Raw genomic sequence first — 57671 nt, 5'->3', positions numbered from 1 at the left:
AGGTAACCTTATTAAAAAAACCTATAATTGCTGCAACAGCTCCACCCAGCAAGAGTACAAATTGATTGCTTCCGCTCAAAGCATCATCACCGTAAACGAATACATTAAAACCTAGCAGCATGATGAGCGCTAGAACAGGAACCAACGCTTGTCCTATTGATAATTCTTTATTTTTGTTGATTTTTATATCCATTCTATAGTGTTTGGATGTGCAATATAGATAAAAAAAAGCCTTATATCCTAAAGTGGCTGCTCTATCAGTTTTGGTTTTTTGTAGATTTTATTAATAGAATTTTCAAATTAAACCATTCGGGATTTAAAATATTTCGGAATTTATTTTTTGGCTATTTTTCACAATCCGTAGTCCTTTTTAGAGAAAATTAAATATTTTATGAGTCTATTTAATAGTTGATATTTGCACCGGTAGAGTTCCATTGCACTCCATATTTTCCAGTAATTGATAAGCTGCTGTTTCTTGAAATTCCGAAAAATCCTGATACACTTGAACGATTCCTGCAGTAGCACTTAAGTTAGGAATTATCTGTAATGCGTACGGGTTTCCAAAGACATATAAAAAACACTTTTTTGAAATAAATAATTTTTCTAAATACTGCAATACAAAATCATCTATATCAAAATTATTCATTGGTTTGGCTTTTGGAACAAACAAAGCAATAAGAATAGTATCAAAATCAAGTAGCAGTTCATCTAATTCATTCAGGGCTATGGTATCTCCTCTTTCATAGCAAAATTCAGGACAAGGCAATGCGGCCGATAAATTTTTAAAAAAAGAATTTTCAGTGTTTTTATACAGACTTATTTTGGCTAGATTCGCTCTGTTTTTTGCATCAAAAAGCGTAACGGTATTGCGGGTGTCTTTTATTTTAGTAATGCAATTTTGAGCAATTTTTGAGTTTAATTCAGAAGTGGTTTTAAAATCAAAAGCATTCCGGGAAAGATGCGGTAATTTAGAAGTTCCGTCTATAATACCTGCTTTTTGTTTGCATTTCCACAACCGGTTAAAGCTAGCTTCAATCCGTTCCGGAGTTGCGTTTTTTAGGATTTCCTGTATTCCTTCGGGTACGTTTTCGGCAAAGCACAAAATATCATTACCAGCATTAAAAGCTTCCCATTCCAGTTGCCCTTTTTGATCGTATAATTTAGAAACGCTGTGCATATTCAACGCATCCGAAATCACTAAACCATCATAGCCCAATTGCTTGCGCAAAAGGGTTTCAATCACGGATTTTGACAGCGTTGCCGAAGTGTTTTTTCCTTCGTTCAAAGCAGGAACTGCCAAATGACCAATCATAATCGAATCGACTTTGTTCTCAATTCCTTTTATAAACGGAACCAGTTCATTGGCTACTAATTCTTCGAGAGTTTCTTTTAAAATAGGTAATCCCAAATGCGAATCAACATTAGTATTTCCGTGTCCGGGAAAATGTTTGAGACAGCCTAAAACACCAGCATCATTAAGTCCTCTGAGATATTCCAGCGCAAAATCAGTTACTTTTTTTTTGTCTTGACCAAAAGAACGGTAGCCAATTACAGGATTATTCGGATTGTTATTGATATCCGCCAATGGCGATAAATTATAATGAATCCCAACTGATTTTAAGTCTAAACCTATTTGTTTGCCTACTTCATAAACCAGATTTTTTTTATTGTCAGGCAAAGCGCCAAGGGTAATCGCATACGGATATTGTGGTGTTTTTTCTACGCGCATAGCCAATCCCCATTCGGCATCAATACTCATTAATAACGGAGTCGTAGCACAATTTTGATATCTGATTATGAGTTCTTTTAAACGCTGAAAACTACCATCATTCAGGACTACTTTTTTTGTAGTTTCATAATTGGTTGCTGCACTGGCACGGCTGTGAAAAAAAGTCAATCCACCTATATTGTGCTCTTTTATTAATCGTTCGGTAGCCTGAATGTTTTCCTCAGTATCATTGATGAAAACGGCTGGAAAAAAAAATTGTCCTATTTTTTGTTCTATTGTCATTATAAAATGAATATGATGTTAATTTTAAACAAATAAGTCACGTAAGTCAAATTACACAGAATAAATAATTATTTAAAAGGGTTGTGAAAAAACAGTTATTTTTAAGAGAGTCTTACTTTCTTAAATAAACTTATATGACTTATATGTTTAAAAAAAAGCTAGTTTGTTTATTCTTGTTCTGTTTTCTTACCGAAATTTGCAGGAAAAATCAAAAAGCGGGATAAAATTAATCCAGGGATGGTTGCCAAAAACACCCAAATAAAGAAATTTCCATAGCCCAAATAGTCTTGAATAAATCCGCTCAACATTCCCGGAAGCATCATTCCTAACGCCATAAATCCGGTTGCAATAGAGTAGTGAGAGGTTTTTGATTCGCCATCAGCCACATAAATCAAGTACATCATGAAAGCCGCAAAACCAAAACCATAACCAAATTGTTCCGCAATCACCGTCGCATAAATATAGAAAACGGAACCGGGATGAAAATGGGATAATAGTATGAATCCTATTATAGGTAAGTGCATGGCTAAAATCATGGGTAACATCCATTTTCCTAATCCATCTCTGGAAATGGCAATACCGCCTAAGATGCCGCCCAAAGTAAGCGAAATCACGCCAAAAGTCCCATAGATAACGCCAACATCCTGTGTGGTTAAGCCCATGCCTCCTGCAGTTATAGGATCTATTAAAAAAGGAGTTAACATTTTTAATAACTGAGATTCTCCTAATCTGAATAATAAAATGAAAGCCAAAACTAAACCAATTTGTTTCTTTTGAAAAAAAGTAGCAAAAACAACTCCGAAGCTTTTATTTGGGACTGATTCCGTTTTTGCCTCTGCAATTTTTGTTTCAATTTTTGGAGTCGAAAAATAATTGTAAATGGTAATTACCGTCATAATTAATCCTACAATTACCATGGTGTAGGACCATGCTTTTTGTTTGTCTCCATATTCCTGTTCCAGATAACCAGCAATAACTACAATTAATCCGTTTCCGGTAAGCATAGAAAGTCTGTAAAATGTACTCCGGATTCCAAGGAAAAAGGATTGTTGGTCTTTCTCTAAAGCCAACATGTAAAAGCCATCACTGGCCACATCATTAGAGGCTGATGCAAATGCCGCCATCCAAAAAACAGCTAGACTTAGCATGAAAAAATTATTCATAGGAATGGTCAAACCCACAATCAAAAATGCAACTGCAATCAGTAATTGCATGCTCAAAAACCATTTTCTTTTAGTCGAATAGAGGTCAATAAAAGGGCTCCACAGCGGTTTGATTACCCATGGTAAATATAGTAAACTGGTATATATACCAATATCCTCATTGTTGATTCCTAGGTTTTTATACATTATTACCGAAACCGAAATAATAATAGCATACGGCAAGCCTGAAGCAAAGTTTAAAACGGGAATCCAATACCAGGGTCTATTGTCTGTTTTCATTTAAGGCAAATTATATTCAATTAAAATTATAGTGTAAAATTGACAAAAGCAGCTTCACTTTCATTGCCATAAAAATCGATGAATGTAATGGCGCAGGAATTATTTTTATCTAATTTATAAGTAGGAATTACTATTTCAACTGGGTTTTTCTCATTGAAAGCAATTTTGTTGATGATTTGGCTCGGATCATTCACATCAATTTGTGTTTCAGATGTAGATCCATAAACCATCACATAACGCACTTGACTATTTTCAGGATAAGGAACATAAAAACTAGAAGAAATCGAATTTTTAACCAGTGCGTTTGCCCTTGGAACAGCGATTACTTTTTTGACAAAATTTGGAACAACGTGAGGAAGTGCAGGATATTTGTATTGGTTGTTTTCCAGTAATCGAGTCACACTTTGATTTTTGTTTAAAAATGATTTGGCACTAAAAAAAGCATTACCCTGAATATTTTTATATGATCTGGTAATGTCTATTTGGTTGGGGATTTCGTATGGATTATTCCATCTTTTGTCAGAGTCGGTATTGATTTTGTATGATCCGTTACCAATATAGATTGCCGTATTTGTTGAATTTTCAGACCACCAACGCAACAATTTCGAATAGGAAGCTTTAGGGTGATCCATACTCCAGTATAGCTGCGGAACAAGGTAATCAATCCACTTGTTTTCCATCCACGCTAACGGATCAGCAAATAAATCATCGTAATTAGTTTGCCCAGATTCCGTTTCGGAACCTCTTGGATCTACTGATTTATTTCTCCAGACACCAAATGGGCTGATGCCAAATTGCACCCACGGTTTGATTTTTTTGATCGATATTGAAACACTTTTTACAAAATCATTCACATTTTTACGTCTCCAATCCGCTAAATCCAATCCATCTCCATATTTTTTGAAAGAATCAGTGTCGTCAAATAATTCGCCTTTTATTTTATACGGATAAAAATAATCATCAAAATGAATGGCATCAATGTCATAATTTGTAACGACTTCTTCAACGACAGCTGTCAAATGATTTTGAACTTCAGGCAAAGCAGGATTGTAATAGTATTTACCACCATATTTTATCATCCATTCGGGATATTTAAAAAAATCGTGTTGTGGACTTAAAAGTGCAGTATTGTAATCCATTGTGGCACGATATGGATTCATCCAAGCATGAAATTCAAAACCTCTGGCATGCGTTTCAGTGATCATCCACGCTAAGGTGTCAAAATAAGGTTTTGGTGCCTGTCCTTCTTTACCGGTCAAAAATCGGGACCAAGGTGCTAATTGGGTTGGATAAAAAGCATCACCAACACTTCGAATCTGAACAATGACTGCATTATAATTTAATTTTTTATAAGCCTCTAAAATCTCAATATAATCTGCTTTTTGTTTGGCAACATTATCAGTACTCATTTTAGGCCAATCAATATTCACCACTGTAGCAATCCAAACGGCTCTAAATTCATTTTTGGGATTTGTAGCGGATGTTTGTGCGTTACCAATCGAAAAAGATAGTAAAAAGAATAAAATAAGCAAAAGAGTGTGCTTGCGATTTTTCATTAGAGTATTGTTTATAAAGTATTCAAAAATAGTTTTTTTAGTGAAATTTATTCTATAAATCTGAGATAAAATTTGACTTTATTTTTTGATCTAATTTCTTGACCAGATCTTTAAAATACGATACCGTGGCGTTAAGTTGTTTTGATTATTTTAAATTACACTTTAAAAAAAAGTTTCTTTTTATTAAAATACCATAAAACAATAGACCAAAAAAGGATATTAAGCAAAGCCCATATTAAAGAGGCTATTTTTGGCTCCTCAAAGTAAGGCGCAATACAAAATCGGTTTAAATAATCCTGTAGACCTATTTTTTCTGAAATATCATTAAGATTCCCAATAATATATGCTGGATTAGGAACTTTTATAGATGATAAGACCCGCGGCAAGATTCCCGAAAGAAAGAAAACAATCATTGGGTTTACACCCCAAACTAATACAGGTGTTGTCCAGTTTTTGTAGCCTTTGATATCGATTATATAATAAAGAATAGCTAAAAATAATGTAGCAAAACCAGCTGTATAAAGTACAAAAGAACTTGTCCACAATGATTTATTTACCGGAAAAAATTCATTCCAAATTAAACCTACAATAACCAAAGCTAGGCCTGAACCAAACATTTTTATGGATTTCTCTTTTTTAGTCAAACTGCTATTAAATAGTTGTCCAACTAACAAACCTATAATGCCGTTTGCAATAGCAGGAATTGTACTAAGAATACCTTCTGGGTCCCAGGTTTTAGAAAACGACCAGAGATGATTTTTTAACAATAAATTGTCTGTCCAAGCCGCTAAATTCGTGCCTTTATCTAAATTTGCAGGTCCAAAATCAGGTACGGGTATTAATGTCATGCTGGCCCAATATCCGATTAATAACAGTAGAACAATAATTATTTGCTCTTTGATTTCCGTTTTTAGATAAACCAGTGAAGTAAAGAAATAGACGATACCAATTCGTTGTAAAACTCCAGGCAAACGGACATCGCTATATGCGGTTATACCACTAAAAGCAAGAAAAATAAAAATAAAAAATAAGGTCAAAACTAAGGACAGTTTTATTTTTGGTTTGAAATTTCCAAGCAATGCATAGGCTACAATTCCCGTAATAATCAATTTTGAGATTAGCAGGGGATAGCCATCTAAATCAAGTATTTCTATTTTACCATAAAATCCTAAAAAAAGTCCAAGTGAAATAATTCGCAAGGATCGTGTTAGTATTTTTAAAAAGTTTTGTTGATTCAACACTTTGGACAGAATCGAAAGAGGGATTGCTGCTCCTAAAATGAAAATAAAGAAAGGGAAAACTAAATCAGTTGGAGTGCAACCATGCCAGTTGGCATGTTCCAGATGAGCAAAAATATTTCCCCAATTACCAGGATTATTTACCAAAACCATCATCATAATGGTAAAGCCTCGCAATAGATCAAGTGAAATTATACGTTCTTTTATCATTTTTTTATTTTTTTCAAAAAGGAGAAGTGATTTTTTATCAGGTTCTTATTTTTAAGTAGGAAAGGAAATTTTTCCCATCGAAACCGCAGGAATACCTTCACGTGATCCAAAATTAGAGTTTCCTCCCGAAACTGTTTCATTTGCTAAAACAGCAAACAATATTGCCTCTTTTGCATCACCTGGAATACCTAAGATGTCTGTTTTTAAAAATTTACAGGCTAGTAATTCTTTTAACCAAGACACTAATAAAGGATTGTGTGTTCCTCCTCCAGACATGTAAATTGTAAAACTGTCTGTGTTATATTTTGTGTTTTTTATAGCGTAATGAATGGATTCGGCTATTGTTTCTGCACTGAATCGTGTTAATGTTGCTAATAAATCTGGAATTGAAATGTTTTCAGTATTGGATTCTTTCTGTGCTTTTCTAACATATTCTATGCTGAAAAGTTCTGCCCCTGTAGTTTTTGGAAACGGTTTTTCGAAGAATGAATTGGATTTAAGAATCTGTAAAAGTGAGGAATTCACAATACCTTGCAAAGCAATTTTAGCATCTTTGTCGTAGGCTTTATCTGGAAAATAGAATCTGGTAAAGGCATCAATTAAAGTGTTGCCGGTTCCTGTGTCAGTTACAAAAACTTCTTCCGGATTTAGATCCATTGGTAAATAGGTAAAATTTGCGATACCTCCGATGTTGAGCATTATACGATTTTCTCCTTTTTCACCAAAAATTAAATAATCACCGTAAACTGCTAAAGGGGCACCTTCGCCACCGGCGGCAAGGTGTTTTTGTCTGAAATCAGAAAGCGTTATAATACCTGTTTTTACAGCAATGTGATCTCCATCACCAATTTGTAAAGTAGCGTTTGAAAATTTTTCTTGTTGATGTAAAATTTTTGGTAGGTGTAATACTGTTTGTCCATGCGAGGCAATTAGATCAACTTCATTACTTTTAATTCCCCATTTTTCCAAGCATTTTAATACCATGTTAGCATGCAACATACCTATCCATTCGTTTAATAAAACCAGACTGTGGAAATCAATATTTTGTTTTGCAAAAACTTTTAGAATTTCTGTTTTTATTTCTTGTGTATACTCAACGGTATCAAACTCTACTAGTTTGACTTGTGTGTTTTGGCCTGAATCTAAAATTTCGCATAAAGCTACGTCTAGGCCGTCCAAGGATGTACCTGACATTAGTCCGATTATCTTGCGAGCAGGTTTTTGAGCGATTTTATAAAGTAATTCTATATTTACATTCATATTCACAAATAATTAAATTTTAAAGGACTATTTTTATTTTGCAGATGATTTTAAAAATGTAATTCTTCATTAGAAGTTTTACTTACTAGGTATAGTCCTATAAACGTAAGTAGTCCATTTAGTACGATTAACTCATTATCAAATACGTACCCAAACAGTAGTGTTTTAGAATTTTCGCTAATAAAATAAGTCAGTGCTGGTGATAATAGACAGATTATAGGTACTAGTTTGTCATTTACTTTTTTTGATTTTTTAAATATACCAAAAGAATATAACCCCAACAAAGGCCCATAAGTATAGGAAGCAACCTTGAATATCATTCCGACCACAGAACTGTCATTAATAGAGTTGAAAATTAGAATTACAATAAACACTAATGCAGAAAAGCTAATGTGTACAAAATATCTAGTTTTCACCATGTTTTTTTTATTAAGATTTTCCGTTTTATCCATATTAAGGAAATCTACACAAAAAGAGGTCGTAAGTGCTGTCAATGCTGAATCAGTTGTTGCGAAAGTAGCGGCAATAATCCCTAATAAAAATACAATAGCAGGCATTATTGATAGATGATTTAATGCAATTTCAGGAAATAATAAATCGGTTCTGGGTTTATTTGTAATAAGATCAAGAGGAGCGGTGATTCCATTCTTATTTGCATAAATATAGAGAAGTGCACCAACACTAAGAAAGAAAATATTGATAACAACAAAGATTCCGGTAAATGTGAACATATTTTTTTGAGCTTCGCCAATATTTTTACAACTTAAATTTTTTTGCATCAAATCTTGGTCAAGACCAACCATTGCAATCGTAACAAACATGCCTCCTATAATTTGTTTCACAAAGTGAAATTTACTAGTCATAAAATCGTCAAAGAAAAACACTTTCGAGTAGTTACTGTTTTTTACTTCATTGAATGCACCAATCGCATTTAAATCGAGACTGTCGCAAATGAAATAAATAGTCAGAATAACAGAAGTTACCAGGAAAAAAGTTTGTAAAGTATCAGTAATTATTATTGTTTTAAGACCACCTCTGTAGGTGTAAGAAAATATTAAAAGCAATGATATTAGTACTGTCAAGAAGAAAGGGATTTTATAGAAATCGAAAACATAACGCTGCAGTACTATAACTACTAGATAAAGTCTAAATGCGGAGCTAATAGTTCTACTAACTAAAAAAATAGTAGCTGCAGTCTTGTAGCTATAGAAACCCATTCTCTTTTCTATATAGCCATATATAGATGTTAAATTCATCCTATAATATATGGGTAATAGCAGTTTAGTAATAATAATAAATCCTATAGCATTCCCCAGTATAAATTGAAAGTATTTAAATTGTTCTCCGCTTGGAGCACCAACTTCTCCTGGAACTGAAATAAATGTGACTCCTGATAGAGCAGTACCTACCATCCCAAAAGCTACTAAATACCATTTTGAATTTTTATTAGCTTTAAAAAATGCTTCATTACTATCATCTTTCTTGCTGACTATATGTGATATATAGAACAATATACCAAAATAAACAATTATAAGGATCAGGATTGCATTTGGTGTCATTTTATAATCTTTAGGAGTTTGTATTATTGAATAACGGAGCGTTAAATATCAAGATTTTTATTTTGATTGAGTAATACTGCTCTTACGCTTTTATGTTTTTCTAACAATTTAGAAGCTGAATTTTCATCTATTTGGAGTTCTTCAACAATCATTTCTATTCCTCTTTGTACCAATTTATTATTGGATAATTGCATATCGATCATTTTATTCCCATAAATTCGTCCTAGTTTAATCATAACTGAGGTAGAGATCATGTTTAGCACTAATTTTTGCGAGGTACCTGCTTTCATCCTTGTACTTCCAGTGAGGAATTCTGGTCCTACAATTAATTCAATAGGATAATCAGCTTCTTTTGAAATCAGACTTTCACTATTGCAAGAAATGCTTCCAGTGATAATATTATTTTCACGGGCTTTGTTTAAACCACCGATGACATAGGGTGTATTTCCTGAAGCAGCAATTCCTATAACCACATCTAAACCTGAAATGGCATATGCCGATAAATCTCTCCAAGCTTGATGAACATCATCTTCAGCATTTTCTACGGCTTTCCTAATGGCGGAATCACCTCCGGCTATGATACCAATAATCCAATTATCGGGAACTCCAAAAGTAGGGGGACATTCTGAAGCATCAAGAATTCCAATTCTTCCAGAAGTGCCGGCTCCAATATAAAATAAACGGCCTCCCAGTTTCATTTTAGATACGATACTGTCTACCAGTTTTTCAATATTTGGAATTTGTTTTTCAATTATAGCAGCTACTTTCATATCTTCTTTATTGATATTTAGAAGTAGTTCCTGAGTACTCATTTTGTCTAAATTTGAATAAAGGGATTCTTGTTCTGTATCAGTATTATTCTTTTTCATTTTTTGTGTAAATTAATTTGGATAAAAAAGTGCGCAAAGAAACCCATAAACTATTTTTATGCAGTCATTGCAAACCTTTTGTATATAACAATAGAACTATAAAAGTGGATTTTACTAGTTTGAAAAAACGAGGCGAAATAAAAAATAGATTAATCGCCTCGATTCTGTTTAAGTTTTAATTAGCTGGATCAGCAGGAGTATTTGTATTGTTAAATCTTTCTGAATCTGGGTAAGGATACCAATTACGGTTTCTTTCTGCTCCTACAGTTCCACTAGCTGGACGATTAAATCGACGTGTATCTTCAAGTTTCAAACCAGACATAAACAACTCAATACAACGGTTTCTATATATTTCTGTTAGCACACTTGCTTGGTCAGCTGCTCCAGAATAGGCGGGCAAATTTGCGCCAACACCCCACGCATCAGACGCTGCCGTTTTTTGTAATATTCGATTAATTTCTATAATAGCTTGCGGCAACTGATTTTTTCGTGCCAATACTTCTGCTCTGATCAAAATCATTTCACCTGGTAAATAAACAGGGACTGAAGAACCTACACCACTCCAAAATCCAGCTCCTTTAACTGCTGAAGGTGTAGAAATTGGATTGATGTAAAAATTAATACGCCCATCAGCTGTGACTGGTTGTAATGCTGCAGGTAAACCTAAAGTACGTCCTATTGGCTGATAATTATTCGCAACTAAAAATGCAGTTGCTGCAATTGAATTTTGATTTACAGCATCGAAAGGAAAGTTAGAACGGACAGATAAATTAACTAATGTTGCATGTTCTAGTGCTTTATCTAAATCATTTGCACTTCCGGACATCAGATAAAACCTAGCCAAAAGAGCATTAACCGTGTTGGTATAATTTAAATTACCCACCAAACCAGAAAAACCAGTTGCACTAGGCAACGAAGTCTTGGTATCTTCCAGGGTTTTAATTACTACTGCAAGTACTTCGGCACGTGAATTAAAAACGGCATTTTTTTCAGTTGAGATTGGCACTCTTTCAAAAAATTGAATTAAATTTCCCAAAGCTAAAGCTTTGAAAATTGACGCATGTACTAGTACGCTGGCTTTTTCAACTGGTAAGCTAATGCGATCAATATTATTGATCACCTTTTGAGCTTCCGAGTTCAGAATTAAGCTTTGCGCCCAGATAGTGCTTACCACTCCGTTAACTGGTAAAACCTCTCCAGAACCAGCAAATAATGCAACTTCATCTGCATTTCCGCCTTGTGGAGCACCAAGCTCATTTGTCGTAAATCCATTTGCAGTTATGATAGCATACCCAAACGGACTCTGGCGTCCAACACTAAATCGTGATTGTAGCCCATTGGCAACGCCAACTAAACCATCGCGTGAAGAAAACACATCTTCTTCTGAAGCGCGCGTTGGATCTAAAAATTCTTCATCGCAAGAGGTTAGAAACAAGCTCATAAGAGCTGATAAAATAATAAATTTTTTCATTTTTCTTTGTATTAAAATTTAAATTTAAGCGCTAGTGCAACAGTACGAGGAATTGGAATTGTTCCAAAATTATATCTTGCCACAGCTGATTGTCCACCAGAATTTACCTCAGGATCATAGCTTGTAAACTTATCCCATGAATAAAGGTTACGACCACTAAGATTTATTGTAAAGTCCTCAAAGAAGTTGTTCAATTTACCAAAAGAGTAATTTATTGAAACTTCTCTTAGTTTAAGATAGCTACCATCAACAATTCGAAATTCTTGAATGTTATAAATAGAATAAACATAACCACGTGGTAACTCTCCTCTTAACTCTTGAGCAACTAATTGTCCAGCACCAGTACCTTGACGTGTTCTATAATCAGCATCCCATATATCTCCGCCGCTCACACCGTCCAATAAAACAGAAAGACCCCATTTTTTATAGTTAACATTGGTGCCAAAAGCATAGATGAAATCTGGATTTGGATCGCCAATCTCTTTATTTAAAACATCACCAAACGGTTGTCCATTTGCATTTCTTTGAATTACTCCAGTTGCTGTGTTTCCGCGTTCTGTTTGCGGCAATCCATCGGGCATAAGTAACAAGCTGCCATCAGGATTACGTGCATAGTAACTTCCAAAATAAGTACCAACAGGGCGATTCAGCTGAACCGCAATCGGAGCACCCGCAGGATTTGAATCTAATAAAAAGAACGGTTGGTTTAATTTAGTAACTTCATTTCTGTTTCGGCTCATGTTACCATAAATCTCAACGTTAAAATCTTCACTTTTAACAACTATACCTTTCACTGTAAATTCTAACCCTTTATTAGTCATTTCACCTAAATTTTCAATAGAAGAAGTTGCGCCAGTTGACGGTGCTGCTTGTACACGCAATAGTAAATCTTTAATGTCAGCTTTATAATAAGTTCCAGAAAGTGTTAATCTATCATTAAAGAATCCAAAATCAGCTCCTACTTCATAAGATACATTGCGTTCTGGTATTAATCCTAAATTTCCGCGGCTGTTCCCCGCAAGTGTAAAAGAGGTTTGTCCAAAGAGGTTACCTGTAGAATAGTTAGTAAATCTTGAATAAGCCCCGATCGCCGTTAAGTTTCCTGATTCTCCCCATGAAGCTCGCAGTCTTGCAGTGCTCACTTTACTGTCTTTCATAAACTCCTCGCTGGAAAGCACATAACTTCCGCTCACTTTTGGATAAATTTGTCTTCTTACATCGGCTGAGAAAATTGTGGATGCGTCCTGTCGAATTGCAGCGGTTACAAATAATTTATTTTTATAGCCAAAAGTTTCTTGAAGATAAACGCCCCACAGGTTATAATTTGTTTCTGCAGAAGAAGCGGAACCACCTATTATAGTATTGGCAGCATTTATATTTTCAATAAATGGTTTTAAATCTCGTCCTTGAACAGAAAAAAGTTTGTCTCTATAATATTGCACATTGTATCCTGCATAAGTTGTTGCCGTAAAATATTTTGATATATTCCAAACGTACCTAAGATTTAAATCATTGTTTAATTGATAAACTTTATTATCGGTTTCTGACACAAATCCATCGTTATAAGTGCCTACATTAACTGGTGCATAAGGAAATCTAGGAATAAAGCCAAATCCTTTTTGGTTAAAATTGTCTAAACCAACAATAAAGTCAGCATTGAAATTTTTAAAAGGCTTGTAATTCAATAGTACATTTGCGATCACACGATCGGTTTGCTGTCCAAATTTGAAAGTTTCAATAACAGAGAGTGGATTAACACGACCTGGATCAACTGCTAATAAATTACCATTACCATCGCGTGTAGATATATCATAAATATTATTGTTGATCGTCGAAGAATTCATCGGACTGTAAAAAACATTCCCATCAGGCTTGTCTTCAGAGCGCGAGGTAACATAATTTACTCCAAAAGAAGCAGAAAGCTTTTCGTTGATTTTATTTTGAACTTTAAGATTTAGACCTAGTCTTTTGAAATCGGTGTTTTTTACAATACCACCATTTTCTAGATAACCAACCGATGCAAAATACTTAGTGTTAGTATTACCGCCTGCGACTGAGAAGTACGTGTCAGTACCAATACCAGTGGTGAAAATATCATCCTGAAAATCATAACGAGTTACATTCTTTAAACGAGTGTCCATATTTGTAAGCCCTTGAGGAACGCCAGCTTGATTTAAACCTCGACTTACAGGGACAGTAGTGGCTGAACTAGCAGGAAATCCAGTAATTGGAAATAATGCTCCACTAGCTGCAGGTATTTCAAATTGTTTATTTACAAGATTGACATCTAATTTTTTGCGTAAAGAATTGACAACCAAACTTGTTGAAAAAGTGTACGAATCTTTACCAGCTTTTCCTTTTTTAGTAGAAATAATTACAACACCATTTGCTGCACGAGATCCATAAATAGCTGCTGCGGCGCCACCGTTTAGGACTTCTACACTTTCAATATCGTTTGGATTGATATCGGAAGTTCGGTTTTGTCCTATTACTAAGTTTGTATTACCACCAATCTCAGGATTTGAAATATTAGCACTACTGTTACTGATAACCACACCATCGATAACATAAAGCGGATCAGACCCTCCCAAAATAGAAGAAGTACCCCTTAATTTAATTGAAAACCCTCCTGAGGGATCACCTGAATTTTGCGTGATCTGTGCTCCTGCAATTTTGCCTTGCAAGGCAGATGCAAGTCCGTTAGGTTGTGTTTTAACCAAATCTGACGATTTAATACTTGTTACAGCATTACCCATTTCTTTCCTTGTAGTTCGAATGGTTGATCCCATTACAACCACTTCATTTAATGTATTTAGCTCTTCAGACATCCCAACATTAATTGTACTGCTGTTTGCAGTAACTTTTACTTTAGAAGTAGCGAATCCTAAATAGCTAAATGTAAGGACATCTCCTGTGGAAGCAGAAATACTGTATTTTCCATCAAGATCCGAAACGCTACCTTTAAAAGTTCCATCTAAGGTGATAGTAATCCCAGGAATAGGTATGCCATCCGCTTTGTTTTTGACAGTTCCAGTAATTGTTTTTGTTTGTGCAAAAGCACCTAGGGTTAACAAAAACAATAATAAAATTAGGAATAATTTTTTCATAATTGTAGGGGTTATTTTAGGGTTAGAAAACAAATATATCCATTAATTGCATATAAATGCGACATTATTAATATATTTTTCAATTTATTTGTTAATAACGCATAATAATGCAATTTAAATTTGATTTCGAATAATTTTTATCATTTATATTACTTAAATAATGCATCTCATAAATAATATAAAGCAACATGTATTTATTCTAGTTCAAATATTTATATCTTTGGCATTATTTTTAATTAATTGAAATGCTAAAAGTAGAAAGACATAAATACATAATGGGTAAACTTCATGAAAATCAAAAAGTTAGTACTATTAATTTAGCCTTGGAATTGAATATTTCGGAAGATACAATACGAAGAGATTTAATAGAATTGAATAAAAAAGGTCTTCTTGAAAAAGTATATGGGGGAGCATTTCCTGTTATTGATAAGCCTGCTAATATTTTTGATATCACGATTGTGAATCGAGATAAGAAAGATATTATAGGAAATAAAGCCCTTTCTCTAATTACTGATGGACAGGTCATTATTATGAGTGGGGGAACTACAAACCTTGCTTTTGCTAAATTAATTCCATCTGATCTGAAAGCAACTATTTATACTTATAGTTTGCCAATAGCCATGCAGCTCTCACAACATTCTAATGTTGAGTTGATTTTTATTGGAGGAAAAATGCAAAAAAATGCAATGGTTACGATTGGATTGGATGTGGTGCATGTATTGTCTAAATTAAAAGCAGATATTTGTTTTATGGGGGCCAGTAGTATAAATGTTCGTTTGGGTCTTACAGAAATGGGTTACGAAGTGTCTATTGTGAAAAAAGCAATGATGAAAGCTTCAGATAAGGTAGTTACTATGGTTTCTTCTGAAAAACTAAATACTAAAATGCCTTACGTTGTTAGCGAACTTAACCAACTAAATACTTTAATAACTGATCTAAATCCCAAAAATCCTATATTAGAAGAGTATATTAAAGCCGGTGTTCAGGTATTGTAAATTGCATTATTATGCGTTATTTAATAATTTATCCTAAATTAACGCATAAAGTTGCATTTATTTAGGATGTTTTTTTATATTTGTCTTATTAATATTCTTAAATTCCGAAATAATTATGAGTGCAATTCAACTTTTATCTTACGTTAAGCCAGGCAAATATGAAACTACTCGATTTGAAAAAATTCACAATAAGGTTTTTAAAAATGCTTTGGAAGCTTCAATAATTGTTGCCCGTGAAATAGCAGAATTGATTAAACTAAAACAATCTCAAAACTTACCGTGTGTTCTGGGTTTAGCAACAGGTTCCAGCCCGACAAAAGTCTATGATGAGCTCGTGCGTCTCCACAAAGAAGAAGGCTTGAGTTTCAGTAATGTTATTAGCTTTAATTTGGATGAGTATTATCCAATGGCCAAAGGGAACAGTCAAAGTTATCATTATTTCATGCAGCAGCATCTATTTGATCATATAGATATTAATCCTGAAAACATTAACATTCCTAACGGAAATATAGCTATTGCCGATTTAAATCAACATTGTGTTGATTACGAGCTGAAAATTAAAGAAGCGGGTGGAATCGATTTTCAACTTTTAGGAATTGGGAGAACCGGACACGTTGGATTCAATGAACCTGGGTCTCACATTAATTCCGGTACCCGAATTATCACTTTAGATCATATTACAAGAGTCGATGCTTCCTCTGATTTTAATGGGATTGAAAATGTTCCTAAGCGAGCAATAACTATGGGAGTTTCAACGATTCTAAGATCAAAAAGGATTGTGTTAATGGCTTGGGGCCAAAATAAAGCCGATATTATTAAAAGAACTATTCAAGGTGATATTAGCTCTGAAGTTCCTGCTACCTTTTTGCAAAATCACACCAATACCACATTTGTTTTAGACCAATCTGCCGCTTCGGAATTAACCCGATTTAAAACGCCCTGGTTAGTTGACGCCTGTGTTTGGACCCCTGAATTAAAAAGTAAAGCCATAGTTTGGCTGTGCCAACATACCAGTCAATCTATCTTAAAACTGACTGATAGGGATTACAATAATAACGGTATGTCGGATCTATTAGCGCAAGAGGAATGTTCAGCTTACGATTTGAATATAAATATGTTTAATGTTTTGCAACATACTATTACAGGATGGCCCGGAGGGAAACCTGATACAGATGATTCGTATCGACCTGAAAGAACTAATCCTGCCAAGAAAAGGATTATTATTTTTAGTCCTCATCCGGATGATGATGTGATTTCTATGGGAGGAACTTTTTCTAAACTAATTAAACAAGGACATGATGTTCATGTTGTTTACCAAACCTCAGGAAATATTGCAGTTACAGATGATGAAGCCTTAAAATTTGCCGAAGTTTCTAATGATTTTGTAGGAGATGACGCCACTAAGATTAATTTTACTGCCATTATTGACTTTTTAAATAATAAAACCGAAAATCAAATTGACTCTTTAGAAGTTCGAAAACTGAAAGGACTTATTAGACGCCGAGAATCGTATGCCGCCATTAGATATATTGGTTTAAAAGATGAAAATGCACACTTTTTAGATCTTCCTTTTTATGAAACCGGACAAATTAAGAAAAACCCATTAGGAACTGCAGATGTTGAAATCGTAAAGGACATCATTGCAAAAATAAAACCACATCAGGTTTTTGCAGCGGGAGATTTGGCAGATCCGCATGGTACGCACGAAGTATGTTTGAATGCGATATTTGAAGCCATGAAACAACTGAAATCAAAACCTTTTATGAATGATTGTTGGTTATGGTTGTACAGAGGCGCTTGGCATGAATGGGATATTCATGAAATTGACATGGCTGTACCCTTGAGCCCGGATGAAGTTTTACTAAAAAGACATGCCATTTTATACCACCAATCTCAAAAGGATAGGGTGATGTTCCAAGGAAATGATTCCAGAGAATTCTGGGTAAGAGCCGAAGATCGTAATAAGAATACAGCTAAATTATATGACGATCTAGGTCTCGCAGAATATGAAGCTATTGAAGCTTTCAAACGTTTTAATTACTGAAAGAAAGAAAGAAATCACAAACTTTAGCTTTTATTCTTAAAATTATAAATCACTATATATTTATATTTGTGAAAATAACAGCAATTCACTTCACAATATGTCAATTACGCCTCCGTTACAAGAACTATCTCAATCATTAGAAGGCATTCTTTTATATGATGACCTTCATAAAACATTGTATGCCACTGACGCTTCGGCCTACAGGATCCTGCCGCTTGCTGTAGCGATTCCAAAAACAGAGGAAGATATTGTAAAAATTATTCGCTTTGCAGCAAAAAATAAAATTTCAATTACGCCTAGAACTGCCGGAACTTCATTGGCAGGTCAAACTGTAGGTAGTGGAATAATCGTGGATGTTTCGAAACATTTTACAAAGATTGTTGCTTTTGATTCTATTAAAAAAACCGTTACCGTGCAACCAGGAGTAATTCGGGATGAACTGAATTTATATTTAAAACCGCACGGATTGTTTTTTGGTCCCAATACTTCGACTTCCAATCGTTGTATGATAGGCGGAATGGTAGGCAATAATTCATCTGGAACTACATCAATTCGGTACGGAGTTACCCGAGATAAAATTGTGGAAATTAAAGCAGTTTTGAGTGATGGAAGTTCGGCAGTATTTAAAGAAATGACTTCTGCTGAATTCATTGAAAAAACAAAAGGGAAAACGCTTGAAAGTTCTATTTACAAGACTATTTATGAGGAACTTTCGAACACAGAAAACCAAAAAGAGATTACAAAAGAATTTCCGAAACCTGAAATTCACAGAAGAAACACCGGATATGCAGTTGATTTAGTATTGAAATCGGAACTTTTTGGAGGAACCGAAAGTACTATAAATCTAGGAAAACTCCTTTGTGGAAGCGAAGGAACTTTAGCATTTACCACTGAAATTACGCTAAAAGTAGATCCGCTACCGCCAACAAATAATGTGATGGTAGTGGCCCATTTTCATTCTATTCAGGAAAGTTTAGAAGCTGTGGTTACCGCAATGAAACACCATTTGTACACTTGTGAAATGATGGATGACACAATATTAGATTGTACCAAAACCAACCGGGAACAGGCTAAAAATAGATTTTTCATTCAAGGAGAACCAAAAGCGGTTATCATGCTTGAAGTAGCCTCGTATCACAGTATTGAAGATGCTGAATTACAGGCCAATGCTTTGATTTCCGATTTAGAACGAAATAATTTTGGGTATGCTTTGCCAAAAATTTACGGAGCAGATATAGATAAAGTAAATGAGCTGAGAAAAGCAGGTCTTGGACTTTTAGGCAGTATTGTTGGCGACAATAAAGCGGCAGATTCTATTGAAGATACCGCTGTTGAATTGAGTGACTTACCTAATTATATTGCTGAATTCTCAGCAATGATGGAGCGTCATGGTCAAAGTGCTATTTATTATGCGCATGCCGGTGCAGGAGAATTGCATTTGCGTCCGGTTTTGAATTTGAAAACAAAAGAAGGGATTCACCAATTTAGAAACATCGCAACCGAAGTGGCTGTTTTAGTCAAAAAATATAGAGGTTCCTTGAGCGGGGAACATGGGGATGGTATTGTTCGTGGAGAGTTTTTACCTTTTATGATTGGAGAACAGAATTATGAATTATTGAAAAGAATCAAACATGCTTTTGACCCCAACACCATTTTGAATGTGGGAAAAATTGTAAACGCTTTCAAAATGGACGAAAATCTTCGGATGGAAGCGGGGAGAGTAGAACCGGAAATACAAACTATTCAGGATTTCTCTGATAGTATGGGGATTTTGCGTGCTGCGGAAAAATGTAATGGTTCTGGTGATTGCAGAAAATTACCTTCGGCTGGAGGAACCTTGTGTCCTAGCTATCGCGCCACGCGGAATGAAAAAGATACGACGCGCGCCAGAGCCAATGCGCTGCGGGAATATTTGACGCATTCAGAAAAAGACAATAAGTTCGATCATGAAGAATTATATAAGGTATTTGAGTTGTGTGTGAGCTGCAAGGCTTGTGCCAGTGAATGTCCCAGTAATGTGGATGTGGCAGCAATGAAATCAGAGTTTCTGTACCACTATCAAAAAGCGAATGGATTTTCATGGCGCAATAAAGTATTTGCTTTTAATGCGAAATTGAATGGACTGGGGAGTATCACTCCAAAGTTTACGAATTTCATGCTGAACTTGCCTTTGGTAAAAAAAACCATGGGAATTGCCTCAAAAAGAGAAGTACCTCCTCTGGCTCAGCAAACCTTTAGAAAATGGTATGAGAAAAATTGGAATCAAGCACCAAGTGATTCTTTTGTAAACGGAAAAGTATGTTTGTTTTGTGATGAATTTACTAATTTTTATGATGTTTCAGTAGGCATTGATGCGTACGAGTTATTGACAGCATTAGGATATGAAGTAATTATGGTGGATCATGAGGAAAGCGGAAGGGCTTTTATCTCTAAAGGTTTTCTGGAAGAAGCCAAAGCAATCGCAAACATAAACGTAGCTGTTTTTTCGGATTATGTTACTACTGATTTTCCGTTGATAGGAATAGAACCTTCAGCAATATTAACCTTTAGAGATGAATACATTCGATTGGCTGACGATAAGGAAGGTGCTGAAAAATTAGCACAACATGTATTTACGATTGAAGAGTTTTTTAAAAATGAGATTACAAAAGGCAAAATTAATCCCGATCAATTTTCTGATGTTGCAAAAACAATAAAAATTCACGGACATTGTCACCAGAAGTCATTGAGTACTATGGAAGCAACTTTTGTAATGTTGAATGTCCCTAAAAATAGTTCAGTTACGATTTATAATTCGGGATGTTGTGGTATGGCTGGCTCTTTTGGTTATGAAAAAGAACATTATGAAATCAGCATGCAAATGGGAGAAGACACCTTGTTCCCAAAAATAAGAGCTACTGATGCAACAGTGGCCATCGCAGCAGCAGGAACTAGTTGCCGCCATCAGATTTTTGATGGTACCAGTAGAAAAGCCTTGCATCCGGTCACGATTCTAAAAAGCTGGTTGAAATAATAATTGCAGCTGTTTTTTAAAATTATTTTTTAATTAGATGAATAGCAAAATTTGACTTATTTACTATAAAAAAAAATTGATTTAACTTTTATAAAAAATAAATAAAAAAATAGTTAGAGAAACTCCATTAATTAAAATTGTTTTATACTTTTGAATTTTGAAGATAATTTGAACTATTTTCATAATTATAGCATACAATTTACAGTTTATTAATTTTTAATGATAAAGTTTAGTTTATGGCATCTTCAAGTTTATTTAGAAAAAAAACAGTACAAGATATTTTAAAACAGGTTGAAAAAAGAGATGCCGATGGCCATAATGCATTAGGAAAACATTTAACGGCGCGTGATTTAACAGCTTTTGGTATCGCCGCAATTGTAGGAGCCGGAATTTTCAGTACGATTGGTAAAGCTAGTTCTGATGGAGGGCCTGCAGTTATCTTTTTGTTCTTGTTTACTGCTATAGCCTGTAGTTTTGCTGCTTTTGCGTATGCTGAATTTGCATCGATGGTTCCCGTTTCCGGAAGTGCTTATACGTATTCGTATGTGGCTTTTGGAGAAATAATAGCCTGGATTATTGGTTGGGCGCTGATAATGGAATATTCTGTGGGGAATATAACGGTCGCCATATCGTGGAGTGACTATTTTACGGGTTTACTTGAAAGTGGCGGGCTTCACTTACCACAATGGGTTCAAATGGATTTTTTGTCCGCTTCCAGAGGTTTTGACGATGCCATTGCGCTAATGCAAGGTGGCAAAGAATTTGCAAACTTAAGTCCTGCTTTACAGGATGCTTATACAGCCTGGACGACTTCGCCGGTTATTGGATCGTTTCATTTTGTGGCAGATCTTCCTGCACTACTGATTATTGTTTTGATTACGGCATTGATTTACCGCGGAATGAAAGAATCTCGAAATGCGAGTAATATCATGGTGGTTGTCAAATTATGTATTGTTCTTTTAGTCATAGCGGTTGGTGTTTTCTATGTGGATACTGCAAATTGGGACCCTTTTGCGCCTAATGGTGTTACAGGAGTTTTAAAAGGAGTTTCAGCAGTGTTTTTTGCTTACATTGGGTTTGATGCCATCTCGACAACGGCTGAGGAATGCAAAGATCCACAACGTGATTTGCCTAAAGGAATGATGTGGGCCATAATAATATGTACCGTTTTATATATTGCCATTGCTCTGGTACTTACCGGAATGGTGCGTTATGACCAGTTGAATGTAGGTGATCCCTTGGCTTTTGTATTTGAAAAATTAGACCTAAAATGGATGTCCGGAATCATTGCCGTCAGTGCGGTTGTGGCTATGGCAAGTGTTTTATTGGTTTTTCAAATGGGACAACCGCGTATCTGGATGAGTATGAGTCGTGATGGTTTGTTGCCAAAACGTTTCTCAAAAGTACATCCAAAATACAAAACACCATCGTATGCGACAATTGTTACCGGGTTTGTAGTAGCAGTTCCCGCTTTATTTTTGAATTTAACATTGGTTACGGATTTGTGCAGTATTGGAACGTTATTCGCTTTTGTATTGGTTTGTGCCGGAGTTTTAGTGTTACAAAACAGAACCGATATACCTCGTGGAAAATTTAAAACTCCTTATGTAAATTCAAAATTCATATTGCCAGTTTTGATTATTATGGGATTGGTGTTTGCTTTTGGTTACAATAAAAAAGGAACAATGGATTTTATTACCAATAAAACTCAAATCAACAGTTCATCCGCTATCATCACCTCGTTAAACAAAGAAGAAACCCAAAAAGTATACAATTATTTAGTCACTATTGATGCTGAAAACAGCACTGATGAAACGCCGGATTTAGAGCATTTATTGCGCCAATACCAACAAGATGATGCAAAATATGCTGCTGTTATAGCGGGTTTGCCAATTGCTGATGCAGTGAAATATGAAAGCGGTTTTAGTTTATTTAAACACAAAATTCCAATGTGGATTTTCTTGATTGTTTTAGCTGGATTATCCGTTTGGTCTTTTAAATCAAATTTGTCTTTGATACCGCTATTGGGATTGATTTGTTGTTTGTACATGATGGCTGAATTGAGTGTTTGGAACTGGATTTATTTTGGAATATGGCTATTGATTGGATTGGTTATTTATTTTGGCTTTAGCCGAAAAAACAGCAAATTAAATTAAGAATAGGAAAAAATTCTAAAACAGTCAGGGTTTTACTATGCATTTAAATCAATATTAGGAAAGACATACTAAGTCCTCTAAAATCAATTTAGAGGACTTATTTGTTTTTATAGCTCATCATATTTTCTTCCTTTATATAATGAAATTGCAGGAAATCCAATTGTTTTATCAAAATTGAAACGACTACTGAACGGATTAATTCATAGGTAATAATTGATACCGCCATTTTTTACTTATTTTTATAAAAAATAAACACATGATTTTTATAGTCAAACCACTTCTATTCGTTAGTTTTCTTTTTTGTATTGTTAGTTGTCAATCCCAAAATTTGATTTCTAAAACGGATGAAAAAAAGAATCCAATTAGCAATGATACGCTATTTGTAAATTTGAAAGAATACAGTCAAGATTTTCTGTATGATATGAAATACGCCACAACAGACAATTTCCTGAACGCAAAAGTATATGATTGCGCAGAATGTTTTTTGCGGTTAAAAACCATTCGTGCACTTGTTGAAGCCAATGAGAAGTTCATGGAAAAGGGCTATAAGATTAAAATTTTTGATTGCTATCGCCCTTTAGATATTCAGAAAAAAATGTGGGAAATTGTACCTAATCCTAAGTACGTGGCTAATCCCTCGAAGGGATCAATTCATAATAGAGGGGGAGCTGTAGACCTTACTTTAGTGAACAGCAGTGGAAAAGAATTAGATATGGGTACTGGTTTTGATTTTTTTGGAGTCGAAGCGAGTCATGATTATCCTACTGTTTCGCACACAGTAAAGGCAAATAGAAACCTGCTGAAAACAACAATGATTAGTAGTGGTTTTAATTCATTTGATTCGGAATGGTGGCATTATAATGTAAAATCAGGGTTGAATGACACTATTTCTAATACTAAATGGGAATGTAAATAAACTATTATTCGATACACTTTATCGTATTTATAAAGTAGGTTTCCGGATAGTAAATTTCGTTGTTTAATTCCGATTTAAATTCCTTTTTTATAATAAAATCCTCTGTATCAGTTAAATATTTGATGCGCATCATAGAAACTGGAGAACTTTTTAATTCTTCAAAACTATCCTTCATAAACATAAATGCTGCAGAATTGATCCGGTTATCGTATCCATTGTCATCACGAATCAAAGTGCCACAATCTTCTTGATCAGTGTGTATTAACGTAATTATTTTTCCGTTGTTGAGTTGTAAAAACAATTTTGAATTTTTATCAAAACAATTCGCTTTTATAAATCCCTTGCTTTTTTGGATAAATTGTATGTTTAAGGTTGGTAATCCATCCGTTAAAGCCAGTGAATAGAAAATATAGCTGGAGTTTCCGGCAAATTTTTTTTCACTAATCATATATTCTTTAGTTGATTTATAGGTTCCTATTGAATCAGTAACGTTTTCACTGTAATCACATGGTTTTTGTGCAAAAAGACTCAAACTGAAGAAAAAGAAAGTTAATGTAATTATGAATTTCATTTTTATGATATTTTGGTGCAAATTAAAACTATTTTATGGTTATTTTCATCAGTTGTAAAAAAACTATATATATTTCCTCCGTCTTTTATTTTCCATTTTTTCCGAATACTTTCTACACTGTCCGGAAAATTCCGAGTTGTGATATTGGCTTTACTGTTTTCTAAAAAATTTTTCATCGCTGTTTTGTTATAGGAAAATGTATTTTGAATTTCAAAAACACGACCCGGAAAGGGAATTAAGTCAATAGAAGTGTATAAGTGAGAATGCTTGTGTAGTTTATTGACTTTGTAAAAGGATCCCACTTCATCAAATCCACCTGATTTCATAATAGCACTATTGGGTTCGTATAAATAGGTTTGAGGTAAGCTGAAATTTGAAAAACTAGCATCTTCATTCCAAATAAAATCAAAAGTTTCATTTTTATCCTTGAGGATATTGACAGTTTTAATGCGTATTGGTCCGGAATAAGCTGCATGAAGTTCCCATAACAATTCCTTAACTTCGTTCTCAACGGCTATAATATGAATTTGTTTCACGTGTTGTAATTCCGTTAGTCCGGCAGTAATATCAAGAATAGGAGCCGTTTTTATGAGAATAGCATTTGTATTTTTAAAATAAAAAGTTAGATTTTCAGGAACATTTGGCAAACAATCTTTAAGCATGAATACCTTTCCTTTGGTATCATTTCTTCTGGAAGGATCAATATAAATCCAGTCCCAGTTTGTTTTTAAAGTGGTTAAGGTTGCCAGACTATCCCCGGTATAACAAGTAATATTAGGAACACGTAATTGCTCAAAATTGTGTTTTACAAGTTGAGATAAATCGGGATTAATTTCGCAATGAACCACTTCTTTTATTTTTTGTGCAAAATAAAAATCATCCACACCAAAACCTCCAGTCAAATCGATTAAGTGATCACCAGTAACAATAGAAGCTTTATAAGAAGCTGTTTTTTCAGAAGACGTTTGTTCTACTGAAAGTTTGCTTGGATAAATGATGTTTTGGGACAAGAACCAATGTGGCAATTTATCTTTTGCTTTTGTCTTAGCGTCTATTTGGTTCAAAATGGTGATCCAATCCACATTAGGAAAGGGATTTTTTTGTAATGCTAATGTTGCTACGTGTGTACCAATGTTAGCATTGATAAATACTTGTACTTCAGGATTTAAAATCATTAAATCCAAAATTAAAGGTCTTTAGTTAATGATTGAATGATCTTATTTTCCGGAAAAAATTCTTTCCCTATCACCTTAATTATTGTATACAATGGAACGGCTACAATCATTCCCAATATTCCAAAAAGAAAACCGGCAATTAAGATAACCAGAAATATTTCTAAGGGATGTGAACTGACACTTTTTGAAAAAATAATAGGTTGGGATAAATTGTTGTCAATAATCTGAACGATCCAAAAACCAATAAGAACGTAAATTGTCGTTGGTAAAATATCGGATTGGAAGTCACCGCCTAAATTGCTGATCATAGTCAAAATTGCGGCTAACACCGATGCAATTAATGGACCTATGTAGGGGATAATATTTAATACAGCACATAAAAAAGCAATAACAATTGCATCAGGAATACCAAAAACGACTAAGACTATCAGGTATAAAAGGAACACAATAAATAATTGAAGCAATAATCCAATAAAATAACGGGATAGTAAATGGTTGATCTTTTCCAGTGAATTTAAAATTTGAAATTCGTGGCTATTGGGAATTAATTTTTTTACTCCTAAAAGAAACATTAATCGGTCTTTTAAAAAGAAAAAAGTAATAAACAGTACCGAAGCCAGTCCCACAACAAAACTACTGATTGTTCCCAAAATAGCATTTAGAAAATTTGGAATGATATTAAAATTTATTTTAGAGGAAATGTTGGCTTCCTTAAGTATTTGTGAGGAATCAATTTGATGACTTTCCAAAAACACACTGATCTGATTGGCTAACTCAATTATATTTTTTTCAATTTCTGCTGTGTTGAGCAGTGATAAATTTTGTCCTTGGGATAAAATCAAAGGAATAAACATCATTATGAAACCAAATATAATCAGTATAAAAATAAATAAAGTGGTAATAGTAGCAAAGAGATGATTAAATTTTAATCTCCGTTTAAAAAAATCTAAAATAGGATTTCCAATCATTGTGAATATAAAGGATACTACAAGATAAATTATCACCGATTGAATTTGGTAGAAAAAGAACAGCACTAAAGCACCTAGCACTAAGGTAAGTAGCGCACGGATAATGCCGCTAGAAATGGTTTTTGACGTAATCATATCTTTATATTAAGGGCTAAAGATAAAAAAAACTCGCTAACAAGTAGCGAGTTTTAAATTCTAAAAAACTAAAAATTATATTCCGAAACTCGCTCTTGCTCCACCAGAAACAAAAATTGCATCCATTCTTGATTTTTGGCCGTTAGAGAACATGTACATACCTCTATCATCTGTATAATCCATGTAATTCATAGTCATTTCTACAGGAGTACCAGAGCATGTACTGTAATGAGGGTAGGTAGGAACACCATAATTAGCAGTATTGTGCGTAGGCGTGTCAGAAACTAAATCGCTTCCACAAGTAGCATCACCCCAAATGTGACGTAAATTCATCCAGTGTCCTACTTCGTGAGTTGCTGTTCTTCCTAGATTAAATGGCGCTGTTACTGTCCCGGTAGTACCGAATGCATTGTTATCCATTACTACTCCATCGGTAGACGATGCACCTCCAGGAAATTGTGCGTAGCCTAGAATACCGCCACCAAGATTACAAGACCACATGTTTAATACAGTTGTTGGTGTAGTTGGAACGATTCCATTTGTTGATTTTTTCATAGAATCATCTGTAGACCAAGATGTTATAGTAGTAGATCTTCTCTTTACACTTTGTAAGACGAATGTAATTCCAACATTTGCTTTTACTCCTGAAAATGCTGCGGGAACTGAATTATAATCAGAATTTGCAGCATTAAAATCTTTATTCAATACGTCAATTTGGGATTGGATTTGTGCCAGCGAAATATTTTCAGCTGTAGTTCTGTATAAAACGTTTACGACCACTGGGATTTCTACTTTACCGTTAACTAAGCGACCAGATAACATTGCTTTGTCAGTAAAAGCTTCAATTTTATTCATTCGCAAAACTAATGACGGATCAGCTTTCATTTGGGCAGCTAACACCTCTTGAGATGCGCAACCACGTTTTGTAACTGCATCAGCTGATGGAGTAATTTCTGTTGTGTCATTTTGACAAGAAAAAAGCATTAATAATGCTACAGCAGATAAAAGAATTTTTTTCATAATGAATTTGTTATAAATTAATAGATTTGGTTTGTTATATCACAATTTTATAACAATTTTTATTTAAAAAAAAATTTTATGATTACTTATTTATAAAATAATTTAAATCTTGCTTTTTGGATAAGAACAGTAAAGACTATTTAAATAAAATTTATGCTGTTAATAGGTTACTTATCGTAATGAAGAAATATAAACACGTAATGCTTATAAATAAAATAGGCGACTTTTTAGGTCGCTTATTTTATAAATTTATTTAGGAATTATACTCCAAAACCTGCTCTTGCTCCGCCTGCAACAAAAATTGCAGCCATTCTTGATTTTTGGCCATTAGAGAACATATACATACCCCTATCATCTGTGTAATCCATGTAATTCATAGTCATTTCTACAGGAGTTCCAGAGCATGTACTGTAATGAGGATAAGCAGGAACGCCATAATTAGCAGTATTGTGTGTAGGTGTGTCAGAAACTAAATCACTTCCACAAGTTGCATCACCCCAGATATGACGTAAATTCATCCAGTGTCCTACTTCGTGAGTTGCTGTTCTTCCTAAGTTATAAGGATAAGCCCCTGATCCAGATAATCCAAAATATTTTGAATCAACTACAACACCATCAGTAGCCGTTGATCCGCCAGGAAATTGCGCATAACCTAAGATACCGCCACCAATAGTACAAGCCCATATATTAAGTGATGTTGTTGGTGAAGTAGGGTCTAAACCGCCTTGTTTTGTTTTTTTCATAGCATCTCTTGTGCCCCATGAAGTTTTAGTAGTAGATTTTCTATTTATTGTTTCTAAAACGAAAGTAATACCAACATTTGCTGCAACTCCAGAGAATAAAGCGGGAGTACTGCTGAAATCTGAATTAGTAGCATTAAAATCTTCGTTTAATACATCTATTTGAGATTGAATTTGAGCATCAGTTATGTTTTCTGCCGCAGTTCTGTATAAAACGTTTACAACTACAGGAATTTCTACTTTACCGTTAACTAATCGACCGGCTAACATTGCTTTTTCAGTAAATGCTTCAATTTTATTCATTCTCAAGGCTAATGATGGATCAGCTTTCATTTGTGCAGCAAGAACTTCTTGAGTGGCACAACCGCGTTGAGATACAGCGCTTGCTTCCGAAGTTGTTTCTGCTGTATCATTTTGACAAGAGAAAAGCATTAAAAGAGCAGCAACGGGTAAAAAAAAATTTTTCATAATCGAGTTTGTTATAAATTAATAGATTTGGTTAATGATTTAACAATTTTATAACAATTATTTCATGAAAAAAAATAAATATCTATTTTTTCATGAAATAAATATCAATTATGACTTTTTAGTAGCCTCTTTCTGCTGTCGTGTTCTTGATTTACCTCTGGTCTTAATAAAATATATTTAGGGAGATTGTAATTAATATTATTCTTATTAAATGATTCTTTAATGCTAATTTTACCTCTGAAAAAAGAAAGTAATGGTGGATTTTTCAAACTATTTATTTTCACAATTAATACTAATCTGTATTTTTTATTTGATTGTTAGCGATGGCATCTTTCAAAGAAGGATATTAAGAATTATAGCGCTACAGAACTCGAAAGTTCAAAAGTCATAAAGTCAAAAAAAATGTAAAAATAGTATCTTAAAATCGATTTGTTACTTCTTGTTGTCTAATTGTAAAACACGACATTATACGATGATTGTTACTCAAAATAAATTATTGGTAAGCAGTGTTAATTATTAAAAATATAATTGATAATATTTGCCCCCATTTTTAATGCTTTTTCTCGAATCGCTGCTGGATCATTATTGACTTCTGGATCTTCCCATCCATCTCCTAAATCGCATTCATAGGTATAAAGCAGTATTAATTTATTTTTTATAAAAAGTCCAAAAGCTTGGGGTCGTTTACCGTCATGTTCGTGTATTTTGGGTAATCCGTTTGGGAACGAGAATGGTTTTTGAAAAATGGCATGACTCGCTGGAATTTCCACTAGACTATTATTTGGAAATATTTTTTTGATTTCTTTTCGGATGTATTGGTCCATTCCATAATTATCATCAATATGAAGAAATCCTCCAGCCAGCAAATAATTTTTAAGGTTGTTGCTATCAGCAGCACTAAAAACTACATTTCCATGGCCGGTCATATGCACATAAGGGTATGAAAATAAATCAGGACTAGCAGGCTCAACCGTGGCTGGCTTTGTTTTTATTTGGGTATTTATAGTTGCATTGCAGTATTTTATCAAATTGGGTAATGATGTTGGGTTTGCATACCAATCGCCACCACCACTGTATTTTAACAATGCAATTTCCTGCGAAAATGAAACGACCGAAAATAATAAGAGTAAATAAAATATTTTTTTCATAGCCAATTTCTATTATTTGCACCCATTTTGTGCATTGTTTTTTTTGATTGTTCAGCAATCCAAACACGTTTTATTATTATTCATTGACAAAGTGTATGCTGTGACAAGCCACTATTGCTGCCGTTTCTGTTCGTAGCCTTGTATTTCCTAATGAAACCGGAATGTACTTGTTGTCAATTGCCAATGCAATTTCTTTTTCTGAAAAATCACCTTCAGGGCCTATTAGTAGGGTCACATTTTCATTTGGTTTCAAAACGGATTTCAATGATTTTTTATCCGTTTCCTCACAATGGGCAATTAATTTAAGGCCTTCATAGTTGTGTTTTAAAAAATCTTTCATCAATATGGCCTGATTTAATTTCGGCAGGTATAATTCGTTAGATTGCTTCATGGCAGCTAATAAAATTTTATCAAATCGTTCATTATTGATAACTTTTCGCTCTGAGTGATCACAAATAATAGGTGTGATTTCGTGAATGCCTATTTCGGTTGCTTTTTCCAAAAACCATTCGTAACGGTCATTCATTTTAGTTGGCGCTACAGCCAGATGTATGTGAAATTTTGCAACTGGGGCTTTTTCGAACGAAAGGATTTTAACGGTGCATTTACTGTCGGATGCCAGTGTTATTTCTGTTTTAAATAAGTAGCCTGAGCCATTGGTTACAAATAATATATCGGTATCTTTCTTGCGTAATACTTTGATAATGTGTTTGCTTTCTTCTTTATCAAAAGAAAAAATTGTCGTGGATTCTGTAATAGTAGGGTTAAAGAATAATTGCATAATTTATAATTGTATTCTTGCTTTAGAAACAACAGATGAAGTTTCAAATGTTTGGGTTAAAAATTTTTGATATCCTACAATTCCTATCATTGCAGCATTATCAGTAGTGTATTCAAATTTAGGAATAAAGGTTTTCCAACCATATATGTTTTCTGTTTCCTTTAATGTATTTCGGATTCCGGAATTAGCAGAAACGCCTCCGCCGATGGCTATTTGTTTGATCCCGGTTTCTTTTACGGCTAATTTTAATTTGTCCATTAAAATTTCAATAATAGTATGTTGGATTGATGCGCAAATATCATTTAGATTCTCAGCAACAAAGTTTGGATTTTCTAATTTTTTCTTTTGAATAAAATATAAAATAGCAGTTTTCAAACCGGAGAAGCTAAAATTTAATCCTGGAACTTTAGGTTTTGTAAACACAAATGCTTTTGGGTTTCCTAATTGCGCATATTTATCAATTAAGGGGCCACCAGGGTAGGGAAGTCCTAAAATTTTAGCGCTTTTGTCAAAAGCTTCTCCAACTGCGTCATCAGTGGTTTGACCAATTACGGTCATGTCAAAAAAATGATCTACTTTGATGATTTGTGTATGTCCACCGCTTATAGTTAAGGCCAAGAACGGGAAAGTGGGTTTTTCATAGCCCTCTTCCTCTATATAATGTGCCAGGACATGAGCTTGCATGTGATTTACAGCAATCAAAGGAATTTGTAAGGCCAGGGCAAGTGATTTTGCAAACGAACTCCCTACCAGTAGCGAACCCATGAGTCCCGGACCTTGTGTAAATGCAATTGCAGATAACTGTTCTTTTTGTATATTTGCCTTTCGAAGCGCCGCATCGACTACCGGAACTATGTTTTGTTGGTGTGCACGTGAGGCGAGCTCAGGAACTACGCCACCATATTGATTATGAATTAGCTGATTAGCAACAACATTTGACAATACTTTATCGTTGTGTAAAATGGCCGCTGCAGTATCATCACAAGAACTTTCAATGGCAAGAATAAAAACCTCGGGATTTTGCATAAAAAGGCATAAATTTGGAGTTACATTTGATGATTAGTTTACAAAAAACAACAATTTTGTAAAGGCCAAAATTAAAGAATTTTTATTTAAGGCACAGGAGTTTCCAGAGGTAAAATGAAATTTTAGAAAATTTAAATATATAGTAGGTATCAAAAAAATAAAAAAAATAGTATTTCGGTCTCTACTTGGACTAATCCTACTTTTACTTGTACTTGGTATTGCTCTTACCCTACCATTTGTTCAAACTAAAATAGCACAGTATTTCACCCGAAGTCTCAATAAAGACTTTGGAACTAATATTGCTATTGACGGAGTTGTTATATCTGTTTTTGGAGGTGTAAAATTCAAAAAAGTATTGATTCTGGATCACCACAAAGACACTTTAATTTATTCGGATAGAATTGCAACGACTATTTTAGAAGGTAAAAAATTGCTGGACGGTGATCTGATTTTTGGTGATTTGCGGTTGAGTGGTTTAGTATTTAATTTAAAAACGTACAAAAATGAAAAAGAGTCTAATCTCGATAAATTTATAGCCGCTTTTGAAACCGGAAGACCATCAACAAAAAAGTTTCTGCTCACCGTAAAGGAATTAAAAATTTACGATAGTCATTTTATTTTGACAGATCTAAATCGTGAAATTCCAAAAGACCTGGATTTTACTAAACTGAATGCTTCCGTAACGAATTTTAAAATTTACGGTCAGGATGTAACGACTATGATTGATAAAATGTCATTTTTAGATTTTCGGGGTTTGTATGTTAAAAATTTAAACTCAAAATTCAGTTATTCCAGAAAAAACTTAAAACTAGAAAATCTGAATTTGTTGACCAAAGAATCCACCTTAAAAGGGACTGTATTGTTAAATTATAAAATTGAATATTTTTCTAATTTTACCGATAAAGTACTCTTTGATATTAAACTGGATGCTGCCTCAATTGCTTCAAATGATATTCGTTACTTTTATAAAGAAATAGGGAAAAATCAACATTTTTATATCAAAGCATCTATTAAAGGAACGCTTAATGATTTGAAATTCAAAAATTTAAAATTAGTTGATGATCGGAAAACACAGATCAACGGTGCTATTAATTTTAAAAACTTGTTTGCTAAAAAAGGGCAGAAATTTTCGATGTATGCCAGATTTGACAAATTAACCTCTAGCTATGATAATTTGATAGTTATATTACCTAATATTCTTGGAAATAAATTACCCAGTTCTCTAAAAAAATTAGGACGATTTTCAGCTTCCGGAGTTTCAAATGTTTCTACAACTGTTGTCAAAGCTGATTTTTCTATGATAACGGCGTTAGGTAAAGTAATCTCTAATTTAGAAATAAAAAATATAAATGTTATTGATAAGGCTTCTTATATTGGGAACGTTATTTTAGAAAATTTTGATATTGGAACTTTATTGGATCAAAAAGAACTAGGAAAGGTAAGTTTGAATATGGATATCGATGGTAAAGGATTCAAAGAAAAATACCTGGACACAGCTATCAAAGGGAGCATTAGCCAAATAGAGTATAAAAAATACAATTACACGAATATTGATGTCAATGGAGTCCTTAAAAATCCGAATTACAGAGGGCAAATTGCCATAAAAGATCCTAATTTAAGTATGAATTTTGAAGGTTTATTGGATTTAAGCAAAAAAGACAATAGATACGATTTTCACATTAATGTTGAAAACGCAGATTTGAATAAATTAAAGTTAATTAAGGATTCTATTGCTGTATTTAGAGGCGATGTGGTAGTTCAGGCGTCAGGAAATACTGTAGAAAATTTTCAAGGAAATGTGTATATCAACGAAACCTCCTATCAAAATGCAAAAGACACGTATAATTTTGATGATTTTACCATAAATTCAACTTTTGATGAAAATAGAGTAAGAACCATGACTGTAAATTCACCAGATATTGTTCAGGGTGAAATTGTGGGTAAATATGAATTTAACCAATTGGAAAACCTGGTAAAGAATTCTTTGGGAAGCCTGTACACGAATTTTAAACCCAACAAGGTAAAGAAAGGACAGTTTCTTAAGTTTAATTTCTCTATATATAATAAAATAATTGAAATATTTTACCCTGATATTTCTATTGCACCCAACACCATTATTAAAGGAAATATAAACTCCGATAATCAGGAATTTAAACTCAATTTTAATTCGCCTCAAATTATAGCTTCAAACAATATACTTGATAATATAAGAGTTTCTGTAGACAATAAAAATCCGCTTTATAATGCCTACATAGAACTGGACAGTATAAAAACAAAATACTATAAAATACGTGATTTTAGTCTGATAAATGTCACAATGAAAGACACACTGTATTTTCGTTCGGAGTTTAAAGGGGGACCAAAAGCAGAAGATTATTTTAATCTGAATTTATACCATACTATTAATCAGGATAACAATAATGTAGTTGGAATTAGTAAATCAGAGGTGAAATTCAAAGATTATTTGTGGTTTTTGAACGAAAAAGAAGCAACTGATAATAAAGTTGTTTTTGATAAATCATTTCAAAATTTCAATATTGATAACATTGTGTTGTCACATGAAGAACAGGAAATTTCTTTGGTGGGCCTTTTTAAAGATACTACAATTAAGGATTTACAACTGAGTTTTAAAGATGTGGATCTAAACAAAATCACGCCTGCTAATGATAAATTTATTGCACATGGAAATATAAATGGAAAAGTAAATTTCAAGCAAAATAAAGATGTTTTTCAGCCTACATCTTCTATAGTTATTGATAATTTGAATTTAAATAAAATAGATTTAGGAACTTTAAATTTTGAAATTGAAGGTGATGAAAATCTTAGCAAGTTTACCATAAATTCTAATTTAGAGAACAAAAATTTTGAATCATTTAATGCGGATGGTAGTTTTGAAATTGTCAATAAAGAAACCATTCTTGATTTGAGGCTAAAATTTGATAAATTTAATATCGCAACCTTGAACTCTTTGGGTGGTGAAGTATTGTCTAATATACGAGGTTCAATAGCCGGTAATGCTACCATAGAAGGAAATCTTAAGAAACCTAGTATAAATGGCAGGCTGTACCTTGACCAAGCAGGAATAACCATACCCTACCTGAATGTGGATTACGGTTTAAGTGATAACACAATTATAGACCTGACCGATGACCGATTCTTGTTTAGAAACAATACCTTGACAGACACAAAATTTGGCACTGTAGGGAAGTTAAACGGAAGTATTGGGCATACTAATTTTTCGGATTGGAAATTAGATTTAACCGTTAATTCAAAAAGGCTTCTAGCATTAGATACTAAGGATACTGAAGATTCAGCTTATTATGGTACTGCATTTATAGATGGAGTTGCCACTATAAAAGGACCAACTAATTCATTGTTTATAAAAGTAGCTGCAAAATCAGAGAAAGGAACAGCCATAAAAATTCCTATTAATAATGCCGAAAGTGTAAGTGATAATATTTTTCTTCATTTCCTGACTGCTAAAGAAAAATACAATGTAAGGAACGGTATTGTAGAAAATACCCGGAATTATAATGGCCTTGAATTGGAGTTTGATTTTGATATTACACCGGATGCCGAAGTAGAGGTAATTCTAGACCGAAACACAGGTCACGGAATGAAGGGGAAAGGTTTTGGCTCTTTGTTGTTTAAAATAAACACGACGGGGAAATTCAATATGTGGGGTGATTTTCAAGCGTATGAAGGGACTTATAATTTTAAATATGGAGGACTGATAGACAAGAAGTTTGAGGTCAAAAAAGGAGGGTCAATTTCCTGGGAAGGGAATCCGATGCGCGCACAGTTAAATCTTGAAGCAGTATACAAAACTACTGCAAATCCTGCAATTTTGTTAGAAAATGCTTCTTTTAATACGAAAGTCCCCGTGGAAGTAGTTATAGGAATTAGAGGCGATTTGACTAGTCCGGAACCCGATTTTAATATTGAATTTCCAACAGTAAGCACGGTGTTAAAATCAGAAATCCAATATAAGTTAAATGATAAGGACGTGAGACAAACTCAAGCATTGTATTTATTATCTTCCGGTGGATTTTTAAGTCCGGAAGGAGTAAGTCAATCTGATTTTTCAGGAAGTTTGTTTGAGACCGCCTCTAGTCTTTTAGGAGGAATAATACAATCTGACGATGAAAAATTCAAAGTGGGTCTGAATTTCATTGGAGCCGACAGAAGAATAGGAAGAGAAACAGATGGACGGTTTGTTGCAACAATTTCATCCAAAATAAACGAAAGAATAACGATCAATGGAAAACTAGGAGTTCCTTTTGGTGGGATTAATGAATCCGCTATCGTAGGAGATGTTGAAGTGCTATATAGGGTTAATGAAGATGGAACACTTAATTTACGATTGTTTAATAAAGAAAATGATATCAATTATATTGGGCAAGGGATTGGTTATACCCAAGGTTTAGGAGTTTCTTACGAAGTAGATTTTGATACTTTCAAAGAGTTAGTCAATAAAATTTTTACGAATCTAAAAATAGACAGAGTGACAGTGCCCGCCGCTGAAGATCAAGATTCTGACTTATCTCCGGATTATATTAATTTTATGAAATCTAAAAAACCCAAAACAGAAAAAACCAAAAATAATCAAGAAGGTTTAGTCCCGGAGGAAAACTAATTTTTTTGTAAACAGGAGGAATCAGAACCAAGAATTCATACAAATGAGAATGAGAATCAGGATCAGGATAGGAGATTAACAATATCTGCTTCAGTACCAATTAAAAGAATTTCAGACTTACCACAAGGACGTTTTTTTTTAATTCCTCATTTGTAAATACGTAATGGATCATTGTCATAAAACAATCATAAAAACGCTTAAATTGTTAATTATCAAATAAAAATTCATTATTTTTTTATTTTGTTAAATAAAATTCGTTTTATTTTGATTTTTCGAAAACTTATTAACGAAAACGTTTGAATTTTGGTTGCTTAACTAATTTATAAAAAACACGGCTCTGTAAGTGCTGAATGTTTGCTAGTTTTACACTTTAATACTTAAATAATGCCAAAAACAATAAAAAAAGTTGGTGTTCTTACTTCGGGAGGAGACTCACCAGGTATGAATGCAGCAATTAGATCCGTTGTTCGGACATGTGCGTATCATGCTATTGAATGTATAGGAATATACAGAGGATATCAGGGAATGATTGAAGGCGACTTCAAAGAAATGGGACCTCGTAGCGTAAACAACATTGTTAATAAAGGAGGGACAATTTTGAAGTCAGCACGTTCTTTAGAATTTAAAACTCCAGAAGGAAGAAAAAAAGCACACGATAACCTGATTAAAGCAGGAATAGATGCTCTAGTAGTAATAGGGGGCGACGGTACTTTTACCGGTGGTTTGTTGTTCAATAATGAATTTGATTTTCCAGTAATGGGAATTCCGGGAACTATTGATAACGATATTTTTGGGACCACCCATACTTTAGGATATGATACCGCTTTGAATACCGTTGTGGATGTCATTGATAAAATTAGAGATACCGCAAGTTCACACAATCGTTTATTCTTTGTAGAAGTGATGGGTAGAGATGCCGGTCACATCGCTTTGAATGCCGGTATTGGTGCCGGTGCCGAAGAAATTCTGATTCCCGAAGAAGATTTAGGATTAGAGCGATTATTAGAATCCCTGCAAAAAAGCAAGGCTTCTGGTAAATCATCCAGCATTGTTGTAATAGCAGAAGGAGATAAAATAGGCAAAAACGTATTTGAATTAAAAGATTACGTAGAAGCTAATTTGCCGGAATATGATGTTAGAGTTTCTGTTCTGGGCCACATGCAACGTGGCGGTTCCCCTTCTTGTTTTGATCGGGTTCTTGCCAGTAGATTGGGCGTAAAAGCAGTTGAATCTTTGCTGGAAGGCAAGTCAAAGTTCATGGTAGGGTTAAAGAACGATACAGTTTCATTGACACCTTTGGAACAAGCCATTAAAGGCAAAACAGAAATTGATAGAGAATTATTAAGAGTTTCAGACATAATGTCTACATAAAGGGATTAAAGTTTATAGTGAGGAAATTAGACTTTAGAGCAAGTTAATATTTAAATAAACAAAAATTAAAGTAAAATGTCAAAAGTTAAATTAGGAATAAACGGTTTTGGAAGAATAGGGAGAATAGTTTTTAGAGAATCGTACAACAGAGATAATGTAGAAGTAGTTGCAATTAACGATTTATTAGATGTAGATCATTTAGCTTACTTATTAAAATACGATTCAGTTCACGGACGTTTCGCCGGAAAAGTAGAAGTGAAAGACGGAAAACTTTTTGTAAACGATAAACACATCAGAATTACTGCAGAAAGAGATCCTGCAAATCTAAAATGGAATGAAGTAGATGTAGATGTTGTAGCGGAATGTACTGGTTTTTTCACTACTATTGAAACGGCAAAAGCACACATCACCGGTGGTGCTAAAAAAGTAATTATTTCTGCACCTTCTGCTGATGCGCCAATGTTTGTAATGGGTGTAAATCATGACAAAGCGTTAGCTTCAGATACAGTGGTTTCTAATGCTTCTTGTACTACAAATTGTTTGGCTCCTTTGGCCAAAGTAATCAATGATAATTTTGGAATTGTTGAAGGTTTGATGACTACTATTCATGCAACAACTTCAACTCAAATGACAAATGACGGACCATCAAGAAAAGATTTCCGTGGCGGTAGATCAGCATTAGTCAACATGATTCCATCTAGTACAGGTGCTGCAAAAGCAGTAGGAAAAGTGATTCCGGAATTGAACGGAAAACTAACAGGGATGTCTATGCGTGTTCCTACTGTAGATGTTTCAGTAGTAGATTTGACTGTTAAATTAGCAAAAGAAACAACCTATGAAGAAATCATGGCTGTTCTAAAAACAGCTTCTGAAACCACTATGAAAGGTGTTTTAGGATATACCGAAGATGCTGTAGTATCACAAGATTTCGTTTCGGATCCCCGTACTTCAATTGTGGATGCTAATGCAGGGATTGGTTTGAATTCTACTTTTTTCAAAATTGTATCTTGGTATGATAATGAATATGGTTATTCAAGCAAATTGATCGATTTATCAGTACATATTGCAGGTTTAAAATAATTAATTATATTTACAAAGTCCCGTTATCTTTATAGTAACGGGACTTTATTTTTTATTCCCTTTTTCATTTATATTTTGTTAATACCTTCCTTTATGAAAGTATTAGGAAATATAACAACAAAACCAAAAACCAGAAAAAAATGAGATTAATAGTTGATAGTGGTTCTACCAAAGCCGATTGGATTGCAATAGATACAAATGGTAAAATATTGTTTACAACTCAAACCTTAGGATTGAATCCTGAAGTACTTGAAGAAGATGAAATTATTGAACGCTTAAATGATCGTTTTGATATTTTGCAAAACAAGAAAAATGCAACCCATTTGTTTTTTTATGGAGCAGGTTGTGGTACTGAAAGAATGAAAATTGCACTGTCTCAGGTTTTTCAAAAGTATTTTCCTAATGCTATTATAGATGTCAAAGAAGATACCTATGCAGCCGTTTATGCAACGACTCCAAAGGGAGAAAAAGCAATTGTTTCTATACTGGGGACCGGATCAAACTGCAGTTATTTTGATGGCAAAGAACTCCATCAAAAAGTACAGTCATTGGGATATATCGCCATGGATGATTGCAGCGGAAATGTTTTTGGAAAAGAATTAATCAGAAAGTACTATTTTAATAAAATGCCAAAAGAACTGGCCGTTGAATTCGAGAAAGAATACAACCTTGATCCAGATGCTATAAAAAGCAAATTGTACAAAGAACCCAATCCAAATGCGTATTTAGCGACTTTTGCGAAGTTCCTGATTCAGCACAAAGAAACGGAGTTCTGCAGAAAAATTATTTTCAAAGGAATGAAATCTTTTGTAAAAAATTACATAAAACAATACGATAACTGCAAAGAAATTCCAGTTCATTTTGTGGGGTCCATAGCCTTTTATCTCAAAGAAGAGCTGCAAGAAATATTTGATAAATATGAGTTGCAATTAGGCAATGTATTGCGACGACCTATTGATGGTTTAATTGCATATCATATTGCAAATAAATAGTTTTTCAGAGTTTATTTTTATCAAAAACCACTGTTAATTTACTTTAGAGCAAGTAAATCAACAGTGGTTTTTAATTTATAACTAATTGATAACGGACATTCTGAAATCGTTTCAACCGTTTTTCTTGTTTTAATAATGAAAGCGGAAAAAAAGCACTAAAGAATAGCGATCATTGAGATTTCAATATTCACATTTTTTGGCAAACAGGCCACTTGAACTGTTTCCCGTGCCGGAGCAGTTTTCTCGTTAAAATAGGAACCATAAACCGTATTTATTTTCCCGAAATCGGTCATATCCATAATAAATATTGTGGTTTTTACTATGTTTTCAAATGTCATTCCGGCGGCTTCCAGAACTGCTTTCATATTTTGCATGACTTGTTCTGTTTCGGCTTCGATTGAATCAAGAACTAACGTTCCAGTTGCCGGATTTATTGCAATTTGACCTGATGCATACAATGTGTTTCCTTTTAGGACTGCTTGGTTGTACGGGCCAATTGGTGCAGGAGCATTTTCTGTAAAAATTATCTTTTTCATACGTTCTATTTTATGTAATTCAATTTAGTTTAAAAGTCTCCTGGCCTAATTACCGATTTATAGTACTTCGTTTGTCCCATTTGATATCGCTGAGCACGCCTGATTTTATTCCAATGAAGAATCCCCAGTTTGCATTATCACCAAATGGAGACCAGTTAAAATCCATTCTCCAACTTAATAAATCTCTTTCAAAACGAAGCTGAGTAAAGGTAACTCCTTTTTGAACAAAATCGTACCCGGTTGATATTCCTGCTTTCCATTTTGGAGTGATATCAGCATTAGCTGAAATCATTATCGAGTTACCAATTATTTGATTCTCTCTATTATTGTTTCCATAGGTCAAAGAATAGGCAAAGGTCATATCCCATGGTAATTTTGAATTAAAAAACTCAGAAATTTTATCTTCTCCATCATCTTCCTCTTCTTCGTCAAACTGACTTTTCCTGTTGTCTCCTAAGTCCGTATTGGTACCGAACAGATCATCTCCACGGCCCCCATTTCTTCGACTTTGTTCATTTGTGTCTTTTTCTTTTTTATCATTTCCTTTACTGGAAATAGAGTAATTTAAAGTCATATTAGAACTTGTCATTCTAAAAAGGCTGCCGCCGTTGTTAATATTAAAGACATTAATTCGGTTTCCGGAGTTATCAATCGCATAGGGATCTAACGTTGCGCCAAAATTGACATTCATTTTATTTTGAAAAAGTTGGGTACCACCACTAACTCGTATCGGCGCAAAAGCTAATGAATTGACACCATCTGCATCTAAATTATAGCTGGTAGATAGGTTTAAGTTATTCAGCAGCATTATTTTTTTAGGTTCAACCTTGGTACTATCGCTATCAGTAACTTTTGCTTCAAAAGTGTTGCTCAAATCAAATCCTAACGAATTCGAATTATTCAATCCTGGGGCTCCAAAAATCCCGCTTTCAAATCTGGAATATTGTTTTGTCATTGTCCCGGTTGCATCGGATGCGTAGGTGTCATAATATTTTTCGAAACTTGGGGTATACCCATACGAAACAGATGGTCTCATGACGTGCCGAATTGATTTTATCTTTTTGTTTTCACCAAAGTTAAAAGTTCCATAAATAGTGGTTCCCAGACTTGAAGAGAAGGAATAGGTTCTAAAGGCATCAAAGCCATTAACCGTTTTATCGACTACGGTGCTTTGGTTTTGGTCAAAACTTCTTTCAATTGTTTTGGTATACCAAATTTCTTCATAATTTACGGATGTAGACGCACTGAAATATTTAAATAATTTAAAATTGGTGCTTAACGGAATACTGTGTTGGAAACCAATTTTTGCATCCCGGAACATTTGTGGCTTGAAGAATAAAGAATCGGTAGTAACAATGCTGTTTCGGCCATTCAGATTATATTGTAAATTGATGTTCTTGAAAAACCCTTTTTTTACGCCGTCTTTCCCCACAAAAGGATAAATCCGATCCACACTCAGTTGCAGTGTAGGTAGTGTCATATTGATTTCTGCGGTTTGTGTATTTTGCGAGTGAGTTGCAGTCAATGACATTCTAACTTGTGGAATTGAAGTGAATGTTTTTGAATACGACACAGAAGAACTTAAGGTATTATTTAGATTTGAACCAATATTTATCTGATTGATAGATTGTCGAAAATATTTACTACTTCCAAGATTCACAGAGGCCGAAAAACTAGAATTAGGATTCGATTTAGAGTCTTTGGAATGGGACCATTGTATGTTATAAATATTTTGTTTTAAGTAATCAGGGTAGCCTCTTTCGCTGGTAATTAAGTTTTCAAATCGAATGTTTAAGTTTCCTCTATAATTGTATCTTTTGGCATAACTGGATTCAAAACGCAACCCGTAACTGCCATTAGTATAATAATCGCCTAATACGGTTAAATCATAATTATCACTCAAGGCAAAATAATACCCTAAATTTTGCAACGAAAACCCTCGGTTGTTGGAGTCGTTATAGCTTGGTAAAATTAATCCTGAAATGCTGGTTTCTTGGCTCATTGGAAAAAAAGCAAAAGGCAATGCAATTGGAGTAGGAACATTTGCAATAACCATATTAGTCAATCCCGTAACTACTTTTTTGCCTGGGATGAATTTTACTTTGCTGGTTTGAAAATAATATTCTGGATTGTCTACATCTTTTGAAGTAGTAAAACGGGCTCCTTTTAGAAAATAAACAGAATCATTTTCTTTTTTGGTCTGCGTTGCTTTTATTTTAAATTCGCCTTGATCTGATCGTGAGTTCCAAATTAAAGCTTTTTTTGTTTTAAAATTAAATCGGATAGAATCAGGTTCAATAACATTAGTGCCCTGTTTGAAATTTGGAAACTGTGTATATGCTCCTGTAGAATCTTTGATGCGACCGGCATAAACTTCATTTTTTTCATAATTCATTACAATTATACCAGACTTCAATTCAATGTCTTGATAATACAATTCTGCGTTATTATACAAAGTAATGAGCTTTTTCTTTTGATCAATTTTAGCATATTGATCGGCTTTGTATTTTACCTTTCCGTCAAGGAATGCTTTGGTAGGCTTTATACTGTCTTTTTGTATTGAATCCTTCTCTTTTGTAGTAGTTGCAACAGTAGGAACCTTTTTGATAGTTCCTAAAGTAGTACTATCTATTTGTTTACTAACGGAAATCGCCGTCTTTTTTTTTGATATATCTTGAGAATATAATTTTCCAGACCCTAAGGATAGGAAGATTGATAATAAAACGATATTAAATAAGTTTGTATGCAAAGGTTTAAATGCTATTTTTGTAAAATTATGGCCTGTTTTTTGAGATGTCAAACTTACATATAAATTTTTGTCAAAAATAGTCAAATAAATAAATTTATACCCTTAGTCTTCTAATTAAATTAACTTATAGCTTTATGCACAACACCTATAAAATTAAAATTACAATAACTTTTTTGATGACGATAATATCGCTATCAGCCTTTTGTCAATCTAATGTTTTTAAGGTAACACTTGATGCGGGGCATGGAGATCATGATTTTGGTGCTGTATATGAAGGACGAATAGAAAAAAACATAGCTTTGGCTGTCGTTCTAAAAGTTGGTAAGTTATTAGAAGCTACTCCACAAATTGATGTGAATTTTACACGAAAAACAGATGTTTTTATTGACTTAATTGAAAGAGCCAATATTGCTAACAGATTTAATGCTAATATTTTTGTGTCAATTCATTGTAATGCCAACAGAAATACCGCTGCCGATGGCACAGAAACCTACGTGATGGGTTTAAGTAAGATAGCCTCTAACCTAGAAGCGGCTAAAAAAGAGAATTCTGTAATCACTCTTGAAAAAGATTACAAACAAAAATATGAAGGATTTGATCCAAACTCTCCGGAAACTATGATTGGGATGACCTTGATGCAGGAAGAATATTTAGACAACAGTATTTCACTGGCCAGTAAGGTAGAAGATGCTTTTGCAGATTTAGGAAAAAAAATACGTGGAGGAGGAGTTAAACAAGCGCCATTTATGGTGCTTCATAAAGCCTACATGCCACGAGTATTGATAGAAATGGGGTTTATTTCTAATCCGACTGAAGGAAATAGATTAAATTCAGAAGAAGGCCAGAACGAAATTGCCAAAGCCATTGCAGGAGCTATAATCGATTATAAAAAAGAATATTTTGGAAGTGGAGAATCGGAAGCATTTGAAGTAAAGCCTTCGCAAAAAATTATTGAAAAACAAGTTAAGGATACTGCAACGCCTTTAAAATCAAAAACAAACCTTCAAGTTATTGAAACTAAAAAAGCAATCGATAATACTAAAACCTCATTCAAAGTGCAACTTTTGGCTAGTATCAAAAAAGTAGCGCTCCTGCCTAGAAATTTTAAAGGATTAAAAAATATCTCTGTTGCCTATGAAAATAGAGTCTACAAATATATGTATGGAGAAACAACGGATTACGATGAAGCAAGAAAGCAATTAACAGAGGCAAAAGAGAAAGGATATGATACTGCTTTTTTGATCGCTTTTAAAAATGGAGAAAAAATAAGCATTCAAGAAGCGATTAAATAACAAGTGCTACAGTAGTATTGATTAAAAAAATAAGTTTTATTTCGAAAATAATACGAGCGAATTCGCAATTCTAAAAGTATTTTTATTGGTCTTGTTGAACTTTTTTTCTCAGACCGATTTATTTTAATGCGGACACGGCGGTAAAAACTCAGTAAATTTGCACAATAGTTTTGTTGAAAAGTAAATGCGCTTACGACAATATTAAAGTTAAAAAAACAGATCTAAAGATGCGTACGATGTTCAAGTAGTCTATCCCAAAACAACATATTTGTTAAACTATAACTGGTTTTATTAAATAAAAAGTTAAATGCATCTAATTTCAAAGTGTCTGAAGAGCTTCTACTGATAGCGGATGACAGGATCATTAGTATTAGTTATAAATCTAAATATCAGATTATTATTTAGCAAAAAATATCGATATGGTTAAACCTAAAAAGATACGTCCGGACACTTAATTGCATTTAATGTTGGAGAAAAAATAAGTGTAGAATAAGCTCTTAAATAATAACAACAACTTAAAATATTTTACATTAAATTTGTAAAAAATACTTGAATTTTGAAAATAACACGAGAAATTAAAACTGCTATCTTAGTAATTGCTTCTATTTTATTATTTATTTGGGGCTATAGTTTTTTGAAAGGAAGAGATCTTTTCACAAATTATAAAACATTTTATGTAGAATATAAAAGTGTTGAAGGTCTAGCCACATCCTCACCTGTTACCCTGAACGGTTTGGTGGTTGGTAAAGTAAATAGTATTACCATAAATGAAAACACAGGACTATTATTAGTTGAATTGCAATTGAAAACTGATTTTCCTATTTCTAAATCCAGTAGGGCTTCTATTTATGAGCCAGGATTTATTGGAGGAAAACAAATTGCAATTATCCCTAATTTTAAAGATAAAAGCTTGGCACTTGATGGTCAGAAATTGCAAGGCGGAGTGAAATTAGGACTTACTGATAAAGTAGGGGATCAATTAGCACCTCTTCAGGAAAAACTAGAAAAACTATTGTTAAGCACGGATAAATTAATTTCCGGTTTTAATAACGTTCTGGATCAAAAAGGGCAGCAGGATTTAAAACTCACTCTAGCTGAATTGAGCAAAACCATTGAACAATTTCATAAAGTGTCCTTAAATGTCAATACTTTATTAGAAACGAATAAAGCACAAATCAACGGAGTCGTTAGCAATTTTTCTAAAATATCGGGTAATTTTTCTAAAATATCAGATTCCTTGAATAAAGCCGATCTTGGAAAAACGGTAAAAAATCTCAATGCAACTCTAGGAAGAGTTGATGGTATTATGAGTGGTTTAGAATCTGGGAAAGGTTCTATGGGTAAATTGCTAAACGACGAGGCTTTCTACCAAAACATAAAAAACGCCACAAAAGAATTAGAATTATTATTGCAAGATATTAGACTTTATCCCACTCGATATGTCAATATTTCTTTATTTGGAAAGAAAAATAAACCGTATGTAGGTCCTGTAAATGATTCTATATCTAATGAAATAAAATAGCAATTATGAGCTACTTAGACAACATTTTATTTGCCGTTATATTGGTAATTGGTTTTGGTTATTTTTTCAACAGTGTTAAAAAAATCAGACGAAATATCAATCTTGGAACGGATGTAAATCGCTTTGATAATCCAAAAGCGCGCTGGATTAATATGGCCATGATAGCTCTTGGTCAATCAAAAATGGTCAAAAAACCTATCGCTGGAGCATTGCATATTATTGTCTATGTGGGTTTTATAATTATAAATATTGAATTGCTAGAAATTATTATCGACGGACTTTTTGGGACACATCGTGTTTTTGCTTTTTTAGGAACTACGTATGATGTGCTGATTGCTTCTTTCGAAATTTTAGCTTTTTTAGTTTTAGTAGCAGTTTTTGCTTTTTGGAGCAGAAGAAATGCCATCAAATTGAAAAGATTTGTAAGCTCTGATTTAAAAGGCTGGCCAAAAAATGATGCAAACTATATCTTGTATTTTGAGGTGGTTCTTATGACATTATTTTTATTGATGAACGCTTCTGATTTGCATTTACAAAATGTCCCCGGAGGTTTTTCTCATTTTATAAAAGCCGGTTGGTTTCCTATCAGTCAATTTATTGAACCTATCTTTAACGGAATGTCAAATGAATTGGTAATGTTGCTTTCAGAGATATTCTGGTCGTTGCATATTGTGGGTATTTTAATTTTTATGAATTACTTGTATTTTTCAAAACATTTACATATTCTGTTAGCATTCCCAAATACGTATTTTGCAAATCTAAATCCGCAAGGACAATTTGATAATTTAGAATCCGTTACTAAAGAAGTGAAGTTAATGATGGATCCTAATGCTGATCCTTTTGCGGCAGCACCAGTGGATGAGAATGCGGTTCCAAGTAAATTTGGTGCCAGTGATATTCAGGACTTAAACTGGGTTCAATTATTGAATGCGTATACCTGTACAGAATGTGGTCGTTGTATGTCAGCTTGTCCAGCCAATATTACAGGAAAAAAATTGTCTCCACGTAAAATTATGATGGATACCAGAGATCGAATGGAAGAAGTAGGAAGAAATATTGATGCCAATAAAGGTGTTTTTATTCCGGACAACAAAACATTATTAAACGATTACATCACACCAGAAGAGCTTTGGGCATGCACTTCTTGTAATGCGTGCGTGGAAGAATGTCCTGTAAACATTAGCCCGCTTTCAATTATTATGGATATGCGTCGCTATTTAGTAATGGAACAAAGTGCGGCCCCACTGCCAATAAACGCCATGATGACTAATATAGAGAATAACGGTGCGCCATGGCAATACAATCAGCAAGACCGATTGAATTGGAAAAACGAATAGGCGTTAAATCGCGTCACTGTTTAATAGGCTATTTGTATTACGAATAACCGATTTACAAATGAAGATTTTGTCATTAACCAAATAAGCAAATAACCGAATCAACAAGATAGTATGTCAGAGAATTTAATAGTGCCTACCATGGCCGAAATGTTAGCTCAAGGGAAACAACCAGAAGTTTTATTTTGGGTGGGTTGTGCAGGAAGTTTTGACGATAGAGCGAAGAAAATAACGAAGGCTTTTGTTCGGATTTTAAATCGGGCTAATGTTCCTTTTGCCGTTTTAGGTACTGAAGAAAGCTGTACAGGTGATCCTGCCAAAAGAGCTGGTAATGAGTTTTTGTTTCAAATGCAGGCCATGATGAATATTGAGGTTTTGAATGCATACGAAGCAAAAAAAATTGTTACCGCTTGTCCACATTGTTTCAATACACTAAAAAATGAATATCCGGAATTAGGCGGAAAATACGAAGTGGTTCACCACACGGAGTTTTTGAAATCCTTGTTAGATGACGGAAGGCTGACCATTGAAGGTGGACAATTCAAGGGTAAACGAATTACTTTTCACGATCCTTGTTATTTAGGAAGAGCTAATAATGTATATGAAGCACCAAGAGAATTGATTCTTAAATTGGATGCTGAATTAGTTGAAATGAAGCGTTCTAAAGCTAACGGTTTATGTTGCGGTGCAGGTGGAGCCCAAATGTTTAAAGATGCTGAACCTGGAAATAAGGAAGTCAATATAGAAAGAACCGAGGAGGCATTAGAAACAAAACCAGAAATTATTGCCGCAGGCTGTCCTTTTTGTAATACCATGATGACGGACGGTATTAAAAATAAAGAAAAAGAAGGCGAAGTAAAAGTGATGGATATTGCGGAACTAATTGCTAATGCGCAGGATCTTTAGTGTACAGTGTCTAAGTAATCAGCAATGCTCTATAATTTATTACACCTAACTTCATAAATCTACAATCTAAAATTACAAATCTAAAATCGTATGTACGTTCCATTTGAAAATTTACCCGAAGAATCTAAAATCTGGATTTATCAATCAAACAGAAAATTTTCGGATGCCGAATTTTCTGAAATAGAAAGCGCCTTGCAATCTTTTCTGGAAGGTTGGGCTGCGCATGGTACTAGTCTAGAATCCTCGTACCAATTAAAATACAACCGGTTTATCATTATTGCCGTAAATCAGGATGTACAAGCTGCAACAGGATGCTCTATAGATTCCTCTGTAGAATTTATTCAAAATTTAGAACAAAAATATACCGTAGATTTATTGGATAAAATGAACGTTACCTTCAAACTTGGAGAACATATAGCACACAAGCCGTTGATTGATTTCAAGAAAATGGTAAAAGATAAAGCGGTTACTGAAAATACCATCGTTTTCAATAATTTAGTTAATAATATAGAAGAATACAATGAATCCTGGGAAGTTCCTGCCATTGATAGCTGGCACAGTCGTTTTTTTTAAACAAAATAGTCAGATGAAAAAGATAAGCATCAGAAATAGTTTTTTTTATGTCTTATTTCTTTTTATTGCTGTTGGTTGTGTTGGTACAAAAACAAATAAGAATAAAGTAATTGTAACCAACATTCCGTCCAAAATTGAAAATTTAGACAGTATTGCTTTAAGTAATACGCCCACACTTTTTGAATTGTCTCCTCAAGGCAACAAATGGGTTGATAGTGTTTACAGCGCAATGACTTTAGAGGAAAAATTTGGACAATTGTTTATGGTTGCCGCTTATTCCAATAAAGATTCGGCGCATATTAAAGCTATTGATACACTCATAACAGATCATAAAATTGGAGGATTAATTTTCTTTCAAGGTGGACCTGTTCGTCAGGCAAAATTAACCAACCGTTTTCAATCCAAGTCAAAAACTCCATTGTTTATTGGTAGTGATGCGGAATGGGGTTTGGGTATGCGATTGGACTCTACCTACAGTTATCCCTGGAATATGACTCTTGGAGCCATCCAAGACATGAAATTATTGGAGAAAGTAGGTGTTCAAATAGGACAACAAAACAAGCGATTGGGATTGCAATTTAACTTTGCTCCAATTCTTGACATCAACTCCAATCCTAAAAATCCTATCATAGGTTTTCGTTCTTTTGGTGAAGATAAATTCAAGGTTACAGCACATGCTATTGCTTTGATGAAAGGGGTACAAAGTCAAGGCATATTTTCAACAGGAAAGCATTTTCCGGGACATGGCGATACGGATACGGATTCTCATAAAAAATTACCGACCATAAATTCCTCAAAAGAACAATTACAAAACCTAGCGTTTTATCCTTACAAAAAAATGTTTCATGAAGGACTTTCGTCCGTTATGGTAGCCCATTTAAACGTTCCCAGCATAGAACCAAGACCTAATTTTCCTTCCTCAATTTCCTACAATGTGGTTACTGATATTCTTCAGAAAGAATTGGGTTTCAAAGGACTTATTTTTACAGATGCTTTGAATATGAAAAGTGTAAGCGAATTTAAATTACCCAGTGAAATCAATTTTGAAGCTTTTATAGCCGGTAATGACGTGCTGCTGTTTCCTGAAAATGTTCCTGCTGCTATTGAGAAATTTAAATTTGCGTATTCTATAAATTTATTTACGGAGGAACGATTGGCTTTTTCCGTAAAAAAAATTCTGAAATTCAAGTACAAAGCGAATTTGAATAATTTTAAACCAATTGCCACTGAAAATTTATACACCGATTTGAATTCAGTTGAAAATGAAGCTTTACACTATGAGTTGTATGAAAATGCAATTACCGTTCTAAAAAACACGGCTGCTGTTTTGCCGATTAAAAATTTGGACAAACAAAAAATCGCTTATGTAAAAATGGGAGATGACAACAATGATGTTTTTGTTTCAACTTTAAAAAAATACACTGAAGTAACTGTGATTTCAGATGTGAATTTGGATAGTCTTCAAGTGAAATTACACCCTTTTACAACCGTAATCATTGGTTATCACAAATCAGATGTTGCTTTTAGTAATCATGATCTAAGATTGGATGAGTTGGCAAAAATTAAATTTCTAGCCCAAAATAATACTGTAATTCTGGATGTTTTTGCAAAACCATACGCTTTATTACCAATTATAAATTTTGAAGATATTGAAGGTTTAGTTGTTTCTTATCAAAATAGTGCAGTTGCACAGGTCGTTTCGGCAGAACTAATTTTTGGGGCTATTGAAGCTAAAGGGAAACTACCGGTTTCTATTAATACTAGTTTTAATGTAAATGATGGTTTGCCAACAGAAAAATTGAATCGGCTGGGATTCACAACTCCAGAAAATGTTGGGATGAATTCAAGGATTTTATCAAAAATTGACAGTATTGCTACTAAAGCAATTGACGCTAAAATGACTCCTGGAATTCAGGTATTGGTAGCCAGAAAAGGAAAAGTTATTTATCAAAAATCATTCGGTCATCATACGTATGATAGAACGATTAAAGTGCAAGACTCCGATATTTATGATGTTGCCTCATTAACGAAAATTATAGCTACATTGCCTAATGTGATGCAGCAATACGATCAGCAAAAAATAAATTTGGAAACAACATTAGGATCAATGTCTCCTATTTTTAAAGATTCCAATAAGGCAAATATTAATTTCAAGGATTTATTGTCGCATTATGCAGGTTTAGTAGCAGGAATACCATTTTACAAGGCTACAATGAATAAATCGCAATCTCCTTCTGATGTTTATTTTAGAAAAATTGCTGAAGAGCAGTTTTCGAAAAAACTAGGAGACAGTCTTTTTATACGAAATGATTTTAGTGACACAATTATGAAAATGATTGTTGAGAGTAAACTGTCATTAAAAAAAGAATACAAATACAGTGATCTTACTTTTATGATTCTGAAGGATTATTTAGAAAAGACAACGGGTAAACCATTAGATGTTTTAATTCAAGAAAATTTCTATCGTTCACTCGGGATGAACAATTCAAGTTTCAATCCATTGACTAAATTTGATAAAAACAGAATTCCGCCAACGGAAACAGATACCTATTTCCGTCGTCAACTTTTACAAGGATATGTCAATGATTTGTCCGCTGCTTTAGAAGGTGGGGTTTCAGGTCACGCAGGTGTTTTTTCGAATGCTATGGATGTGGCTAAAATAATGGAACTTTATTTACAAAAAGGAAATTATGGAAACCGGCAATATTTTTCTGAAAAAACATTTGATGATTTCAATACGTGCTATTTTTGTGCCGCCGGAAATAGGAGAGGAGTGGGCTTTGATAAACCACAATTAGGTGCTGTAGGACCTACGTGCGGTTGTGCTTCAATGACGAGTTTTGGTCACACTGGTTATACAGGTACAATGGCTTGGGCTGATCCTGAAACGCAAATTGTTTATGTGTTTTTATCTAATAGAACTTTCCCAATTGCAAGTGAAAATAGATTATCGAAAGAAAATATTCGGGAAGATATCCAAAGGGTAATTTATGAAGCGATTATAAACTAAGCAAACGTTAACGTAATAATAAAATAGTTCAAATAAAATTATAGTCAATTTCATTTGAACTATTTTTTTTAAAATGATTTTGTTAGAAGTATTTCGTTACAAAGTTCACCTGTATTATAGTATATTTGAGATAAAAACAATAGGATGAAAAATAAGAATACTGTAATTGCAAAAATCAATTTAATTGTATGGCTTTTTTGCATGACTTTTGTAAATGCTCAAAATAATGATATAAATATTCTACGAGATATCAATGTTGATCGAAATAAGAATTTAGATCCTACTTTTAAATTAATAACGAATAGTGCGGTTCCCATCGGTCTTGTTACTCCTATTATTATATATTCGGTTGGTTTATTAAAGAAAGATAATGCCGCCAAGAAACAGGCAATTTTTGTTGGAGAAGCATTCTTAGTAAATGCATTTATTACTACCGCTTTGAAACATACTATAAAAAGACAGCGACCATTTAAAACCTATCCTGATATTGATCAAGCAGCGTCGACCGTGGGTTATTCATTTCCTTCGGGACATACTTCGTCAGCTTTCGCAACGGCAACGTCACTTAGTTTAGCGTATCATAAATGGTATGTTATTGCACCGTCTTTTGTATGGGCAAGTGCCGTGGGATATTCTCGAATGCACTTAGGCGTTCATTATCCAAGCGATGTAGTGGCAGGAGCCGTTTTAGGAAGTGGGTCGGCCTACCTAACCTATAAGGCTAATAAATGGCTTAACAAGAAAAGATCAAGAATGGAAAAATAACGGTTTATACTGTTTACTGTTCTATGAAAACGTAAAATAATTCAAAATGAAAAGATTAAATTATATTTCAAAAACAGTCTGGATAGTATCACTGGTTAGTCTATTTACGGATACAGCGAGCGAAATGCTTTATCCAATAATGCCTATATACCTTAAATCGATTGGGTTCTCGATAGTATTAATTGGTGTTTTAGAAGGCTTTGCCGAGGCTTTAGCTGGATTAAGTAAAGGATATTTTGGTAAGTTATCTGATAGTTCAGGTAAACGTGTTCCATTTGTGCGTCTGGGCTACGGTTTAAGTGCTATTTCAAAACCCATGATGGCGGTATTCGTCTTCCCTCTTTGGATATTTTTTGCCAGAGCAATTGATCGTTTCGGAAAAGGAATTCGTACTGGTGCAAGAGATGCGATTTTATCTGATGAAGCAACTGCTGAAACGAAAGGAAAGATATTTGGATTTCATAGATCAATGGATACGTTTGGTGCCGTTCTAGGACCTGTTATGGCTTTGATTTATCTGCATTTTTATCCACAACAGTATAAAATGCTTTTTTATGTTGCTTTTATTCCAGGTTTACTAGCGGTATTTGCTTCTTTTTTGCTTAACGATAAACTTAAGGTACAGGCAAAGGAGGTAAAACAGATTTCGTTTTTCTCGTTTCTTAGCTATTGGAAAACAAGTCCTGCACAATATCGAAGAGTAGTAACAGGACTATTAGCTTTTGCCTTATTCAATAGTTCCGATGTTTTTTTACTTTTAAAAGCGAAGCAAGCAGGTTTAAATGATACTGTGGTAATAGAGATTTATATTTTTTACAATTTGGTTTATGCTCTTTGTGCATTTCCATTAGGAATTTTTGCTGATAAAATTGGATTGAAGAAAATGTTTACTTTTGGACTTTTTCTATTTGCAATTGTCTATTTTGGAATGGCATTTACTAAAAACAGTTATATTATTGGTGGATTATTTTTAATTTACGGTGTGTATGCTGCTGCAACCGAAGGGATTTCGAAAGCATGGATCAGTAATATTTCTGATAAAAAAGATACTGCGACTGCTATTGGAACTTATTCTGGATTTCAAAGTATTTGCGCCTTATTGGCCAGTTCTTTTGCCGGGGTCCTTTGGTATCAATTTGGTGCGAATACTACATTTTTTATTACTGGGATAACCACATTACTTATTATTATTTATTTTTCGTTTTTCATTAAATATAAAACAATTTAAAATGGCTTCCCAACACAAAACTTTACCTGACAACAAATGTTGCGCAGTAGAAGAAAAAAAAGTAAATAAAGCAGAGCAAGATGCAGGATGTTGTTCCTCTCACAGTGAGTCAGAAAATCACGATGAGGAAGATCACGATCATTCTAACGGAAATGAAAGCACCCTCAGAATGTTTTTACCATCTATAATTAGTTTTATAGGATTGCTGATTGCTTTATTGTTTGATAATTACTTTCCTCAATCTTGGTTTAATGGTTGGTTTCGAATCGTTTGGTATGTTGCAGCTTACATTCCGGTAGGGCTTCCAGTTTTGAAAGAAGCTTACGCTAGTATTGGTAAAGGAGCTATTTTTTCTGAATTTTTTCTAATGGGAATAGCTACATTAGGTGCGTTTGGAATTGGTCAATATGCCGAAGGAGTGGCTGTCATGTTATTTTACTCCATTGGTGAATTATTCCAAATGCTCGCCGTTAAAAGAGCAAAATTAAATATAAAATTATTACTGGATCAAAGACCTGATGTTGCAAACGTTGTAATGGGACAAAATGTGATTGCAATTAAAGCTTCGGAAGTGGCTATTGGAGCTGTCATAGAATTAAAACCCGGAGAAAAATTAGCATTAGATGGAATGTTGCTTTCGGATTATGCCACTTTCAATACTGCTGCATTAACAGGCGAAAGCAAACCGGATTCTAAGTCAAAAGGAGATACAATTCTTGCCGGAATGATCAATGGCACTTCTATTGCTCAAGTAGAAGTGACTACTGCATTTACAGACAGCAAATTATCTAAAATCCTCCAGATGGTGCAGGATGCCACTGCTAAAAAAGCACCAACAGAATTATTTATTAGGAAGTTTGCTAAAATATACACGCCAATAATAGTGTATCTCGCTATTGCTATATGTGTAGTGCCAATCTTATTTGCAGAAACGTATATATTTAAGGAATGGCTGTACAGAGCCTTACTGTTCTTGGTGGTTTCCTGTCCGTGTGCCTTGGTGATTTCCATTCCGTTAGGGTATTTTGGCGGAATTGGCGCCGCAAGTAAAAACGGAATATTGTTTAAAGGATCTACATTTCTGGATACTATGGCAGCTATTCAGGTAGTGGTGATGGATAAAACAGGGACTTTAACCAAAGGCGTTTTTAAAGTTCAGAAAGTAGTGTCGATAGGAATTCTGGAGTCTGATTTAGTTAACTATACTGCAGCAATTGAAGCTAAATCGACGCATCCGGTTGGTTCCGCAATAGTAGAATTTGCCAAAAATCCTAAAAATAAAATTGTTGTTTCTAATTTCACTGAGATTCCAGGCCTTGGCTTGCAAGGTGTTGTAGATGGAAATGAAATCTTGGTGGGAAGTCCTAAACTGATGAAAAAATTCCATATTGATTATGACACGGATCTTGATGCTATTCCGTACACTATTGTTGTAGTTGCCATCAATCAAAAATATACAGGTTATTTTCTTGTTGCCGATGAAATAAAAGAAGATGCAAAAGTGGCTATTGAAAGTTTACATAAAATAAATATCAAAACAATATTACTTTCTGGGGACAATCAAGCGGTAGTTTTGGCTGTAGCCAAAGAATTAAATATTGATGAAGCTTACGGAAATTTGTTGCCAGAAGATAAAGTCAATAAAGTAACCGCACTTTTAAACCAAAAATTAAAAGTTGCATTTGTTGGAGACGGAGTAAATGATGCTCCAGTCATTGCTCTGGCAGATGCGGGAATTGCTATGGGTGGTTTAGGAAGCGATGCTACTATTGAAACGGCTGATATTGTCATTCAAAATGACCAGCCCACTAAGATTTTTACCGCTATCACCATTGGAAAAAAAACAAAACAAATCGTTTGGCAAAATATTGGATTGGCTTTTTTCGTAAAACTAATAGTTCTCATTCTGGGAGCTGCTGGACTTGCCTCTATGTGGGAGGCGGTTTTTGCAGATGTGGGGGTGGCCTTATTGGCGATTTTAAATGCCGTTCGAATTCAGCGAATGAAATTTTAAATTTGTATTGCATTTAACTTAAAATTCCATAAAACACATTCCTATTTTTCTTAATTTCGTTTCATTAAATTAAATACATGAAAATTGCAATAGTTTGTTATCCTACCTTTGGAGGTAGTGGTGTTGTCGCTACAGAATTAGGACTGGAATTGGCTCGTCGTGGGCATGAAATACATTTCATAACTTACAGTCAGCCCGTACGTTTGGCACTTTTAAGTCCAAATGTGCATTACCACGAAGTAAATGTGCCTGAATATCCATTGTTTCATTACCAACCGTATGAACTGGCCTTATCGAGCAAATTAGTCGATATGGTAAAATTATATAAAATAGAATTGCTTCATGTACATTATGCTATTCCTCATGCCTATGCGGGCTATATGGCAAAACAAATGCTGAAAGACGAAGGCATTGATATTCCAATGGTGACAACATTACACGGAACAGACATCACCTTGGTAGGGAATCACCCGTTTTATAAGCCAGCAGTCACTTTTAGTATCAATAAATCAGATTTTGTGACCTCAGTATCCCAAAGTTTAAAAGACGATACGCTTAAATTATTCAATATAAAAAATGAAATTGAGGTTATTCCTAATTTTATTGAATTGAATAAAAATACAAATAACCTGAACATTCCTTGTCAACGTTCAGTCATGGCCAAGGAAAATGAACGAATTATAACGCACATCAGTAATTTTAGAAAAGTAAAACGAATTCCGGATGTCATTAAAATTTTCTATAATATTCAAAAAGAGATTCCGGCTAAATTGATGATGGTTGGTGATGGCCCTGAAAAAGAAAAAGCAGAATATTTATGTCAGGAATTGGGTATACTAGACAAGGTAATCTTTTTTGGTAACAGCAACGAAATTGATAAGATTTTGTGCTTAACTGACTTGTTTTTACTCCCATCTGAAACAGAAAGTTTTGGTTTGGCAGCCCTTGAAGCTATGGCGTGTAAAGTTCCTGTTATCTCTAGTAATTCAGGCGGTTTACCCGAAGTTAATTTTGAAGGCATTTCCGGCTATTTAAGTGATGTAGGAAATACAGAGGAAATGGCTCAAAACGCATTGAAAATTCTAAAAGATGATTTGACGCTTGCTAAATTTAAAGAAAACGCATTAGCTGTTGCCAAACAATTTGACATAAAAAATATTTTGCCCCTTTACGAAGAGTTATATCAAAAAGCCATTAATAAATACTTATAAACACACAGGAATTATTTTTGAAATTATTAAATGTAAAAACATAAAAATGAAAAAAGTAATGCTGTCGTTCCTTGCTATAACTGTCGTTTCCTGCGGTAGCGTTTCTTTAAAAAGTACAGATGCCACTACAGCGCTATATGAAGTTTTGACTCAGCAAACTAATGGTGGAGCTAGTATCCGTTTTTTTGAGATTCTTTCTGAGCCAAGCGAAATTAAAATGCTGCAGAATGATGAAAACTTAAAAAATAAGATTAATGCTAATGATATTCTGAATGCTAATTTTGTTGTTTTGAATATGGGAGAGAAAACCACTGGCGGATATGCCATAGGAATTGATAAGGTAATTGAAACAGATAAAAATATAATTATAACAGTTCAAGAAACAAATCCTGAGCCGGGTAGTATGGTGACACAAGCTTTTACGACTCCTTTTTGTGTTGTGAAAATAAATTCCAAGAAAGAGATTCTTATAAAATAAAAAATGCCACTATTTCTAGAGGGCACTGAAAAAGTCTTTTTAAAAATTAATTGTTAATAAAAAGGAGTAGAAAACTATAGTTTTTTGCTCCTTTT

Annotated in this window: 41 protein-coding genes (1 of these 41 running past the window's edge); 20 read left to right on the top strand and 21 right to left on the bottom strand. The window is 34.0% G+C overall.

Features of this window, described 5'->3' with window-relative positions; genetic code table 11:
* The 10 genes from nhaC to EKM05_RS13150 all read right to left on the bottom strand — a co-directional run.
* Positions 1-193, bottom strand: partial view of a Na+/H+ antiporter NhaC gene (gene nhaC, locus EKM05_RS13195; RefSeq protein ID WP_126556001.1) — the 5' portion only. The gene continues 1274 nt to the left of window position 1, outside the view; the window shows 193 of its 1467 coding nt (coding positions 1-193); its start codon is at positions 191-193; its stop codon lies beyond the left edge, outside the window.
* 204 nt (positions 194-397) lie between these two features.
* Positions 398-2011 carry a glycoside hydrolase family 3 protein gene (locus tag EKM05_RS13190; protein WP_126555998.1) on the bottom strand — a complete coding sequence of 538 codons (1614 nt, stop codon included), beginning with the start codon at positions 2009-2011 and terminating at the stop codon, positions 398-400.
* A gap of 167 nt (positions 2012-2178) precedes the next feature.
* Positions 2179-3453 carry an MFS transporter gene (locus EKM05_RS13185; protein ID WP_126460066.1) on the bottom strand — a complete coding sequence of 425 codons (1275 nt, stop codon included), beginning with the start codon at positions 3451-3453 and terminating at the stop codon, positions 2179-2181.
* Between the two features lie 26 nt (positions 3454-3479).
* A complete protein-coding gene (locus EKM05_RS13180; RefSeq protein WP_126555995.1) occupies positions 3480-5009 on the bottom strand; it encodes a glycoside hydrolase family 10 protein in 1530 nt (509 codons plus the stop codon).
* Positions 5010-5164: 155 nt separating this feature from the next.
* The gene (locus EKM05_RS13175) at positions 5165-6457 is read right to left on the bottom strand and encodes an acyltransferase family protein (RefSeq protein ID WP_126555992.1); all 1293 of its coding nucleotides are present in this window, start codon (positions 6455-6457) and stop codon (positions 5165-5167) included.
* A gap of 51 nt (positions 6458-6508) precedes the next feature.
* Positions 6509-7717 carry an anhydro-N-acetylmuramic acid kinase gene (locus EKM05_RS13170; protein ID WP_126555989.1) on the bottom strand — a complete coding sequence of 403 codons (1209 nt, stop codon included), beginning with the start codon at positions 7715-7717 and terminating at the stop codon, positions 6509-6511.
* A 50-nt stretch (positions 7718-7767) separates the two neighbouring features.
* Entirely contained in the window at positions 7768-9276 is a 1509-nt protein-coding gene (locus EKM05_RS13165; RefSeq protein ID WP_126555986.1) for a sodium:solute symporter, read from the bottom strand.
* A gap of 41 nt (positions 9277-9317) precedes the next feature.
* Entirely contained in the window at positions 9318-10145 is an 828-nt protein-coding gene (gene murQ, locus EKM05_RS13160; protein ID WP_126555983.1) for an N-acetylmuramic acid 6-phosphate etherase, read from the bottom strand.
* Between the two features lie 175 nt (positions 10146-10320).
* The gene (locus EKM05_RS13155) at positions 10321-11616 is read right to left on the bottom strand and encodes a RagB/SusD family nutrient uptake outer membrane protein (RefSeq protein ID WP_126555981.1); all 1296 of its coding nucleotides are present in this window, start codon (positions 11614-11616) and stop codon (positions 10321-10323) included.
* Between the two features lie 11 nt (positions 11617-11627).
* A complete protein-coding gene (locus EKM05_RS13150; protein WP_126555979.1) occupies positions 11628-14723 on the bottom strand; it encodes a SusC/RagA family TonB-linked outer membrane protein in 3096 nt (1031 codons plus the stop codon).
* A 245-nt stretch (positions 14724-14968) separates the two neighbouring features.
* On the opposite strand from EKM05_RS13150, the gene EKM05_RS13145 reads away from it, so the two are divergent.
* The 4 genes from EKM05_RS13145 to EKM05_RS13130 all read left to right on the top strand — a co-directional run bounded on the left by EKM05_RS13145 (position 14969) and on the right by EKM05_RS13130 (position 22931).
* Positions 14969-15718 (top strand): DeoR/GlpR family DNA-binding transcription regulator, encoded by a 750-nt coding sequence (locus EKM05_RS13145; protein WP_126555976.1) that lies wholly within the window; start codon positions 14969-14971, stop codon positions 15716-15718.
* Positions 15719-15833: 115 nt separating this feature from the next.
* On the top strand, positions 15834-17762 hold the full coding sequence (gene nagB / locus EKM05_RS13140) for a glucosamine-6-phosphate deaminase (protein ID WP_126555973.1): 1929 nt from the start codon (positions 15834-15836) through the stop codon (positions 17760-17762).
* 97 nt (positions 17763-17859) lie between these two features.
* On the top strand, positions 17860-20775 hold the full coding sequence (locus EKM05_RS13135) for an FAD-binding and (Fe-S)-binding domain-containing protein (protein ID WP_126555970.1): 2916 nt from the start codon (positions 17860-17862) through the stop codon (positions 20773-20775).
* 236 nt (positions 20776-21011) lie between these two features.
* Complete coding sequence (locus EKM05_RS13130; protein ID WP_126460057.1) at positions 21012-22931, top strand: amino acid permease; 1920 nt, start codon at positions 21012-21014, stop codon at positions 22929-22931.
* A gap of 97 nt (positions 22932-23028) precedes the next feature.
* Here EKM05_RS13130 and EKM05_RS14785 read toward each other — a convergent pair whose 3' ends face one another.
* A complete protein-coding gene (locus EKM05_RS14785) occupies positions 23029-23157 on the bottom strand; it encodes a hypothetical protein (RefSeq protein WP_255416492.1) in 129 nt (42 codons plus the stop codon).
* Positions 23158-23187: 30 nt separating this feature from the next.
* Between EKM05_RS14785 and EKM05_RS13125 the strand changes: the two genes are divergently transcribed.
* Entirely contained in the window at positions 23188-23847 is a 660-nt protein-coding gene (locus EKM05_RS13125; protein ID WP_126555967.1) for a M15 family metallopeptidase, read from the top strand.
* A 4-nt stretch (positions 23848-23851) separates the two neighbouring features.
* Here EKM05_RS13125 and EKM05_RS13120 read toward each other — a convergent pair whose 3' ends face one another.
* The 8 genes from EKM05_RS13120 to tsaD all read right to left on the bottom strand — a co-directional run bounded on the left by EKM05_RS13120 (position 23852) and on the right by tsaD (position 31879).
* Positions 23852-24418, bottom strand: coding sequence for a hypothetical protein (locus tag EKM05_RS13120; RefSeq protein ID WP_126460051.1), 567 nt, complete (start codon positions 24416-24418; stop codon positions 23852-23854).
* A gap of 2 nt (positions 24419-24420) precedes the next feature.
* On the bottom strand, positions 24421-25602 hold the full coding sequence (locus tag EKM05_RS13115) for a class I SAM-dependent methyltransferase (protein WP_126555964.1): 1182 nt from the start codon (positions 25600-25602) through the stop codon (positions 24421-24423).
* A gap of 2 nt (positions 25603-25604) precedes the next feature.
* Complete coding sequence (locus EKM05_RS13110) at positions 25605-26696, bottom strand: AI-2E family transporter (RefSeq protein ID WP_126555961.1); 1092 nt, start codon at positions 26694-26696, stop codon at positions 25605-25607.
* Between the two features lie 75 nt (positions 26697-26771).
* Positions 26772-27716 carry a zinc metalloprotease gene (locus tag EKM05_RS13105; protein WP_126453317.1) on the bottom strand — a complete coding sequence of 315 codons (945 nt, stop codon included), beginning with the start codon at positions 27714-27716 and terminating at the stop codon, positions 26772-26774.
* Between the two features lie 260 nt (positions 27717-27976).
* Positions 27977-28924 (bottom strand): zinc metalloprotease, encoded by a 948-nt coding sequence (locus EKM05_RS13100; protein ID WP_126460042.1) that lies wholly within the window; start codon positions 28922-28924, stop codon positions 27977-27979.
* A 509-nt stretch (positions 28925-29433) separates the two neighbouring features.
* The gene (locus tag EKM05_RS13095) at positions 29434-30072 is read right to left on the bottom strand and encodes a DUF4159 domain-containing protein (protein ID WP_126460039.1); all 639 of its coding nucleotides are present in this window, start codon (positions 30070-30072) and stop codon (positions 29434-29436) included.
* A 76-nt stretch (positions 30073-30148) separates the two neighbouring features.
* Entirely contained in the window at positions 30149-30853 is a 705-nt protein-coding gene (locus EKM05_RS13090) for a 16S rRNA (uracil(1498)-N(3))-methyltransferase (RefSeq protein WP_126460036.1), read from the bottom strand.
* Positions 30854-30856: 3 nt separating this feature from the next.
* The gene (gene tsaD / locus EKM05_RS13085) at positions 30857-31879 is read right to left on the bottom strand and encodes a tRNA (adenosine(37)-N6)-threonylcarbamoyltransferase complex transferase subunit TsaD (RefSeq protein WP_126555958.1); all 1023 of its coding nucleotides are present in this window, start codon (positions 31877-31879) and stop codon (positions 30857-30859) included.
* Positions 31880-32072: 193 nt separating this feature from the next.
* On the opposite strand from tsaD, the gene EKM05_RS13080 reads away from it, so the two are divergent.
* The 4 genes from EKM05_RS13080 (at position 32073) to EKM05_RS13065 (ending at position 39958) form a co-directional block, all read left to right on the top strand.
* Entirely contained in the window at positions 32073-36515 is a 4443-nt protein-coding gene (locus EKM05_RS13080) for a translocation/assembly module TamB domain-containing protein (protein WP_126460030.1), read from the top strand.
* Positions 36516-36899: 384 nt separating this feature from the next.
* A complete protein-coding gene (gene pfkA, locus EKM05_RS13075) occupies positions 36900-37886 on the top strand; it encodes a 6-phosphofructokinase (RefSeq protein ID WP_126460027.1) in 987 nt (328 codons plus the stop codon).
* A gap of 75 nt (positions 37887-37961) precedes the next feature.
* Positions 37962-38966, top strand: coding sequence for a type I glyceraldehyde-3-phosphate dehydrogenase (gap, locus tag EKM05_RS13070; protein WP_126460023.1), 1005 nt, complete (start codon positions 37962-37964; stop codon positions 38964-38966).
* Positions 38967-39106: 140 nt separating this feature from the next.
* Entirely contained in the window at positions 39107-39958 is an 852-nt protein-coding gene (locus tag EKM05_RS13065; RefSeq protein ID WP_126460020.1) for an N-acetylglucosamine kinase, read from the top strand.
* Between the two features lie 155 nt (positions 39959-40113).
* Here EKM05_RS13065 and EKM05_RS13060 read toward each other — a convergent pair whose 3' ends face one another.
* Together EKM05_RS13060 and EKM05_RS13055 are read right to left on the bottom strand one after the other, a co-directional pair.
* On the bottom strand, positions 40114-40494 hold the full coding sequence (locus tag EKM05_RS13060; protein ID WP_126460017.1) for a RidA family protein: 381 nt from the start codon (positions 40492-40494) through the stop codon (positions 40114-40116).
* Positions 40495-40543: 49 nt separating this feature from the next.
* Positions 40544-43294, bottom strand: coding sequence for a putative LPS assembly protein LptD (locus EKM05_RS13055; RefSeq protein ID WP_126555955.1), 2751 nt, complete (start codon positions 43292-43294; stop codon positions 40544-40546).
* Positions 43295-43377: 83 nt separating this feature from the next.
* Between EKM05_RS13055 and EKM05_RS13050 the strand changes: the two genes are divergently transcribed.
* The 11 genes from EKM05_RS13050 to EKM05_RS13000 all read left to right on the top strand — a co-directional run bounded on the left by EKM05_RS13050 (position 43378) and on the right by EKM05_RS13000 (position 57576).
* Complete coding sequence (locus tag EKM05_RS13050) at positions 43378-44535, top strand: N-acetylmuramoyl-L-alanine amidase (RefSeq protein ID WP_126460009.1); 1158 nt, start codon at positions 43378-43380, stop codon at positions 44533-44535.
* Between the two features lie 556 nt (positions 44536-45091).
* Entirely contained in the window at positions 45092-46057 is a 966-nt protein-coding gene (locus EKM05_RS13045; protein WP_126460005.1) for an MlaD family protein, read from the top strand.
* A gap of 5 nt (positions 46058-46062) precedes the next feature.
* Positions 46063-47394, top strand: coding sequence for a (Fe-S)-binding protein (locus EKM05_RS13040; protein WP_126555952.1), 1332 nt, complete (start codon positions 46063-46065; stop codon positions 47392-47394).
* A 111-nt stretch (positions 47395-47505) separates the two neighbouring features.
* Positions 47506-48297 carry a (Fe-S)-binding protein gene (locus EKM05_RS13035; RefSeq protein ID WP_126453357.1) on the top strand — a complete coding sequence of 264 codons (792 nt, stop codon included), beginning with the start codon at positions 47506-47508 and terminating at the stop codon, positions 48295-48297.
* Between the two features lie 90 nt (positions 48298-48387).
* Positions 48388-48870, top strand: a complete 483-nt coding sequence (locus EKM05_RS13030) for an ABC transporter ATPase (RefSeq protein WP_126459999.1) — start codon at positions 48388-48390, stop codon at positions 48868-48870.
* Positions 48871-48883: 13 nt separating this feature from the next.
* Entirely contained in the window at positions 48884-51880 is a 2997-nt protein-coding gene (locus tag EKM05_RS13025) for a glycoside hydrolase family 3 N-terminal domain-containing protein (RefSeq protein WP_126555949.1), read from the top strand.
* A 144-nt stretch (positions 51881-52024) separates the two neighbouring features.
* A complete protein-coding gene (locus EKM05_RS13020) occupies positions 52025-52645 on the top strand; it encodes a phosphatase PAP2 family protein (protein ID WP_126459993.1) in 621 nt (206 codons plus the stop codon).
* A gap of 46 nt (positions 52646-52691) precedes the next feature.
* The gene (locus EKM05_RS13015; protein ID WP_126459990.1) at positions 52692-53873 is read left to right on the top strand and encodes an MFS transporter; all 1182 of its coding nucleotides are present in this window, start codon (positions 52692-52694) and stop codon (positions 53871-53873) included.
* A gap of 1 nt (position 53874) precedes the next feature.
* Positions 53875-55887 carry a heavy metal translocating P-type ATPase gene (locus tag EKM05_RS13010; protein WP_126555945.1) on the top strand — a complete coding sequence of 671 codons (2013 nt, stop codon included), beginning with the start codon at positions 53875-53877 and terminating at the stop codon, positions 55885-55887.
* 77 nt (positions 55888-55964) lie between these two features.
* Complete coding sequence (gene bshA / locus EKM05_RS13005) at positions 55965-57098, top strand: N-acetyl-alpha-D-glucosaminyl L-malate synthase BshA (protein WP_126459984.1); 1134 nt, start codon at positions 55965-55967, stop codon at positions 57096-57098.
* A gap of 46 nt (positions 57099-57144) precedes the next feature.
* Positions 57145-57576, top strand: coding sequence for a protease complex subunit PrcB family protein (locus tag EKM05_RS13000; protein WP_126515630.1), 432 nt, complete (start codon positions 57145-57147; stop codon positions 57574-57576).
* The last annotated feature ends 95 nt before the right edge of the window (positions 57577-57671 follow it).

It is taken from the genome of Flavobacterium sp. GSP27, assembly GCF_003970395.1.
GTDB lineage: Bacteria > Bacteroidota > Bacteroidia > Flavobacteriales > Flavobacteriaceae > Flavobacterium.
This window is presented reverse-complemented; position numbering and strand designations above follow the sequence as displayed.

Coding starts and splice junctions, on each gene's coding strand:
- EKM05_RS13190 (WP_126555998.1), bottom strand. CDS start 2,011: ATGACAATAGAACAAAAAATAGGACAATTTTTTTTTCCAGCCGTTTTC.
- EKM05_RS13185 (WP_126460066.1), bottom strand. CDS start 3,453: ATGAAAACAGACAATAGACCCTGGTATTGGATTCCCGTTTTAAACTTT.
- EKM05_RS13180 (WP_126555995.1), bottom strand. CDS start 5,009: ATGAAAAATCGCAAGCACACTCTTTTGCTTATTTTATTCTTTTTACTA.
- EKM05_RS13175 (WP_126555992.1), bottom strand. CDS start 6,457: ATGATAAAAGAACGTATAATTTCACTTGATCTATTGCGAGGCTTTACC.
- EKM05_RS13170 (WP_126555989.1), bottom strand. CDS start 7,717: ATGAATGTAAATATAGAATTACTTTATAAAATCGCTCAAAAACCTGCT.
- EKM05_RS13165 (WP_126555986.1), bottom strand. CDS start 9,276: ATGACACCAAATGCAATCCTGATCCTTATAATTGTTTATTTTGGTATA.
- murQ (WP_126555983.1), bottom strand. CDS start 10,145: ATGAAAAAGAATAATACTGATACAGAACAAGAATCCCTTTATTCAAAT.
- EKM05_RS13155 (WP_126555981.1), bottom strand. CDS start 11,616: ATGAAAAAATTTATTATTTTATCAGCTCTTATGAGCTTGTTTCTAACC.
- EKM05_RS13150 (WP_126555979.1), bottom strand. CDS start 14,723: ATGAAAAAATTATTCCTAATTTTATTATTGTTTTTGTTAACCCTAGGT.
- EKM05_RS13145 (WP_126555976.1), top strand. CDS start 14,969: ATGCTAAAAGTAGAAAGACATAAATACATAATGGGTAAACTTCATGAA.
- nagB (WP_126555973.1), top strand. CDS start 15,834: ATGAGTGCAATTCAACTTTTATCTTACGTTAAGCCAGGCAAATATGAA.
- EKM05_RS13135 (WP_126555970.1), top strand. CDS start 17,860: ATGTCAATTACGCCTCCGTTACAAGAACTATCTCAATCATTAGAAGGC.
- EKM05_RS13130 (WP_126460057.1), top strand. CDS start 21,012: ATGGCATCTTCAAGTTTATTTAGAAAAAAAACAGTACAAGATATTTTA.
- EKM05_RS14785 (WP_255416492.1), bottom strand. CDS start 23,157: ATGGCGGTATCAATTATTACCTATGAATTAATCCGTTCAGTAGTCGTT.
- EKM05_RS13125 (WP_126555967.1), top strand. CDS start 23,188: ATGATTTTTATAGTCAAACCACTTCTATTCGTTAGTTTTCTTTTTTGT.
- EKM05_RS13120 (WP_126460051.1), bottom strand. CDS start 24,418: ATGAAATTCATAATTACATTAACTTTCTTTTTCTTCAGTTTGAGTCTT.
- EKM05_RS13110 (WP_126555961.1), bottom strand. CDS start 26,696: ATGATTACGTCAAAAACCATTTCTAGCGGCATTATCCGTGCGCTACTT.
- EKM05_RS13105 (WP_126453317.1), bottom strand. CDS start 27,716: ATGAAAAAAATTCTTTTATCTGCTGTAGCATTATTAATGCTTTTTTCT.
- EKM05_RS13100 (WP_126460042.1), bottom strand. CDS start 28,924: ATGAAAAATTTTTTTTTACCCGTTGCTGCTCTTTTAATGCTTTTCTCT.
- EKM05_RS13095 (WP_126460039.1), bottom strand. CDS start 30,072: ATGAAAAAAATATTTTATTTACTCTTATTATTTTCGGTCGTTTCATTT.
- EKM05_RS13090 (WP_126460036.1), bottom strand. CDS start 30,853: ATGCAATTATTCTTTAACCCTACTATTACAGAATCCACGACAATTTTT.
- tsaD (WP_126555958.1), bottom strand. CDS start 31,879: ATGCAAAATCCCGAGGTTTTTATTCTTGCCATTGAAAGTTCTTGTGAT.
- pfkA (WP_126460027.1), top strand. CDS start 36,900: ATGCCAAAAACAATAAAAAAAGTTGGTGTTCTTACTTCGGGAGGAGAC.
- gap (WP_126460023.1), top strand. CDS start 37,962: ATGTCAAAAGTTAAATTAGGAATAAACGGTTTTGGAAGAATAGGGAGA.
- EKM05_RS13065 (WP_126460020.1), top strand. CDS start 39,107: ATGAGATTAATAGTTGATAGTGGTTCTACCAAAGCCGATTGGATTGCA.
- EKM05_RS13060 (WP_126460017.1), bottom strand. CDS start 40,494: ATGAAAAAGATAATTTTTACAGAAAATGCTCCTGCACCAATTGGCCCG.
- EKM05_RS13050 (WP_126460009.1), top strand. CDS start 43,378: ATGCACAACACCTATAAAATTAAAATTACAATAACTTTTTTGATGACG.
- EKM05_RS13040 (WP_126555952.1), top strand. CDS start 46,063: ATGAGCTACTTAGACAACATTTTATTTGCCGTTATATTGGTAATTGGT.
- EKM05_RS13035 (WP_126453357.1), top strand. CDS start 47,506: ATGTCAGAGAATTTAATAGTGCCTACCATGGCCGAAATGTTAGCTCAA.
- EKM05_RS13030 (WP_126459999.1), top strand. CDS start 48,388: ATGTACGTTCCATTTGAAAATTTACCCGAAGAATCTAAAATCTGGATT.
- EKM05_RS13025 (WP_126555949.1), top strand. CDS start 48,884: ATGAAAAAGATAAGCATCAGAAATAGTTTTTTTTATGTCTTATTTCTT.
- EKM05_RS13020 (WP_126459993.1), top strand. CDS start 52,025: ATGAAAAATAAGAATACTGTAATTGCAAAAATCAATTTAATTGTATGG.
- EKM05_RS13015 (WP_126459990.1), top strand. CDS start 52,692: ATGAAAAGATTAAATTATATTTCAAAAACAGTCTGGATAGTATCACTG.
- EKM05_RS13010 (WP_126555945.1), top strand. CDS start 53,875: ATGGCTTCCCAACACAAAACTTTACCTGACAACAAATGTTGCGCAGTA.
- bshA (WP_126459984.1), top strand. CDS start 55,965: ATGAAAATTGCAATAGTTTGTTATCCTACCTTTGGAGGTAGTGGTGTT.
- EKM05_RS13000 (WP_126515630.1), top strand. CDS start 57,145: ATGAAAAAAGTAATGCTGTCGTTCCTTGCTATAACTGTCGTTTCCTGC.